Source organism: Segatella intestinalis, assembly GCF_029348455.1.
In the GTDB taxonomy this organism is placed as follows: domain Bacteria; phylum Bacteroidota; class Bacteroidia; order Bacteroidales; family Bacteroidaceae; genus Prevotella.
In genome coordinates, this window is the sequence record NZ_JARJVV010000007.1 from 116570 (window position 1) to 162192 (window position 45623).

Annotated in this window: 41 protein-coding genes and 1 pseudogene (1 of these 42 cut by a window edge); 1 reads left to right on the top strand and 41 read right to left on the bottom strand. The window is 40.4% G+C overall.

Annotated features, from left to right (window positions below):
• The 7 genes in view from P3T48_RS06395 to P3T48_RS06425 are tightly spaced (at most 29 nt apart) and all read right to left on the bottom strand, a layout consistent with a single transcriptional unit that may run on beyond the window.
• On the bottom strand, positions 1–1004 hold the 5' portion of the coding sequence (locus P3T48_RS06395; RefSeq protein WP_276506063.1) for a glycosyltransferase family 4 protein. Its footprint begins 226 nt before the window's first position; 1004 of the gene's 1230 nt are visible here — the first part of the coding sequence; the start codon lies at positions 1002–1004; its stop codon lies beyond the left edge, outside the window.
• The gene (locus P3T48_RS06400; RefSeq protein WP_276506064.1) at positions 1001–1870 is read right to left on the bottom strand and encodes a glycosyltransferase; all 870 of its coding nucleotides are present in this window, start codon (positions 1868–1870) and stop codon (positions 1001–1003) included. The genes P3T48_RS06395 and P3T48_RS06400 overlap by 4 nt, the downstream gene beginning before the upstream one ends.
• A 29-nt stretch (positions 1871–1899) precedes the next feature.
• Positions 1900–2466: an acyltransferase gene (locus P3T48_RS06405; protein ID WP_276506065.1), complete on the bottom strand. Its 567-nt coding sequence runs from the start codon at positions 2464–2466 to the stop codon at positions 1900–1902.
• A 17-nt stretch (positions 2467–2483) separates the two neighbouring features.
• On the bottom strand, positions 2484–3527 hold the full coding sequence (locus P3T48_RS06410; RefSeq protein ID WP_276506066.1) for a glycosyltransferase family 4 protein: 1044 nt from the start codon (positions 3525–3527) through the stop codon (positions 2484–2486).
• A complete protein-coding gene (locus tag P3T48_RS06415; protein WP_276506067.1) occupies positions 3524–4780 on the bottom strand; it encodes a hypothetical protein in 1257 nt (418 codons plus the stop codon). The genes P3T48_RS06410 and P3T48_RS06415 overlap by 4 nt, the downstream gene beginning before the upstream one ends.
• A gap of 2 nt (positions 4781–4782) precedes the next feature.
• On the bottom strand, positions 4783–5529 hold the full coding sequence (locus P3T48_RS06420) for a glycosyltransferase family 32 protein (RefSeq protein WP_276506068.1): 747 nt from the start codon (positions 5527–5529) through the stop codon (positions 4783–4785).
• A gap of 15 nt (positions 5530–5544) precedes the next feature.
• The gene (locus P3T48_RS06425) at positions 5545–6357 is read right to left on the bottom strand and encodes a hypothetical protein (RefSeq protein WP_276506069.1); all 813 of its coding nucleotides are present in this window, start codon (positions 6355–6357) and stop codon (positions 5545–5547) included.
• Between the two features lie 893 nt (positions 6358–7250).
• Here P3T48_RS06425 and P3T48_RS06430 point away from each other — a divergent pair.
• Entirely contained in the window at positions 7251–7382 is a 132-nt protein-coding gene (locus P3T48_RS06430; RefSeq protein WP_276506070.1) for a hypothetical protein, read from the top strand.
• A 136-nt stretch (positions 7383–7518) separates the two neighbouring features.
• On the opposite strand, the gene P3T48_RS06435 is transcribed toward P3T48_RS06430, so the two are convergent.
• The 34 genes and pseudogenes from P3T48_RS06435 to P3T48_RS06595 all read right to left on the bottom strand — a co-directional run.
• A complete protein-coding gene (locus tag P3T48_RS06435) occupies positions 7519–8367 on the bottom strand; it encodes an acyltransferase family protein (RefSeq protein ID WP_276506071.1) in 849 nt (282 codons plus the stop codon).
• Entirely contained in the window at positions 8312–8515 is a 204-nt protein-coding gene (locus P3T48_RS14390) for an acyltransferase family protein (protein ID WP_443217172.1), read from the bottom strand. The genes P3T48_RS06435 and P3T48_RS14390 overlap by 56 nt, the downstream gene beginning before the upstream one ends.
• An 11-nt stretch (positions 8516–8526) precedes the next feature.
• Positions 8527–9093 carry an acyltransferase family protein gene (locus tag P3T48_RS14395; protein WP_443217173.1) on the bottom strand — a complete coding sequence of 189 codons (567 nt, stop codon included), beginning with the start codon at positions 9091–9093 and terminating at the stop codon, positions 8527–8529.
• A gap of 397 nt (positions 9094–9490) precedes the next feature.
• A complete protein-coding gene (locus P3T48_RS06440) occupies positions 9491–10585 on the bottom strand; it encodes a glycosyltransferase WbsX family protein (protein ID WP_276506072.1) in 1095 nt (364 codons plus the stop codon).
• Between the two features lie 211 nt (positions 10586–10796).
• Positions 10797–11657 carry a hypothetical protein gene (locus P3T48_RS06445; RefSeq protein WP_276506073.1) on the bottom strand — a complete coding sequence of 287 codons (861 nt, stop codon included), beginning with the start codon at positions 11655–11657 and terminating at the stop codon, positions 10797–10799.
• A complete protein-coding gene (locus P3T48_RS06450) occupies positions 11654–12814 on the bottom strand; it encodes a glycosyltransferase (RefSeq protein ID WP_276506074.1) in 1161 nt (386 codons plus the stop codon). Before P3T48_RS06450 ends, P3T48_RS06445 begins: the two co-directional genes overlap by 4 nt.
• A gap of 4 nt (positions 12815–12818) precedes the next feature.
• Positions 12819–13439 (bottom strand): acyltransferase, encoded by a 621-nt coding sequence (locus P3T48_RS06455; RefSeq protein ID WP_276506075.1) that lies wholly within the window; start codon positions 13437–13439, stop codon positions 12819–12821.
• 5 nt (positions 13440–13444) lie between these two features.
• A complete protein-coding gene (locus P3T48_RS06460; RefSeq protein WP_276506076.1) occupies positions 13445–14536 on the bottom strand; it encodes a polysialyltransferase family glycosyltransferase in 1092 nt (363 codons plus the stop codon).
• Entirely contained in the window at positions 14518–15567 is a 1050-nt protein-coding gene (locus tag P3T48_RS06465; protein ID WP_276506077.1) for an acyltransferase family protein, read from the bottom strand. The genes P3T48_RS06460 and P3T48_RS06465 overlap by 19 nt, the downstream gene beginning before the upstream one ends.
• Before the next feature lie 41 nt (positions 15568–15608).
• A complete protein-coding gene (locus tag P3T48_RS06470; RefSeq protein ID WP_276506078.1) occupies positions 15609–17012 on the bottom strand; it encodes an AAA family ATPase in 1404 nt (467 codons plus the stop codon).
• Complete coding sequence (locus P3T48_RS06475; RefSeq protein ID WP_276506079.1) at positions 17009–18661, bottom strand: DUF262 domain-containing protein; 1653 nt, start codon at positions 18659–18661, stop codon at positions 17009–17011. Before P3T48_RS06475 ends, P3T48_RS06470 begins: the two co-directional genes overlap by 4 nt.
• A gap of 170 nt (positions 18662–18831) precedes the next feature.
• Positions 18832–20004, bottom strand: a complete 1173-nt coding sequence (locus P3T48_RS06480) for an N-acylneuraminate cytidylyltransferase (protein ID WP_276506081.1) — start codon at positions 20002–20004, stop codon at positions 18832–18834.
• A gap of 7 nt (positions 20005–20011) precedes the next feature.
• Positions 20012–20884, bottom strand: coding sequence for an N-acetylneuraminate synthase family protein (locus tag P3T48_RS06485; RefSeq protein ID WP_276506082.1), 873 nt, complete (start codon positions 20882–20884; stop codon positions 20012–20014).
• Between the two features lie 10 nt (positions 20885–20894).
• Positions 20895–22340 (bottom strand): lipopolysaccharide biosynthesis protein, encoded by a 1446-nt coding sequence (locus P3T48_RS06490; RefSeq protein WP_276506083.1) that lies wholly within the window; start codon positions 22338–22340, stop codon positions 20895–20897.
• Between the two features lie 323 nt (positions 22341–22663).
• Positions 22664–23755, bottom strand: a complete 1092-nt coding sequence (locus P3T48_RS06500) for an MBL fold metallo-hydrolase (RefSeq protein ID WP_276506084.1) — start codon at positions 23753–23755, stop codon at positions 22664–22666.
• Position 23756: 1 nt separating this feature from the next.
• The gene (locus P3T48_RS06505; protein ID WP_276506085.1) at positions 23757–24473 is read right to left on the bottom strand and encodes a hypothetical protein; all 717 of its coding nucleotides are present in this window, start codon (positions 24471–24473) and stop codon (positions 23757–23759) included.
• A 10-nt stretch (positions 24474–24483) separates the two neighbouring features.
• Complete coding sequence (gene cap2-3 / locus P3T48_RS06510) at positions 24484–26625, bottom strand: anti-phage 6A-MBL system cap2_3 protein (protein WP_276506086.1); 2142 nt, start codon at positions 26623–26625, stop codon at positions 24484–24486.
• A gap of 3 nt (positions 26626–26628) precedes the next feature.
• Positions 26629–27774: an anti-phage 6A-MBL system MBL-fold protein gene (gene mblB, locus P3T48_RS06515; RefSeq protein WP_276506087.1), complete on the bottom strand. Its 1146-nt coding sequence runs from the start codon at positions 27772–27774 to the stop codon at positions 26629–26631.
• A 134-nt stretch (positions 27775–27908) separates the two neighbouring features.
• Positions 27909–28967: a hypothetical protein gene (locus P3T48_RS06520; RefSeq protein ID WP_276506088.1), complete on the bottom strand. Its 1059-nt coding sequence runs from the start codon at positions 28965–28967 to the stop codon at positions 27909–27911.
• A 461-nt stretch (positions 28968–29428) separates the two neighbouring features.
• A complete protein-coding gene (locus P3T48_RS06525) occupies positions 29429–30661 on the bottom strand; it encodes a site-specific integrase (RefSeq protein WP_276506089.1) in 1233 nt (410 codons plus the stop codon).
• 48 nt (positions 30662–30709) lie between these two features.
• Positions 30710–31186 (bottom strand): glycoside hydrolase family protein, encoded by a 477-nt coding sequence (locus tag P3T48_RS06530; RefSeq protein WP_276506090.1) that lies wholly within the window; start codon positions 31184–31186, stop codon positions 30710–30712.
• 102 nt (positions 31187–31288) lie between these two features.
• The gene (locus P3T48_RS06535; protein ID WP_276506091.1) at positions 31289–33472 is read right to left on the bottom strand and encodes a type IV secretory system conjugative DNA transfer family protein; all 2184 of its coding nucleotides are present in this window, start codon (positions 33470–33472) and stop codon (positions 31289–31291) included.
• A 12-nt stretch (positions 33473–33484) separates the two neighbouring features.
• Positions 33485–34351 (bottom strand): conjugative transposon protein TraN, encoded by an 867-nt coding sequence (gene traN, locus P3T48_RS06540; protein ID WP_276506092.1) that lies wholly within the window; start codon positions 34349–34351, stop codon positions 33485–33487.
• 34 nt (positions 34352–34385) lie between these two features.
• Positions 34386–35564, bottom strand: a complete 1179-nt coding sequence (traM, locus tag P3T48_RS06545; protein WP_276506093.1) for a conjugative transposon protein TraM — start codon at positions 35562–35564, stop codon at positions 34386–34388.
• A gap of 2 nt (positions 35565–35566) precedes the next feature.
• Positions 35567–35953: a hypothetical protein gene (locus P3T48_RS06550; RefSeq protein ID WP_276506094.1), complete on the bottom strand. Its 387-nt coding sequence runs from the start codon at positions 35951–35953 to the stop codon at positions 35567–35569.
• A 43-nt stretch (positions 35954–35996) separates the two neighbouring features.
• Positions 35997–36611 carry a conjugative transposon protein TraK gene (traK, locus tag P3T48_RS06555; RefSeq protein WP_010537146.1) on the bottom strand — a complete coding sequence of 205 codons (615 nt, stop codon included), beginning with the start codon at positions 36609–36611 and terminating at the stop codon, positions 35997–35999.
• A gap of 47 nt (positions 36612–36658) precedes the next feature.
• Positions 36659–37795, bottom strand: coding sequence for a hypothetical protein (locus P3T48_RS06560; RefSeq protein WP_071122653.1), 1137 nt, complete (start codon positions 37793–37795; stop codon positions 36659–36661).
• A gap of 6 nt (positions 37796–37801) precedes the next feature.
• On the bottom strand, positions 37802–38587 hold the full coding sequence (locus P3T48_RS06565; protein ID WP_443217174.1) for a DUF5045 domain-containing protein: 786 nt from the start codon (positions 38585–38587) through the stop codon (positions 37802–37804).
• 83 nt (positions 38588–38670) lie between these two features.
• Positions 38671–39393 carry a hypothetical protein gene (locus P3T48_RS06570; protein ID WP_276506105.1) on the bottom strand — a complete coding sequence of 241 codons (723 nt, stop codon included), beginning with the start codon at positions 39391–39393 and terminating at the stop codon, positions 38671–38673.
• A 67-nt stretch (positions 39394–39460) separates the two neighbouring features.
• A complete protein-coding gene (locus tag P3T48_RS06575) occupies positions 39461–42022 on the bottom strand; it encodes a hypothetical protein (protein ID WP_276506095.1) in 2562 nt (853 codons plus the stop codon).
• A 6-nt stretch (positions 42023–42028) separates the two neighbouring features.
• Positions 42029–44587, bottom strand: a complete 2559-nt coding sequence (locus P3T48_RS06580; protein ID WP_276506096.1) for a TraG family conjugative transposon ATPase — start codon at positions 44585–44587, stop codon at positions 42029–42031.
• Positions 44588–44593: 6 nt separating this feature from the next.
• Positions 44594–44911 (bottom strand): hypothetical protein, encoded by a 318-nt coding sequence (locus P3T48_RS06585; protein ID WP_276506097.1) that lies wholly within the window; start codon positions 44909–44911, stop codon positions 44594–44596.
• A 151-nt stretch (positions 44912–45062) separates the two neighbouring features.
• On the bottom strand, positions 45063–45365 hold the full coding sequence (locus P3T48_RS06590) for a DUF4133 domain-containing protein (protein ID WP_276506098.1): 303 nt from the start codon (positions 45363–45365) through the stop codon (positions 45063–45065).
• 51 nt (positions 45366–45416) lie between these two features.
• Positions 45417–45512 (bottom strand): annotated as a pseudogene (locus P3T48_RS06595) (DUF4134 family protein); the annotation flags it as partial.
• Between the last annotated feature and the right edge of the window lie 111 nt (positions 45513–45623).

The window sequence follows — 45623 nt, forward strand, 5'->3', positions numbered from 1 at the left end:
GTATCAAAACAGGCCACAGGAAGATTATTACCTATTGCTTCGAGCACAACATGCGGAGTGCCTTCTGCCACACTGGTAAAGAAAAAGACATCCACCTTTTGCATCAGCACCTGTACCTCCTCATGGCTCACAGCACCATGCCAGACACACCAATCTGCAATGCCCAAATCTACAGCCAACTGTTTATAATGCTCAGCATCTCCACCACCAACAATATGAAATCTCACCTTATGGCTTCCTACTGTAGCTATTGTCCATAAAGCCAAGGCAAGCTGTTTGCGAAAATCTAACTTTCCTACCCATAGCACATCGAAAGTGGGCTTTTGCGATTTATCCACAATAGGATGATTCTGAACATAACATCCCGTCTCATTAAGCAGAGGCGAATCTATATCCATATATTTTTTGAAAGAGTGCTGTGAGTTTGATGAAGCGGAGAAAACAACCGATGCCTGACGAGCAGCCTTAAGCACACGTCCCGAATATCTCAACTGAATGCCCGTCAAGAAGTTCTTCAAACGCATAAACAGCTTTGTCTTCAGTCCAGCACCATCCAGATAAGCCACAGGGAACTTGTCCTTGGCATCCACAGGTCCCCAAACAAACGGCACACCATTCTCTTGCGAAAGTTTCCAGAGATAGCCCGGCTCACGGAATCCAATCATGTTGAGCTGATGCAGCACATCAATCTTCTCCACCTTACAGATTTCCTTAGCATAGAGATACGTCCTCCACTGCCACTCCCGATAATACTTATAGAAGCGCCAGTCCCCCTGGTTCCAGCACATCTTTCTGATTTCCTCCGATACCGGATTATAATAGAAGTGCATGTTCTTCCCCTGCTCCAGGGTTGGCACCACCTCCTCTATTTTGTCCCGAAACTCCCCTTCGGTAATAATATACAACTCACAGAACTTGGCGAGATTGCTCACCCAGTTCCATGCCATTCCCGGCTCACTTCCCATACCAGGCGAGCAAGCGTATGCATTGATTAGTATTTTCATTTATTCTTAAACTTGTTTTTCGTTCTTCTCCACACCTGCTTCAACGCCCTAAAGCAGAAAGCAAGTCGGTGTTTTGTGGCTATATCTACGTTTAGCGAAAAGTCGCTTTTCAACAAGTGCTTGTCCTTCACGACATGCGTATCGAACGTCATCTTTACATCATTATCCACATTCTCCTCATGAATCACCTCTACCCACATCGGATGTGCTTTGTCCTTTATATGGTGAACCTCAGCCAATCCTCGCTTCTCCAACAGGAAATGACTGCCAAAGCCATAGCATGTTCGGATAGTAGAAGCACCTAACGGCAAACATTCCGCAAGCGTCAGGAAATGGTTGTTAGGATAAAGGATGCGAGTGCTAAGATGGTACAAGTCCGTAAACAACTGCAAGCCATAGTCAAAAGAAAGAAACCGCTTCTCGTTGGGCTGCAAATGAAAGTTCAAGCATTCCGCCTGCACCCTTTTCGCAAAAGTTTTGGCTATACAGTCGTCATTGTCCAAATATGTGGTCAGACACAAGTCTCCCTCATAAAACCCTTTCTTCTGCAAGTCCGCCATCACCACTTGGCGAAAGACATCGGCGAAGTGAAAGGCATATTGAAGCTTTACCCCGACAAAATGTATTTGAGGACAAAGCGAGCGATAAGCCTTTATCCGCTCTCTATAAGCAGCGGGCGTGTCAGCGTCCACAAGCAATATCCAGCGGAACTCCTGGCAGGTCTGCCCCATAACCGAAGGTAGGCAATAAGTCTCGAAAAAGTCCATTCGCCTTTCAAGCCATTTTCCACGGTCGATAGTCTTGCCATTTTTATCCTCCTGCCAAAGAGCCAAGTTGAAGCGAGTAAGAAAATAATGGTGAATCATAATTTTAAGGAAGAACTGAGAAACGGATACTATTGTAAGAGTCTTTCATGCTTAGCAATTTCCTCTTCTGTAAATCTCATTTTGATCAGTTTGGCAGGAATACCACCAATAATGCTATACGGAGGAAAGGATTTTGTGACAACAGCACCAGCAGCCACTACCGAACCATGACCGATAGTCACACCTTTGAGGATAGTAACATTCGCACCACACCAAACATCATCCTCGATGACGACAGGCTGGTCATATACGTTCACCCCATCCACAAACTTTTCCTCTACTGTAACATCCGTCATATACTTACCCAAGATATCAATACGATGATCACCAGTGATAATCGTAGGTTTAGGACCGAAGAGCACCTTCTTTCCAATAGTACACGGTGCATCCGTACAATAGATAGTACTACCTTTAGGAATAGAAGTACCATCCCCTACAGAGAGGTTCCACAACCCTTTGAAATCCGAAGACATCGGACGGATATACACCCCCTTGCCACAGTGCTTCATGCACCGCTTCCATACAGGTGCCCACATCTTGTCCCACAGATACGAAGTCACAAGACTTATCTTTTGTAATATCTGAAAAATGTTCATGATTTTAAAAGTCAATATTAAGCATTTAATATCTCCTCATACAACTTCTCAATGCTCTCATTTACCATAACAGGAGCAAACACCCTCTCTCCAAAGCTCTTGGAATATTCAGCCATATCCCTGCAAAGTTCAGGAGATTCCATCAGCTTGCGAAGCTGCATGGTAAGAACATCAGCATCATCAAATGGGAAAGTGAGGCAGTTCTTCCCCTCTTCTATCACATCAGGCAGACCACCTACAGGAGTAGTTACCACAGCAATACCCCTTGCCCAGGCTTCCAACACCACCATAGGGAAACCCTCATGGCGTGAGCACATACAATAGATGCTCGCTTTATTCCAGACATCCTCCTTTTGCTTGCCAGTGATATAACCAGTAAAGGTAACGCTGTCATCCAAACCCATAGTTTGAGCCATCGCCTGAAAGCGCTCCACTTCACCATTTCCCATGATGGTAACATGCCAGTCAGGAAAATCTGCTTTCAGATTCTTCCATGCCTTCAGGAGCAAATCGGGATGCTTGTTATCGTTCAGAAAGGCAGCCATGATGATACTCTTCTCCTTGACAGAATAATCCACGGCAGGAGTTGGAGCACAGGCATTATAGATAACGGCAGTCTTGGCTTTCACTGTAGGAAACCATTCTGCAAAACACTTCTGCCATTTCTTTGCCAACAGCACCACACGGTCAGCCCGGTTCAGACACCATATAAACAATTTATTATGCGTATGATCCTCCAACTGATTACCCATGTGGATATGCATGACAATCTTCTTTCTGCCAAGTAATGCTAATAAAAGCACAGGCATTTGAATAATCAAGCAAATCTTATTAGGCACCGTATGGAAATGGACAATATCATACTGCCATATAGTAAACAGCGCTTTGAAGTAAGCCTTCAATGCAAACCACAATTTCACACCATATCCTCTCTGAATTTGCGTACCAAGCCATCCGCAATGATACTTTTCCCAGAAGGGCATTGTCTTCATCAGGCGCAGCACACTCGCAACGCCACCTCCACTTTGCTCGGCAGAGCCGACCATTAAAACTTTAGTCATGATTTAATATTTTCTGCCAATTTCAGTTTTTCTGTTTCATTATTATCTGCCACACGTCGCTTTTCCATTATCTCTTTCCTCATTACCTCTCTTCTTCTCTGCTCCATAGCATTTCTATTGGCATTCAGACACAATGCTATCAACATACAATATCCCATACCTTTACCAGAAAGCCACGAAGTATCAGCGGTCTGCTCTATGGCAAGACAGCAAAAGGTAATCATTGCAACACGATAGTATCTCAAATCAATTATATGGTCAATGGCAGAAAGACGACGTTTCCAGAACCAACAGAAAAGGAATACGCCAACCATACCAAACTGGGCAAGAGTTGGATAGTAAGCATCGCAAACAAAAGCACCTCTCTCACCTAATCCCCAAATGCCATTAAGATTGTACTTGTAATATAATGGAGAATAATAATCTCTCGCTCCTAAACATCCAAACGACCCCATACCAGAACCAAAAGGCCAATAGTCCCAAAGTATTTTTAAGGATGTTTTATAAGTCATAGGGCGTGCCAGTTCTTCATTACTTAGTCCAGATACATAATAAGCATCAAAACGTGTCCATGTTACCATCAATACAACTGTAACAATTAAAGCACAATAAATTATAGTTTTAGTTGACTTGAAGTTTAATCGTTTCTTTAAGAAGAATACGAAGGCTATGAAACAAACCACCTCACCCATGAACTTAAACTTTGGAGCAATCAAGCCTGTCAAAACTAAAAGTAAGGCTATGTTACGGTTGCGTTTGGTGTTTTCGGTGAAAAGATACCATGACATTCCTGTGCATATTGCCAACTGTCCAAGCACAGGAAACTCCACTTCCACTTGTAAATCCAATGCTTGTGGGTGATACATTATCCAAGAGAGCAATGTTACAATCATCGTTGCCAACATCCACTTTTTTTGTTTCTTTGTGAATTGAGGGTTTAGAATCCAAGTGCAGAATATGATGGAATAGGGGCGCAGCTCTTGCATCAAATCAAGCCATACGCCTCCTGCAACATTTTCACCAAACAACAAAGAATATATTGTATAGAAACATAAAATTCCCAAACAAACACAAAACTCTTTCCATGGCTTTTTGTTTATATAACGTGAACCATATTTTACAAATGTATATACCAATAGGATGACGGTCATTATTTCATCTATACTTGAAAAACCAGGTAAATCATTATAGGCAATACATGTAGGGAAATATATAATCCAATAAAGGGTGAAAAAACGTGCAATACTTTTCATTGTTATTTATTTTTAAGTTTTGCTTTCAAACCAAATAAAGCAAGCAAGAGTTTTTCTGGAATTATTCGCTTTACAACTTCTTTCAGCGAGAACTTCTTATCCACCCACGTACCTGCATAATGGTGTATTGTGCGAGTGTTCTTCTCTACATGGATGCGACCAGTCGTAACGTTGATTGGGCAGAAGAACTCTGCCGGATATATGTAACAACCGTCTACCTCCTGTATACCAGTCACGTTCTTCAAGCCGTTATCGCATAGCACCTTGGTTGCTATATGCACCACAGTAATCTGATTCTTCATCACCGCTTCATGCACAAAATGCTGCCCGTCATAATAGTGCATCATTTTTTCTATCAGGCCGAGGCCGGGGTTTACACCCAGGCCGAGGCCGGGGGCAACGCTTCCAGCGTCGCCCCGTTTTGGGTTGGGGTCGGTCTCATATCCCATGAAGTTGCCCTTAGCAATTATGTCGTCTATAGGTCTTATCACCTCCACATCAGTGTCGAAATATATTCCGCCATACCTATAAAGTATCCAGAATCTGGCATAGTCACTCACGAAAGCATACTTCTTCATGGCATACGCCTCTGCCGTATACGGAATGATGTTAACATCGAAGTTGTCCTCATTCCACTCCTTTATCTCATAATCAGGCAAATACTTCTTCCATGAAGCAATGCACTTCTGCGCCAGTTCGGGCAACGGATTGCGTCCGAACCAGCAGTAATGTATTATCTTTGGTATCATGTAATTTATGTTCTTTTATATTTGATAATATTCCGACAGTTGCCCTATCAACCATTTCATCCTTACATTCCAAGAACCAAGGCGTTGGGCTGTCTCCAAGTTCTTATCTACCAAGCCTTGATAATCCTCAATATGTTCCAACACATCACGAATCAAATCTTCCGCTGAATTATCATCTCTCAATTCCACTACTGGATTGTACCCGATGAAGTCGACAAGTTCTTGCGGTGCATGACCCACCATCACCATTCGTGAGAACATACATTCCCAATAGCGTTGCGTCAGCGTTTCGATGTCACCCGCAATCTCAGGCTGCGTCATACTACGTGGCAAGGCGATTGTTACCTTTGCGTCGCCCATCGCCTCATAAAGCTGTTCGTTTGTGTAGATGAACTTGCCGTTCTGCTTGGTGCAGACGTGCTGCAGCGGTGATCCATTAATCTTCACACCAGCTAACTTCCCCGAACTGACTACCTTATCGTTCGACCGTCCGAACTCCAACAAATCGACCGTTCGGTCCTTCAAGAGCTTGCCCTGCTGATAAACCGAATCGTCTACAGCCTCCGCACACCAGATCACATCTATCTTCTGCCATTCTTCGTGCTTGCCCGAGAACCGCTCCTGCATCTTCTCAGCGGTCTGACGCGAAGAAAATATCGCAGTCCTCACCCCATGCTTCCTCAGCCACCGGCAAGTCTTCTCGAAGTAGCGAGGCCAACAGTCCCAGAACATCGGTACAACCTCGTACCTTGCATAGTCGGGGAACGAATCGAACGAAAGCGACACCGGCTCAACGAATCTCAGCCGCGACTCTTTTCTGTTTTTCAATATCGTAAGTAGTTCCCAACGAAATGCAGCCCCATGCAAACACTTCGGAGGATAATTACTCTTCGCAACATCCCCTCCCAATCTCTTCCATGCCTCGAAAGGAGCAAGTTTGAAATTAAGAAAGCCAGGATGTATATAAGGAGAAACTGCCTTTATTTGTTTCTTTTTATTTCCCATAAAACATTTTTTTTTGGAAGGATATATCCCAAACTCTGTTGATAAAGCTTTTACATAGAACTACAGATTGCATTTTTCTCATTCTCAATAATTTGTATTTGTTGTCCACAAGGTATTCATCACATCTACCCATATATGCCTATATTCTTCAAATCCTAAATATCAAATACTATAGGATGCTTTACTCTGCCTTTTTGCATATCATACTCAATATACAAACTGACAAAAAGACACAAAAGCTACATTTTTGTCCTATGGCACAACATTTGATTTTATCATTTACGAATACACTTTTTTGTTTTCATATATTCTTTGAGCCCCTTTGAAAACAAATGGAACTATCCAAAAATAGTATTTATTCATTTAATTTTATTTAATATGATAAAAGTAAAAAATGCAAATGGGTCAAGTCGCTTTAGAATCCCTTTAGGTTATGATTCATGGTTAGATTATTGGGAGAAGCAAACTGGTGTAAAAATGTCTATTTGTGGGTGTGAAAATTGTAACAACACAGATCTTGTTGGCGGACATGTTATAAAAGCAAACTCCACAGACAAACATTATTACATCACACCTATTTGCAGAAGTTGTAACAATAGAACAGATGAATTCTACGTATATTGGGACCTCGTTCCTGTGCCAAGCAACTTATAAGTATAAAGCCAAAGTGAACTGGCAAGGTGTTCACAGAGTTAATAATATCAAAATGAAAGTTTATGGCTAAGAAAATTACTTCAAAAGACGTAGCTTCTAAGGCATCAGCTGCATTACGTGACGGACGTTCTTCTAAAAGAACAAAAAGTATAGCAGCAAGTGCTCTTTCTCAAAGAGAGAAAAAAAGCAAATAACAAAATCTAACTTTGCCTCGGTCAAAAGCCGAGGCTTTTTTCTTTGTATTATTCTTCTGATATCAACCTTAAATTATAGTCTGTATATTTTGCAAAACTTTCCTTTTATGAGTAGACAATAATACATTATAGTTCGCTAATTAATGAACTTTCCATATACAACTTTCCCTAAGAAATTGCTTCTTCTGACCAAATTACCTATTGATATAGATACATACGATAGGATTATAGTTATTACCGAAGCAATCAAGAGAAAGATTATTGGATTTGTATTCATAATCTCAATAGTTTTTGTTCCCTTCAAATCAAACACAGCAAATGTACCTGACAAAAAGAAGAAATGATACATATAAATATCAAGTGTCTTTGTGCCGATTCTGTTCAACCAACCCTCAAACTGATTATTTTTGTCTTCATGGATGGCAAACAGATAAGAAATTGCAAGGATTGCAAATGTAGGTCTGACTATTCTCTCCGAAAGGAATCGCAGGGCATGTATTTCGATATTCGCATTCAACAGACAAATAAATCCAACGAGAGATATTGTGAACAACCAATTCTTCGATTTAACGACCTCCATGAGGTTATATCGCCTAAAATAATATCCCATCATAAAGAAAGGATAAAAGAAGAAACAATGCTCCAAACAGAACAATTCATGCAATAATGGGCTTAACTTCCAACCCACAAGAAACAAACTTTCTGCTATCGCTATAATAATCCATTCAAGCATAACATTTTTACATTTCACTAATACAGCTTGAATACAAACAAATATAGCAAGAACCTTCAAATACCAAAGTCCTCCGATTAATGTTTCCTCAATATCTATTTCCCTATTGCCGAGAATCAGAAAGCTATACAAAGCCAAGACATACGAAACTACGAAGGCGGGACAAATATAAGAGACAAACCTTCTTGCCAACTTTTTATTTATTTCCCCCCCCAACTTTGCTTGGAAGATAAGCAACAAATCCGGAAACAAACATAAATAACGGCATCTCGAAAGAGGCGCAAAAACGAAAGACAAGACTATCACCCATGTCAAATGTCATCAGATATATGTGCGCCAATACAACAATAAGTATCGTGAAGCCCTTCATCCTATCTATATAATTGATACGATTTTCCATAAAAAACTTTTTTATTGCTTACCCAAGATTCTTTCCAAATGGAACACTTTCAATATTTGCTCCAACATTGGAGGAAAGAACAGGCATGATACCCCCATGACAACAACAAGCCAAAAGTTTGAGTGCCAAAGTTTTCCAAATATTATCAAGCATAGCGTTAGCATCAACCAATGAGAAATGTAATACACCATAGAATGCCTACCTATGTATTGTAAAACAGGAAAATTAGGTATATACTTAAAAATATTATTGAAGAGAATACATCCCGCTATCGAAAAAACAAGAGACAAGACATATACACCTTCAGGATTCAAAACATTTGCTGCAAAGATTAAATGAGAAGGACAATATATCATAACAGAAAGATATGCTATTAATGCAATACTCACATATCGTTTGGTGAATTGATTATCCTTCCACAAATAGCCTAAAGCATACACTGCTATAGCCAAAGGAATATTAACCATGTAAGTAGGACTATTATATCCTAACAGGTACATTATTATAGCCCAAATCAATCCACCAAACACCATCCAATATGCAGATAACTTTTTCTGAAATAGATAATTAAATATCAACTGAGTTCAAAACAAGGTAAAAAGAAACCACAAAGGACGATTTCCTTCAAGTCCGCCTGTAAACAGCAGTTCTTTGAAAGGAGTTAAAAAATAATGTTTCCAATTGTAATCTCCATCTGTCATCAAGTTAACACAATTGATAAGATGTCCTGCTACTCCAAATGCTAACCACGGAACAAGTAATTTATGCCCCCCCCCGAAACTAACAATTGCTTGGTCGGTTTTGGCTTATAAAACATGCCAGACTTATAAAAAAACCAAAACATAAAAAACTGTAATGGTTCCAACCAAACATTATCCACAGAAATACCAATATTTGCCCTCAATATTATATGATTCAACATCATATAGCATATCAGCAATCCTGCAACACCATCAAGATATTCTATACGAACCTTCATCTTTTCTTGTATTCATCTACAACTTGGCGTAAAGCATCAATATATCCTCTGCCATGCGTCATATCAGGCTCCATATAGTTACCCTCTGCCCACTCATTCCAGGATTTCAACATCAGAATCTGATGCTCTTCCTTCTTTTCCTTGATAGCTTCCATTGCCATACGAACATGTTTGGCAAAGTTTTCAGGAGTGGAGTTAATATAAATATTCGTTTTTCTGCCTCCACGAGGAGAATGATCCCATTGAGGAACTATTTGTGGTATTACATTTTCATCTTTATCTATCTCTCCGATAAGTTCCTTATAATGCTTTCCATAATCATAAACATGAGTTGGACGATTCAAGAGGATACCCTGCAAGTGCTTAAATACTTTGTGCTTAAATGTATTTCTATTTTGCTTTGCATGCCCCAATATATCACAATAACATACTGCATCATACCCTTTTTGAAGCATCACCTCCTTTTGAATACTATTGTCACTCACATTTGCGACAAGATAGATTCCAGGGAAACCGGCCTCAACACTCATTTTCTTAAAACAATCTACATACTCCTGCGGAAGAGCTATTGGATCAAAGATAAAGAGATAAGGTTTACCATCTACTTTAACATAACGCTCATCTTTAAAAGCTTTAAGCAGTAACTCAAAATGCGCCTTAGCATCCTCAATACCAGGATAGGTTTGCTCCATTAATACAGCTTTAGAGTCACATCCAGCCGTACAACCTACAGCTCTCCATGTATGATTGGCCCATGCCAAGCAGAAAGGAAAATCAGGCTTACCTGACTCTAAGACCTCATGGAACACATCTGCCAAGAGTCTTCTGCCATTACCAAACCAGTAATGCCAGTAACAGAAAGCTGTCACACCTGCCTCACGAGCCATTTGTGCCTGCTGTTCTCGGATAAGTGGTAAACGAAGATCATAATAACCTAACTCTGTTGGTACACGTGGTTCATCATGACCACGAAACAAAGGCTTTGCTTTGCCTACATTTGTCCACTCTGTAAAACCTTTCCCCCACCACTCATCATTCTCTGGGAATGGATGAAACTGAGGTAAATATAATGCTAAAATTTTTGGATTCATACTATTTATTTCTTATTTTAATTATTACTGTCGGAATTATCAGGCAAGCAAGTATCATCATAACAAAAACAGATATTCCTTGACAATGAAAACCGCTTACCATTATTAAAGTACATATATTCAAAATAATCCAATGCATCACATAATAGGTCGTTGAATGTAGACCTATGAATTGTAAGATTCACAATAAGGCAATATTATTATAATAATATTACCAAGGATAACCAGGACTTAAGAATTCATACTTCTTTATTTTTCTAAAATATACATTTAAACAAAAACGCCAAGGGCGTAAAAATTTATTTTTGATGATTTCCCCAAAAGGTCTATCTTCAAGTTTCGTACGCCTAGCTTGAATAGGATATTCATACAACTTATCCCATGATTTTATATCAGAACGATCAATAACTTGAGTTTCTTTCCACGATAATTCTATATGAGGGATTAATTTAACCAAAACAGAAAATGAACTTTGGTCATGACGATGTTCTTTAAAACCTTCTTTATTTGGCACTGATGACCTTTTATCCGTTTCAAGTTCTAACTCTCTCATATTGACCAAAGCCCAATCATTAACCAATTTTGTTGTATCTATAGTTTTTTTTAGAAAAAAAACACCTGACCATAATTGATTAGACTTACATATTTCTTCATTATTATAAACTCCAAAATAATACAACAAGTCACCCTTCGTCCATTCCTGCTCTATATATGGCTCTTGAAAAGCTAACAGATTATCTCCTTTTCTTAGTAAATCAATATAATAATCAAAACGCTTTAAAGAATTATCATTGCTATTCCAATATACTCCAACATCAGACCAAACCAAGATATCATCCTCCTCTAGTTGATCAAAATACTTTTTTACAACTAATCCTTTCCATTCCCAATATCCAAATCCGCGTCTATAAAGCCATGGCTTTAATTTGCGCCAATATTTTTTATCAAACGTATTCGTTTCATCACAAAAATGCCTTTCTGTAAATGGGAAATTAGCAGAAGCAATATCCAAACGTTTCATGGCATTTCTGTAACGTTTATCTGCAAATGACACTAAAACTATCCTCTTCATGATTTAATATTTATCAACTCTTCAATTTTGTCAACAATTACACCATTATTATATTTATAATCTTTCAATTCAGATACGACATCTGAATATATAGAATTATCATTTGTAATTATCTGCGCGAGTAGTCTGGGCATTTCTTCTATTGGACACACCCATCCATCAGATGCTGATACCACTTCTCTCGCAACTGGAAAATCATTACATAGTACTGGAATATGTAATACTTTAGATTCTGCAATCACATAGGAGAAACTCTCTGACTGAGAAAGACATACTTGTAAATTGGACTGCATAAAATATGGATATGGATTAGATTTTGCGCCGAGAAGAATTACTTTATCCAGAACTCCATATTTTTTTATTTCCATAACGGTCCTTTTTTCATCCTGGCTAGTAGAAGCTATTATATACCATCGAAAATTCATAATTCCTTTCTGCAATAATTCTGATGCAATTTTTGGAATAAGATGAAATTGCTTACCTGGAGAGAATCGACCAACTGAAAGAATATTAAATTGTGTTATATCAAAATCGCAAACTTTTTCTTTTTTAGCAAGATTAAATATTTTATCAACATTCAATGAATTATAAATAAATGTAGTTCTACCAGCTAACTGATGATGTATCTTTACAAATGATTCTCGTGCAGAATTTGAAACACAAACAATACTATGAAACTTATTATAAAGAAAAGCTTCTCTTTGAATAACATCATTGGAAGATCCTATAAATGATAAACGATAAAGATAATCACAGTGTATCCAAGCAATTTTATGAATTTTTTCATTTAATAAACTTACTACATAGGTAGATGTCGCCTCTTGATAAGCGATAACTGTATGAAAATTATATTTCCGCTGAATATAATTGATTTCATACTTATAAATTATGGTATTGATATCTATTCCTAAACATTTTGCAAAAACCCTTATTATTTTTCTAGTCCAAAAATTATCATGCGCTATGCTATATAGTAAACTTTTCCGTACACAATATTTGCCAAATAATTGCTTAAAATAATTATCACCTTCGTTATATAAACTAAAAATATGAAAATCATATCTGTCGCAATCTAACAATGTAATAAGATTCTCCAACGACTTATTAGTACCTCCAATATAGAAGTCGGGGATTACAAATAGTATTTTCTTTTTCATACATCTATTTTTTCGTCTTCAACCAATCATCATAGTTCTTTTGCAGCGTTTCCAAAGGAATACGTTTATCCTCTGAATAAAGTTTAGCCTCATGTTCTACGATTTCTTCTGGTGAAAAAACAAATTTTACAATTCTCCATGGATTACCTACAACAACTGAATATGGGGGGGTATTACCTGACACCACACAACCTGCACCCACAATACAACCACGCCCAATATGAGCGCCATTCAGTAAAGTCACATTGATTCCCATCCACACATCCTCCTCTACAATTATGTCCTTATCATATCGATGGTCTGGATATAGCTCATCCTTCATAGCATCTGTAACATCATGTTTCCATACACCTTTCACAACTGCATGATTACCAGGACATACACATAGATTATAAGAAGAAAAGCTACCTTTCTTCATGATAAACTTAGAACGGGGATTTAAGATCATTGCCCCACCAGGAATACTTGTATTCTCTTCCATAAATAGATTCTTTTTGCTGAAAAGAACGGTATCAGGTGACAAATATGCATCATTTGCCATCAAACCATACTCACCTTTTCTATCTATATGAAAAAGTTTGTCTAACTTGAGACGAATTGTCTGCTTTATACTAATTGGATTCATTTAGACTATTTTTTAAGAAATACATCAAACCACTTCAACTTATCTTCACTTAACCCAGCAGCCTTAACTCGCACATACAACTTTGGAAGAAGCTTCACGAAATTACATTTAGGGAATAAGTACCCATCATAGAAATAGGTACTGGCATTAAATACAAAAATTGAATCAAATTTGAACTTTTGAAGATAATATTCGGCTGGTATATTTACTCTTTCACTCATCACCTTGCAGTCAATTCCACATGCTTTGCCTATCTCCATTACTCTGTCTCGAGATTTTTTGGGATCACGAGGATGATACTTGATATATACTTCTGTATCCTTGGATATACTATCAAAACATTCTTTTATTGTGTCAAAATAGCATTCCATAAACTCAGAACCGATAACCTCAGCCAAAGGATCGGTCATAAACATTACTCGTTTTTTATCGGTATCGCATATTGATTCAGCCATATACGCCTCCAATTTTTTAGATATAACCAAAGACGGGTACAACTGTTTATCAAATGGTTTATTATAATGTCCAGGGATAACACTATAACGCACATCCATAGGCAATTCTCCTTCAAACGGACGACAAAGAACATATCTCCATTTTGCAAATCTCACATGATATAAAGGCAAATATTCTACCAAGTCACGAATAAATTCCCTAAACTTCATCCAACGAGTCTCTTTCTTATATGGTCTCTGGATATAATGCGCAGTGCCTTCCTCGAAGAATACGATTTTAATCCCCTTATGATGAAAAACAATATCTGTGAAGCGAATTGCATTGTTTTGCATTTCACCTAAATAAAGAGTTCCAACATTATTAGATTTAATCAGATTCCATATCTTACGATACATTTTATAAGTTTTTACCTCATCCATAATAGATGTGGTACGTAAACCATCCCATTGGGCGAAATCTGGAATAATATACTTCTTTTTCCACATACCCTCCATCTCCATCATATCATATATTTCTATGAAATGAGGATTACCAGCAACGTATGCCTCTATCAAGATACAATCCTTCAACTGCTCCTGATGTACAAGCTGTTGGGCGATAAAGAGCTGAAAAGGTGTGAATACTACAAATAAGTTTGACATTTATTGATACTTTTTAAATAAATTGATGACTGGTGGACCATATTCCAAAGCCAAATTCGAACTTGATCCAATAATATTGCTACAGAATAAACTGCAACAATCAACAGCAATGCATAAAAGATAAACATAAATAGATTACTTTCATCATGCAAATTGGCTATAGCATAGGAAAAATGCTGCAACATATTAGGAGCACAATGAAACAAATAAACCGCAAAGCATGAACCAGCTATCTTGTTTATTTTTTTACTTTGATAGTTGAACTTAGAAAACAACATAAGCAATAATAATGCCCCCAATATAGCAAATGGTTGTGTATAAACATTAAGGAATCTTGTTACATCAATGTTCTTTGCCATTAGACACATCCATATACAGGCAATAACTACGCAACATATTGCATATGACAAAATTATGAACTTTTTTGAATAATGCAAATAATCCACATGTAAACGGACATAACGAGCCAATAAATACAATTCCATAAAGAAGATGCAACTATATCCTCCCATATACCATGCAACACCTCTTGACAGCCAACCATAAACCATCTGAAAAGCAATTATGCCTATCAACAAAATACGAAAATGCCTTTTAGATGTTCTTTCTACGAAAGCGTTCAATACTGGACTGAAAAGATAGAGTAGCAGATATGACTTAGGAAACCATAGGTTATCATTAAGCATAAAAAGATTTTTCAAATCATCAAAGCACAAATGACGCCCCCCCAACATGACATTTACGAAGATCCCAACTATAGTAAAAAATGTCACTTGGAAAAGAAACGAAATGAGTCTATCTAATTTCGGTCTGATTCCAAACCATCCCGACAACATGACAAACACATTTACACATACGACACACGCAGATTGTATGAGAAACCGTAATGAAGAGTCTATCCATTGACTTGCATTCATTGCAAAGTCCATTTTTGGTACACCCAATGACAAGAAATCAGCATGATATACCAATACCATGAACATTGCCAACAAGCGAAGCAACTCCATGTTTGAGTTACGAACTTTTTCCATTTTTAATCAATATTTATTTTTGCCTAAAAATATTATTATAGTCAAATAGAACTAACATCTTCTCTTGAAGAAACAGATTTTATTGCATTTTCCAATTTCTCTAATAATACTAAAGAGACATCTATTTCGTTTTCCGAGATAGGTGGTAAACCATGGTGTCCATGAGAGGCTGGATGTAATGCCACTTTCTGTAATAGCCTCAATTCCACAAGCGAGGGTTTTATAAGTTTCATGAAATCATGTTTCCTAAAATTATCAATTTTCTCTTTCAACCGCTTGGCTAACTTATATTCATTACCATTAGTCACGTTAGAATATATTTCATCTACTAAGGTATAAATATCTTTCACAACATCCCCTTGCTTGGATAAATGAATATGTGCATTTGGCGAACACATTTTATCTAATAAATCCTTAGTTTCCTGTAATTCGCCTATATTATTCAGACTACTCAACTTATAAACAAGTATTTCAAATCGCTGACGCAATTTGTTTCCAACTGTTGCAGCAGAATCATTTTCCATATTTTGCTTTATATCAGCCGTTGTATCTTCAGAACCATCCAACAATATTCTTTCCTCTCCTATTTTTGCTAACTGATAAAATTTCCAATCATTTTCTTGCTTTGCGACATTTTGAATGATATGGATAAAAAGATTATAAAAACCTATATTATGTGTGAGGACAACTTTTTGAATACCGACAGTCTTCTTCAACAAGAATTTCATCATAAAAGTCCTATTCGGCATATCTAAACTATTGAAGCAATCGTCTAAGACCAGCATAGGTTTTAATATTTGGTTTTGGAAATAGCCCATAGCTTCTATCAATATAATAAATTTAACAACATGAATTATAGATTCATTGAAAAACTTATAAAGTTCTATTGACTTCGGTATCTTATTTTGTGAATTTTCAATTGAACATCTTCCATGAATATCAATAGAATGAACTTTAACACCCTCCATCCAAAAACAATCTTCCAAATCCTCATTTACACAATCGATTATCATATTTATGAAGTCATCACTTATCCAATGCAAATGATTATCTTTTTGAGAAAAATAAGCATTATTTACCAAATCTTCTATACAAATAACATCTGTTTGAGCAATATTTTGATATGATACTAAAAATATACTATCGTTTATATTATCATGAGAATCAAAGTCAACATTATCAACACTCACCTTCATGGCTAGATTATCAGCATATTTATATTCATCTAATACCTGTTTTGTTTCATCAATTCTTGCTTGTCCTACTATATTAGGAGCAATACGTTCTCTCAACAAGCGTTCTTGAAAATAAAATAGTTTGAGACCCTCAAACAATGATGATTTTCCAGCACCATTTTCACCATAAAGCAACACATTATCTCCATTAGGGTTCAACGAGAAATCATCTTTAAAGGCTTTAAAGTTATGTAGAAAAAGTGAATTCATAACTCCAACATTTTAAAGTATCTTAAAAGAATTGACTTTAATGTTTTTTCCCGTTCCAAGAAAACGCCTAAAGACAAAGGCGTAGATGTTCCGAAAATGTCACGCACATCTTTTAATTTTGATTTTGAATAATACGTTTTTTTAGCTTTAAATGCTAAGGAGCGTTTAGGAACATCCAGAACTATAAAATTAGCTATATTGTTGTTGATTTCATCAAAATTCATACTATGCCATTCTGGAGACAAAATTTCAAAATCTCGTCTATAAATTATCTTGTCGAAATATATATTACTCTCATATTTATCAGGGAACATGAGATAATGTGCCAACAGGGCATATCCATTTCTTAATAGGCCTAAATGTTCAAAATAGTCTTCATCGATATCACTACAATCATAAGGTTCAATCTCTATATGATTCGCTATTAGCTTATTTATACGGTATGTCTCGTATTTTACTTGTATTGTTGCCCCACGGTAGTAATAGTACTTTACAATTGTTCTTAAGAATTTTTTTAATTTATCCTCGTATTCTATCCCTTCTGTAAAAACATAGTTTACCAAAGCATATTTTGGATATTGATTAGTATATTGAGATAACAATTGAACCATTTGGGCAACTTCTATAGACATTTTTTCAGGTGCATTCATCCATTGCAAGATACCAGCAATGGTTGCCAAATCTTCTACCACCTTCTTATAAGGTTTAGCACTAAGTGCTGAATTATTATCACGCGTCAGATATTCACGCAAACTTCCTTCATTAGTAGTAACCCCCTCCTGTCCACGTAATATATGATAATAATAACGAAACAAATCATCAACACTTATCTTTAAATCTGAACAAATTGCATTAAACTCAAGCCATTGTTCAATAAAATCATCTCCTTTTCCTTCCGCCTTAGCACTTTTATACAAGCGAGCCTTAAATATATCAGAATCTTCCAATATTTGTCCACGGTTATTAATCGTTTCAAATATTGTCAATGCTCTATCACTTGCCTCTTCCATGTCCTTGCCATCAAGCTCAATAGGAAGTAGATATACATGATCTAAGAAATAGACCAAAAACTCTGTTTTCTTTTCATGACAACCTAAATTTACATAAAACTCAGACATCCATTTATATAAATAAAGAGCATTAATTTCTATTCTACTATATTTTTTCTCATGCACTAATTTGTGTTTTTCTTCAGACAATTCTTGCCAAATACTCTCAAATGTATCAAAAGTATAACTTAAAACCGATTCTATGTTTCTTTGGTCATCGTGTTCATAAACCTTGGAATCTATTCGTGGTAAAGAATTATCAGACAACACAGACTCCACTTCCAACAAACGAACAAGACGTGATTTATCCGGATGTAGGACTGTCAACACTTTCGTAAATAGCCAAAGTGTTATTAATCGTTGCTGTCCATCAACCACATTAGGTCTATTAGTTTCCATATCACTCCGTGCCATAATAATATTACCAACAAAATAATCCTTCCCATCTAAGAAAGCATTTGTTATATCTGTATAGAATTGGAAACAAGTATCCTTGTTCCAAGAATAGGGCCGCTGATATTCAGGAATAACATAAACGTCCTCCCCACTATTAAAGAGATTTGTTATACTCTTTTGCTCTGCTCGTAAAGAAAGTGCCATGTATTGAAATATTTTACATCAAGAATATTATATTTTTTCAAATAAGTTATATGTGAAAATAACTTGCACAATTATAAACTTGGATGCCTTAACTAAAGTACTCTAATTAAAGTTTCTTGTGCAAGTTATTTTTATACATTACTGAAAACTTGACTTACAATCTTTATTTATTATAGTTGTAGCCCATTTAAAATCTTATCACAAAATTCACGTACACACCCATATCCACCTCTTCTCTGCATAATCTCTATATAAGGAATGTTTTTCACTGCAGAAGAAGCATCTGATGGGCAAGCGGCAAAACCAACAGCAGACAAAAGCTGTAGGCAATTAACATCATCACCTATATACGCAACATTAGCCAAAGATATGCCCATCTTTTCAACAATTCCATTAACGGTATCTAATTTTCCGCCATTGGCTTTACCTTGGCAAAAATAATCAAGATGTAATTTGTCTGCTCTTCTTTGGTTTAGTTTTCTATCTTCACTCGTGATAATACCGATTTTGATACCTTTACTCTGAAGCATATTCATGCCCATTCCATCACGAGTATTGAATTTTTTAAGTTCATCTCCATTTTCACTATAATACATTCCTCCATCTGTCAATGTTCCGTCAACATCAGAAAGAAACAATTTTACCTCCTTATAGTCTTTTGGATGATTCTTTGCCAATACATGACGGCACATCATTTCTTCCAATACAATCCAATCGTCAGGTTCGTCAATTTCTGTTGCGGTATATTCAGGCATTTCATAGATACCAATTTTACCGCTTAAACGATTTTTATTTCCCTTAACATTTGCTACAGCATTAATGTAAAAGGCACCGTTCTCCATTAGCATACCCTTAAAATTCTGACGACGTGGACGGTTTCTATAATCATAATTCATAGAAGTTCCGTCTTCATTCCAAAAGAAACGATAATTTCGAACACAAGTAATAATACTGTCATATTCTCCCTTGTGAAACATTTGTAATGCCTCTGTAAAATGTATGGTTTCTGTCAATGGAGAAGTAGCTTGTACTAACATGAATATATCGGTATCAGCCAATTGAGCATAACGTATATACTCCAACATAACACTTTCTGTTGACGCGGTATCACAAGCATTCTCGGCAGAACGTCTGTAAAGAACAGTTTTCTGATACTTCTGTTTTTCCACTGTATTCCAAATGTCATCGGAATCTGTTGCTACAACAATCTCATCAACCAGTGGACATCTCTCAAGTGCTTCAATGTTCCAACAAACCAAGGGCTTGCCACAAAATGGCTTTATGTTCTTTAGTGGTATAGACTTGCTGCCACCTCGAACAGGAATAAAAGCTATTGTTTTCATTTGTCAATTACCATTTTACCTGATTCTTTTTCAACTTATTTCGCTGCACTTTCTCTATATCAAGAATTTCTTCTTTCTTATAGCACAGTGCTTTGGCAACAGCACGACAATCACGAGCCAACTTTCGCACGCCATCTGGTTCCAAAGAAGCAGCATGGTCTGTTCCCTTCCAAGTTCTATCGAGTGTATAGTGGCGTTCTATCCACTCTGCACCTAAGGCAACAGCCGCGCTATCAACAGCTATACCGAGATGATGACCAGAGAACCCTATAGCCTTCACTCTATCTGCGTACAACTCACGCAAACGGGTTATCTCTAACAAGCAAATATCCTCAAAAGGTACTGGATATCCAGATGTACAATCATAGATAACCAAATCCTTGTTACGGCCTTTTCCCTCGAAAAATTTTATGATTTGTTCTTCCTCATTTCTCGATGTCATGCCAAAAGAAAGGTGAATTTCACCACCAAACTCATCACAGAGATAAGAGAGTAGTGGTTTGTTGAGGTTGCAAGCGGAAGGCACTTTGATTAAGTTCGGATGAAGAGTACATATATCCTTTGCTGATGTTAAGTCCCAAACCGAGGTTGAATATTCAACACCTAACTCGTTACACCACTCTTGAAGTTGTTTGTGCTGGTCAAGAGTAAATTCCAAGAACTCACGATGTTCTCCATAGGTCTTACCATAAGAATTCTCAGGATGTGGATGTGGTGCATTGTACTCTTCTGGAGTCAGAAGTTCTTTATTACAACGTTTTTGAAACTTAACGACATCAACCTTGCAATAAGTTGCAGCCGTCATAATCATTTCTCTTGCGATTGCCATATCACCTTTGTGATTGCAACCGATTTCTGCAATAATTTTTGGAGCTTTCATATTCTTATATTTATTTATGAATCATATTTTTAATGACACCTATGGTATCATACAAACTCTTCATTTTAAATACATAAGCAAGACCTGTGTAAAGAGCCATACCTACAAAAATGCCAGCAAGAAGTTGTATCCAATCTATTGAAAACAGTCTAATTGTAAATAATACAGCAATATACATTATTGCAGACAAACAGGCTGAAGGAAACAAATCCTTTAACTGATTTAAAATCGATAATCCTAATAATTTACTTACATAATAAAAATTAATCAACAATATAACTACTGAAGATATAACACTAAACCAGCACATAGGAATAATACCAAATGGCAATGAACCAAAAAGGACAAGAAGAGACAACACCTTTCCTACAACACTTATCTTCAAAGACAAGTCACTTCTTCCCATAGCCTGGATTAGATTAATATTCAATGATTGGATAGGCATAAAGACAAACATAAAGCATATAATCTGCAATATCTGAGCACACAACTCCCATTTTGTTCCAATTGTAAAAAAGATCAAAGGCAGAGAAACTGCAGACAAGCCAAACATCAGCGGAAATACAATAAATGCTGATGTCTTTATCATTTTGCGATAAACAGACCGTAAACGTTCTATATCATCTTGAATTTTGGACAAAGAAGCAAATGACACATTATTCAATATACCTACTATATTTGTTGATGGCATAGTTGCCCAATTTTGTGCTCTGGTATAATGTCCCAATGTTGCAGGAGAATAAACTTTACCTATAACTATACTATACACATTGCCATAAATAGTATCTATAATGCGTGTTAGAAGCAACTTACTGCTAAATCCAAACATTTCGTGGAACGATTTCCAAGAATATATCCAAGAAGGATGCCAACGATTTAGAAGCCAGCAGAGCACAGTCCCTAAACATGTTGCTATCAAACTCTGACCAACCAAAGCCCAAACGCCATAGCCCATAAAGGCCATTGCCAATCCCAATGCTCCAGAGACAAGAGTATGAGTAATGGAAATCATGGCTTGTTTTTTAAACTGCATGTTGTAATTCATCATAGCAACAAGTACTGTGCTCAATGAACTGATAGGAATTGTAAGAGCCAGTACTCTTAGCAAGGACGTCAATATGGGTTTGCTATAAAAGTCTGCAACCCAAGGTGCAATACAGAATACTATAAAATAACAAATAATACCCACAACTATATTAAAATAAAAAGCTGTGGACAAATCAACCTGTGTTCTATCTTGCTTTCTTACTAATGCTAACGAAAAGCCTGATTCGGCAAAGGTGTTAGACAACTGGATGAATATCGCCAACAAACCTACAGTTCCATAGTCATCTGGTGAAAGAAGGCGAGCCATAAAAAGCATCAGTAAAAACTGAATGCCTTTCATCGACAAGTTGTGTATTGTATTCCAAAGGAGTCCTTTACTTACTTTTTGTTTTAAATTATCTTGTTCCATTTATTATTTCTCATCTTATTCTACCGTTACACTCTTTGCCAGATTACTTGGCATATCCACATCCAATCCCTTATCTACTGCCACATAATAAGCAAGTATCTGGAGGGGTAATACACTCAGTAATGGCACAAGTGCATTGAGAGTGGAATCTCAAGTACTGAATCGGCAATCTTCTTCTCTTGCTCATATCCCTCTGTTACCACTGCCAAATGCGACCGTTGCGAGACTTTACTTTCTGCATATTGCTGATGATCTTCTAACTGCCAAAATAGGGGTTGAATGCTTATAAGCTAAGCCGATTTTATTATCTCTCTTATCCATGGTTATTCTGGCATTGCAGTTGTATACTCCTCACGTTCGCCATGATGAAGGAAATTTGCTTTATTTCTATGCGTAGAGAAAACCTTACAACCTATTTGCTTTAATGCATTGATGGTACATTGATTCAAATAGTGTCCTTGTTTTTCTGTAGAAATGTAAGCCTCCTTGGGATGCAAAAACAAAATAGTCTTACTATCAAGATTATGTTTGCTGCCATGATGAGGAACTTTTAGCCAATATATATCTTTGATGGCTTTCTTATGGCATTGTGGTATATTTGCCAATGCTTCAACCCCTGCATCTCCCATAAATAAGTATTTCTTTCCTATTTCTGGCTCAAACATGAAAATTAAACTACTTTGATTATGAACTGAAGAGTCATCAGTAGCATCGTCCAATGCTTTGCTCAAACACGATTCAGTCGGTCTAAAAGCTTCATCATCATCTTTGGCATCATACGAATAACCTTTCAGATTGTCAAATCTCATATTCGGTGCAAGTTTCTCAAAATAGCCCAAAGTTGGACCAATAATAGTAAGACCTAAAAAATCTCTTTCCTTACTTGGTTTTGCAACAATTATCCCTGTTACCTTATCCTTATAAAAAATAGGTTGAGCAAACTTATCCGATATTGAAATTCTTAGGGATTCTATCAAATCCAAAAGATTACTTTCACCTTGGTCAAATAATCTTGCGACTCTATTTGCTAACGTGGTTTCCTTAATTTCGTTTTGCACTTGAGTTACTTTGACATGATTCTGAGGATTATTCAACCAAAATTGTTTAATAGGTATAGCATCATCTTCTGCATCCTTGATTTTCTCCAACATCTTAACAAAGCCCCCGAAATGATCAGCATCGGGGTGTGTTACAATTGCCAAGTCTATTATAGGATTAGAATAATACTTCCTAATATGATTGATGATATTCTGTCCGTCTTTATAATTGCCGGCATCAACAAGAATCAATTTGTTACAGCCTTTGCTATCAGTATAATAGATAATGAAACAATCGGCAGCACCAACAGAAAGCATTTCAATATGATAATCCACAATCCTTAAAGGTTGTGGCTGTTTAAGTTTAAAATCTTGCATTTTACCAATTATATTCTGAATTTCCTATATATGCATTAAACAATGCACGAGCATAACTATATCCTTTGCTTTTCAAACTTACAAAAACAATAATGCCTAAAAGTACTTGAAAAGCAAGAGCGATTAGTGTAATTTGCCAATTATCAACTACATCAAATATATTCAAAAATAAAATTATCAGTAAGAAGGATGTGGAATAAACTGCTCCGCCCAGATAATTTCGGCAAAATCCAAAATCAATATTGTATTGAAGGAGATTCGGGTTATTCCTTGTCACCTCACGAATTTTTCCAACCCCATCAACTATAGTTTTCTTTGCTTCCAACAAATTGTTTTGCTCTTTAGCTTCGCTCAACAGCTTTATGCCAAAGTCTTCCTTTAATTTCGCCGCTATAGTTTTTATCATGTTTGCTGACATTCGTTTCTTATCAGACCATAATAAAAGTTTAGTAGTTGGCATTTCCGTTTCATCTTCCTTAAAGATGGGAAACTGGAAAAACATTTTTGAAGCATCCCTAAATAATTGACGTGCAAAATAACCAATTGCACCATAAACAACTCCAACTGGTACAAATATTCCAATTAGCGAAAGAACAGTTCCAAAACAATCTTGGAATTGGCTGAACCAAGAAGATAAAATTTGCGTTGTAACAATTGCTGGTATCAACATCGAAATTATCGCGGGATATTTCCGAGCGTAAGTTTCATAGTCCTTCATATTTTATCGTTTACATAATTGCTTTTATATATATTCCATCTGTACCCATAATTAGTTGCACAAATGGTAAATCTTCATCTCTCATTTGCTCACTCATTTTAGCAAATTGCTCTTTATCTAAAGAACTTGGTGAACAACTTGCATTTGGATGAGAGTGCCATTCTCCTAAATACCTTACCTGATGATATGTCCTTTTGGAAATTTGTTCCAATACATTCAACATACCATTACAGCCTCTTTCGAAATAATTGTAAGAACATTTACTATCTGATGGAGCATAGTGTTGATAAAAAACGTATATATTTTTTGCGTCCTTATCATAGCAGCCAAAGAGACAACCTCCAGTTTCTTTAGTCAAATCTGCTTTACGCAGTGTGCTAATTTCATCAATTAGTTGTGTGGAACAATAAACGGATACATTATCAATAATCTGTCTATCCCATGAAAGGATTTTCATGCCAATCTTAGAGATTGTGCTGTTCTCTTTATCTACTCTCCAAATACTTAACTGACAATCTGATTGTTGTGTCGTTTTTTGTATCTGTTGAGATGCGACAGATGCAAGCATTCCAATATTATCATAGTCCAAAACATTTGATTCAGATCTACAGCTGAAGTCATTTGTTCTTCTCAAATCTGCAGTGTCGAGATGGTTAGACAAAATGTCAGATGTAATCAAATTATATTGATAGCTCATCTCTAACAAATCAAGCCGCTGCTCTCCATTCATATCCTCCATCATATAAACCAAATCATTGCCTTTAGGATTAAGGAACAATGTACATTTTCTTTTACCCACATACTTGGAAGATAATGCAAGCTTTCGTTCTACACCTATTGAAGTACTGGCATCAACGACCAAATCCGTATTGCTGAATGCCATTTTTTCTTCATGAGGCTTCAGACTCATTGCGTTTTTATCAATAGAGAAAATCTTAGTACCAGAAATTCCATCAAAGTGGTCTTTTATACAAGAGGCTTTAGACTTCATAATGTCTCTTGGTTGTAGTATATGCCGACTGATATTATGCGAGCAATAAACATCGAAGTCAACAATACATATGCTATCGGATATACCCTCACGCACAAAATGATCAATGATGTTAGAGCCTAAAGTGCCTGTACCAATAAAAGTAACTTGTGAGTATAATGTCGTTTTACCATTTTGCGAGACGTTCACTTCTTTACAAGGGTTTTCCAATAGCATTTCTACCTTTATTGGCAAGGATTTTAACCATGCTTTAAATGTATTCTTGTCACATGCACGTCTTCTGTAATTCTCTATATCATGAATGCTTTTCCCTAATTTTACAATGGCAAGGTCTATCCTATCTGTAGAGGCAGAAGTTAGATTCTTCCGTTGAATAGCCAACATCAATAATAAACTTCTCTCGGATTTACCATCCGTCTTTCTTGCAAAATCGAGTATCGTTTCTATTACAGACTTGCCATCAATCGTTTCCAATACATTTAACTCACCTATATTCTTAGGTAAAAATGCCAAGTTTTTTGAAATTGTAGGTTTTAAGACGATCATGCATATATCGCAATTTGCTTGTGACTTGCCAACAAATTCTAAGGTATAAGTGTGTTCTGTCCTCTTTTTATATGCGCCATAAGGTGTAATGCTTGAGAAACTATTGACCATTCCACAAAAATCATGGTATTGGAAAAATACTTCCAAAGGCCGATCTTTCTCATGCAATTCTCCTATGCTATTCAAATTAAACCACCTGATAATGCTATTGATAAAATCAAAAGCATTGAATTGAGGACGAATATCCGAAAACTGCACATCAGAGACACATATTGATACAGGACGAGCATGTTCCCTTATATTAGAATGTGGAAGTCCTATGGGAAAGTCTTTTCGTATAGCATATACTTCCGGCAATTCCAAATCTTCTTTCAGACAGCGTATAGCGATGTCTTCACTCGTCAAAATGGGGAAATCAGGTTCGTCTGGAATGTTCAAATGGGATAACCTAAGAATAATTACTTCACTTGAATCTGATTTACGTTGACAGGAGAGTATATCCACTTGCTCATGACGCATTGCAGCCCTGTATATGGATATAGCCCTCGGAAGACGCAAATGAATTCCTTGGATTTTACAGCCTTCAACTATTTTATAGCCCCTTCCCATTTCCATTTGTTAGTTTTCTCCTGCTCTTGGAGCAGGACGTGTAACTACAGATTCACCTGCTGTTGAAGCTTGATAAATCTTGTTTTTACCATGTTTGTCTATGTAAAAAACGATAGGCTGAGGAATCTTCCCTTGCACACGATCGATGGCAGTGTTAAAGAAATTATCTTTATTTTTCAACCTTTTCATATATTCTGTTCTCGCTTGATAACATGGAGGATTCTTGTCATCATCAAGTATCTTTTTAGAAGATGCTATGACACATGACTTCATACCTATCTGCTTCTCCATAATAGTATCAGCAGATGGTAATACTTCATCCTTGTTTTCTGAATCGTTGAAAAAAGTCCAAGAACAATGATGTGGCGACATAAATATATTCCACTTTAGATTTTCATCATCTGTATTGTTGTCTATAATATGTTGCCATATTTCATGTTCGGCATCACCTCCCATCAATAATTTGCATACGGTTTGAATTTCACCAATATCATTTTTTACTTTAAAGCGATATTGGACAACAATAGAAGTGGCGTTCTTATCGTCTTCAGCTTTACTTTTGTCCACATCCTCCTTGAATGGTGCATGAATAAACATTTCAAGCCAAGTCATATCTTGTCCATCAATAGTTGTTACAAGCGTACCAGGAACATATCCATATCGAACATCAAAAGTTGCTTGTTTGTTGTAACCAACAATTCTCAAGAAATTTCCATAGCTTCCAACGAAATTCTTATTATCATCATACAGATGTCTACGACGTTTTGCCTCTTGGCGAATCGTTTCTGCAGAATCTGCTAATTCATTGCCAATTCCACGTGGTGTTACCCATAACTCACCTATGATTATCTCATTTGCATTTTTCTTTGAATCATACTCATCTGGATTTCCATGATAAAAGTTTCCTTCAAATCCTTTACAATGGTCATCGTGTGGATGGGTGCTTACAAATAAATCCACATATGGATAACCATTACTATCTGTACCAAGTTCTTTCAATAAATCTTTTTTGACATCATAACGGATTTGATTTCCTTCTTCATCGTTTAAATTATCAAACAACTGACAATCTACGATGATAGTCATGCCATTGCTCAGCTTAATAAGTGTGCAATCAGCATTCTCTACGGGATAAAACTTTATTAGATGTTTCATATTTTGCAATTACTTATTGTTACTAAATCAATTATTATATCACCTCGCTCACACTCACCTCATCCATAATCTTGCGCCACAATTCCTTGGTCATGGCAATGATGGATAATATAATGAAACTGTAATATTGCTATTTAGAACAGATATTCGTAATGCGACAATATCTCCTGATAGTCATTTTCGTATCTGGTCTTGTCGTTAGGACTGATATGAGGACTTTTGATAATCTGTTCCATTTCTTGGAGTACCTTGCCTCCTTCACACATGATGGGGTCAAGGTGCTCCTTGAACTGTTCTACAAAGGGCGCATAGTAGTAGTTTATCTCCTCGATGATAAAGGAAAAGATGTTCCATGTATCATTGATATTGATACGGTTATGCGCCAACTCGTCCAAAGCGTATTTCCTCAGATAATCGATGTTTTCTGCTTGCAATGCCACTTCCTTGTCGTCTTTTACAGGATGGAAATAGCGGTCTATCAGCACTTGTCGCTCTTGCAGGTTGCGTTGATAAAAGATGTTCTCATGGGTGATTGAGGTTTTGCTTTGCTCCACTTCCTCAAAGTGCTCGGCATGAACACCGCTGATTGCTACACTCATTCCGCCGATGTCCATCACCAGACGGCGATCTCGGTCAATACGAATGATGTAGCCTTCCAATCCAGCCATCTCACCTGTGGTGATACGGAGGAGAATGCGGTTGCGAGCATAATAATGATAAGGGTGGAGAAGGAAACGGATGCGCTCAGGAGAGGTTTCCGTGACACGCATGAATGGTTGCATCTGTGAGTCGGGTATCTCTGCTACCTTGCCTGTGCTACAATTCTTACACAGACGGGCGTGAGAGAAGTGCTTATCGAGATAGGCTTGTATTTCTTCGGGAAAACCTTGGAAGAAGACAAGTCCGCTGACGGTCGGAACTTCTTGATGTTGAACCTTTTGCTTGCCCAATTTCTTGAAATAACGCACAGTCTTATGCACAAAAAAGGTTATCTTGTCCGTCTCCAACTGTTCCTCCATCTTCTTCACTTTGCTGTTGTGAACAAAGACGTAAGACCATGTTGTTCCGTTCGATTGACGACACTTCTTTATCGCAGAACCAGTCTTTGCGTCTGGCTCTGTAACGTGGTTGCCCTTTGGAGAAACAAGTTTCTCGTCGGCTGTAGAAAAAGAACTTGTACCATCCGGTTTCATAAATTCTGCTCTACTTTATGTCCTCAGCTACAACCATACATGATGGTTGTGGAGATATAGTCAATTTATTATTGCTGTGCATAATCTTAATCGTATTTATGAGTATCAGACATTACTGCCTTTGCACATGTATCATTATTTTACATTCATTACACTCTCTTCTTATAAAAGCGCAAAACAGCCGAAACAAGTGCAAATCTGCTACTTGGAGGAATCGTCCAAGGCAGATTTGCTAAACATTTGTGTGATTTTTTTAGAATGACATACAGAAAATGATAAAATCTGACATGTAATCCAACTAATTTTCGTATTTTTGTAGCGAGTTTGCTCTCTTATAAGAAGAAAGCGTGAAATTTGCTAAACATTTTACCCCTTCATTTCGGGATTGTGTAAATATGACTATTTGTTTACAAATCTTTCAAGATCTTTTGATAAAATCCTCACGCTCAGCAATCTGAAAACTAATTTTCATTGCACTCGTTTAATCGGATTTTTTTTATGATTTGCTCGTTGGCTTCGTTGATGGTTGCCATGTCTAACGACTGTAAGTAAATCTGTGTGGTCTTGTAGGAGCTGTGGCCCATTCCCTCGCTGATAGTGGCTATCGGAATGTTCATGTGCAGGGCGACGCTTGCCCATGTGTGGCGTGCCACATAGGTGGTCAGCGGTATCTTCAAGCCTATCTTCTCACCAATTTTCTTCAGATTGTAGTTGGTATTGTGTTCCACCTTACGGTATGCGGTATAAAGCGAAGTATCTTTGCCTGTCAAGATAGGCAGCAGATAAAGAGAGTCTTTAGTTTGCTCGGCGTATTTGTCTATGATCATTTGCATGGATTTCATCCATTCGATATTGAGATTTTGGTGGGTCTTTCGACGGTTGTAGCTTATCATTCCGCATTTCAAGTCGCTTTTCTTCAGGAATGCCATATCCACGAATGCCATACCACGCAGATAGAAACTGAGCAAGAACAGGTCTCGTGCCTTGTCAAGAGATGAACCGCGAGGCAATTCCAATTTTTCAATCTTGCGAATATCCTTGACGGAAATGGCTCGCTTGCCAGTTCTCACATTGGCGGTCTGCACATGGGCGAAGATGTCGTTGTCGGGAGCATGCCCTGCTTCTATCGCCTTGTTGTGGAGGGTGCGGAGTGTGCGCAGATAGAACGCCACGGTGTTTTGCCCTACGCCTCTGTTCCAAAGCCATGCTTGATACATCTCCATCATGTCGCTTGTCATCTGGGTGAAGGCGAGGTCTTCGTGACCACGAAACTCCATGAAGCGATTGACGGCACTGACATAGTTGTTTTTGGTACCTATGCACTGCATCTGCTCTTTCTTGGCTATCTGCTGTCGGAAGAATGTAAATACGCTCTGGCTTGGCGGCAGTTGCTGGATTTCCTTGGCTATGTCGTCAATGGAATAAGGGATGCGCACCATCTCCTTGTCATGGATGATGCGCTGCATCTGCTTCATCTCCCAATCTATCTTTGACTGGATGAGTTGTAGATGTGCCTGACGATTATTGCGATCACTAATGATGATAGCCGATTTTTTGTCGTTCCACTCCTCAGGAAAGACATGATAGTCGGTACTGATCCAACGCAGATTGCGCTGATGGATAAGGTGATAATACAATGTGCCTTCCTTCCCCTCCACCGAGGAGGCACGGAACTTTACTTTTACTGTTGCCATAATGCTATAATCTTAATGGTGAATAATGTTTTTTCGGTTTACGCCTTATTATATAAGCAGTAAAAGTTCTGTTTGTCTCCGTCTTCTGATGGATGGGATATGCTTGCCTCTCCATCTGCAAAAGTCAAGGTAATCTTTTTCTATGTCACGCAATCCTCGCTCAATCTTTTGCAGGAGACGGCTCTTCGGAAATCTTTTGTTCCCTAATATCTTGTAGGGGCCGACATTGTAGGCAAGTACGGCAAGGAGTAGTGAGTCTCTACCGTACTTACGAAACATGGCACATAACTTGGTGAGATCTGAGCGCAACAGGGAGTCGGCTTGCAGATAAGTGAGATTATTCTTGAACTTCTCATGCGGCAAAATCCGATGTCCCCATCCGATATAGGGATAGTTGCGCTTAATATCGTGCCATCCCTCGTAATACTTGATGCACCGCACGGCTCGCTCAAAGGGTGGCAAAGCAAAGATGCCCAAGTCGGTTTGGCTTGGGCTATCGTTTGTAGGTGTTTTGTTCTGTGCCACGATGCTTTGGCACAGAAACAAGAGCATTAGGGTAATATATGTCCTTATCTTTTTCGTCATGGATGTTGTTCTTGTTTTGCTTTTTGGGGTGTCATTGGCTTGTCACTTGGCGTTCTTCTTGTTGAATATCTCTGCAATCATGGCTTTCACGTCCTCACCGACCTGCACGAAGTTCTTATAGAGGATGCGCTCACGTTCATCACGGCTCTTGAAGGTGTAGAACTTGGGTAGTGGCATATACTCACTTTCCTCCTTCTTGATGTCTGCCATATCGAAGTCGGTCTTGCAATAGAACTTACTGGTCTTGAACTCATCGCTTTCCTGTATGTTCATGCTGCCATTCATGCCGGTCTTGGTAGCCACAAAGTCTCTTGCGGTCTGTCCGCAGATCCATCCTGTCGGCATGTCCGAGATTTTACTGGCTGGCACCAGACTCTCCATGTTCTCATTCAGGTTTATGCTCGTCTTGTCTCTGTCGATGGTCACGCCTTTCTTCAGTTGCACCACCTTGCCGAAGATGTCGGAGGACAGCCATTCGAGCGTTTCCTTGCTTCGTGCAGAACCGCTCACCACATTGCCTACGGTGGTGATGATCTTCTGCATACCTACCTTGCCATAGTCGGCTTCCAACTGCGGCAACTCCTGAAAGCCCAGGGCTACGCTCACCTTGTTGCTTCGGGCTGTGCCTATCAGTCTGTCTATCTTGTGGAAGTAGAGTGTAGGCAACTCATCCACAATGATGCTTACTGGTATGTTCTTGCCTTGCCCGGTATTCACTCGTGTCACCAGTCGGTTGAGGATAAGGGCGTTCAATGCTCCGATGATGCTCTCCATCTCTGGGTCGTTGGCTATCAGCAGATAACTTGGGTTCTTCGGGTCGCTGACCTTCAGGTCGAAATCATCGCCGTCCTTATGGAATATCCAATAGCTTTCCTTGGTGGCAAGTCGTGAGGTATATACACGCAGTGTACCAATCATACCTTCCAACTGCTCCATCGCCTTGTTCTTCAAGGCGGTCTGGAAAGGTCCGAGCAAGGGTGCCACCTCATTGTCGGTCTCCAACACATTGAAGATGGTCTGGTAGCTCTCATTCAGGAAGCTCAGGATATGGGGCATATCGCTGTACTTGCCCAACCAATAAGCTGGCTCCACTTCTTCTCCTGCATGGTTAAACACCTTACCGGTCGGCTTCATCTGCATGGTCTTCGGATCAAGTACTTTCTCTGCTATCAGTATCTTACCATCCTTGTCGTATGGCTCTTTGCCATAGTTGATGAAGAAGTAGATACAGGCGGCGAGGAAGTTGACGGCTGAGGTCTGGAAGAACTGGTCGCTGCCGCCACCGCCTTCTTTCTTGCCTTTTTGCAGGGATTCAAGCAGTGTCTCTGCGGTCTCACTCGCTGCTGCCAAGTTATTGATATACTTCTGCTGTATCGGGTTCACTCGCTTGGAGTATTCCACATCCACGAAGTTGATGATGTTGAACTTGCAGCCTTCTGGCAGTTTACCCAACTGTTGGTTCTTCTTGTAGTGGTAGTACAGTTTGGTTGCCAAGGTAGGAAACTTGTAGTCGTAAACGACCATCGCAAAGCCTTTTGCACTGTGCTGACGGATGAATGGCTCGATGATGGAGAATGTCTTTCCACTACCAGGCGTACCCACAACCCAGGTGCCTCTGAATGGGTTCACGATGTTTACCCATCCCTTGCGGAACTTACCCTTATAGTAGTAACGCATAGGGATATTCACGCTGTACTTGTTGTATTCCTCCTTCTGGCACTGTTCGAAACTCTCGTTCTCAAAATTGAAACGGTCTTTCATCAGCCCTTCCTTCAGGAACTTCGAGATATTGTCCAAAGCGATATGCACCAGAACTGTTCCGATGATGGTTGCCACCATATAGAGAATAGTGCTCAATCTTAGAGTATAGAGACGAGTGTCCATCGCATAGCCAAAGAGCCACACGGACAACACCAACAGCAGCACGCCACTCACCAAGGGGCACAGCACCTGCCTTCGGGCATCAAATTCCAAGTGTTTCTTGTTTCTCGTGCCTACACAGGTGATGCACACCAACAAGAACGTCACCACCTTGCTATACACCAGGTTGCCGTCATGGTAGATGAACCACTGCTTGATGCGGTCGTGCAGGTCGCACACCACACCGCCAAAACCGTCTATCGCCCTTGGGTCTATGGCATACTCAAAGAACTCCATCAACACGGATATGTAGATGACCGCCCTAAATATCTTGTAAAATCCTTGTAGCTCCTTGCTTTCTTCCATTGGATATGATTGCTATTTTAGAAAAATCGGATTGAATGAGTCGGCTGACAACACATCGCTATAGTTCACTTTCAATGAGATGGTGCGACCGCTGATTTGGTTCTCCGTCATTTCGATAGTTAATTGCTTGTCATTTGGGAATGTCATTTTCCGAATGACTATCACATTGCGGTAGCCATAGCGGAAACGCTTGGTTTGCTCCAACGTGAAGACTGGATGTAACTCTACCATCTGCGAGTTGGTAGCCTTGGCGGTCTTCTTATCCGTCAACTTCAATCGTATTTGGTCTATGTCAAACGGAATGTCTGTCTTGTTCTCCACGGAGAAATCCAGGAAGAAATAGTCACCCGACGAATAGATGTTGTTCAGACGCATTACCATCTTATGGACTTTGGTCTTCACATAGTTCACATGGGCTTCCGAACTCCATATCTGGCGAGCATAACGAGCCATGTCCGTTGAGGACAATGTGACCGCAGGATTGTTATAGGCATTCTTTTCTATCTGTTGTATCTCCTTATCCGTCACTGCCTCTTGCAATCTCGTGGTATAGAGCAATGCATACTGTGCACGGTATCGTTCCGTCACGATGGTTACGATGGCAAGCACCTCACCATCTTCATGCATTCCCTCCTTGGGCTTCAAGCGCACGGTATTGTTGATGGGCTGGTCTCCTGCTATCTTGTCGGTGGATATATCCACAAAGCGGATGGGTTCACTTGCCGTAATGACGGTAGTCACTTGCTCGTTCACGGTCAGCTGCTCCATTTCCTGGTAGGTGCAGGGCTGATAGCACTCCGCACTGGTCTGTTGTGCCATCATGGGTGTGGCTGTTATAGCGCACATCATCAATGTGCCAATGGTCTTCTTGATATTCATATTGATGTAATGTTTACTTTGTTGTGTTTAATGTTTACTTGCTCTTGGTATCTTTCGAGTTTATCAGATACACAAAGGTGCCATATTTCAGTTTCACCTTGTTCTTCTTGATTGCCTTTCCTATGGCATTGCTTGTTTTCTGATAGGCATTCTGCATGGTCTGCATGCCCCACTGCGAAAAACTGCTGCCAGTATTGGGGGTGTTCATATCCACATTGCCGGTTACGGCTCCGCTTGCCACGTCTTTGCTGGTCTCTCGGAACTGGCTGCTTGGCACATACAAGCCTTCCATGCCGTCTGTGTCATAGAGTGACAGGTTGATTTTCACTATCTCATCGTCCACCAACACGCTTTTTACCGTGCCTTTCACTCGTTGCGAACTGAAACCGCTCATGGTGGCATACAGGTATGCGCCTTTCTTCACCACCATTTCACCAATTTCCACATCATCTAACAGTCTCAAACGTACACGGCTTCCATCCACGGCTTTCACATTCTCGTCAATGATAGCCTTTATCAGTGTCGGCTCTTTCTCATTTACTGCCAAGGTATTGAAGTAATCCGATGATGTCTTCACCTTTTTCACCACTTCACTTGGCTTGTCATTCTCGTCTGCTTCCTTTCTGGCATTTTCATTCACTTTGATCTTGCCTTCAATGTTGATGCCGCCATTGGCTGAGCCTTGCAGGTCGGTAGGAGAGGTAGCTGCTAAAGTCGAGCTGTTCGATTGCGTGGCTTGCTGTCCCTTCAGCCTTGCTTCGGCAAGTGCCTTGTTCAGCTCCGCCAACGCCTCATTCTCTCTTTGTCGCTCATGGGCTTCTTGTGCTTCTCTCTGTTTTTCCATTTCTGCCTGCTTCTTGGCTTCGGCATCCAACTGTTGCAGTTCTGCATCCGAATACTTGCTTTGGTATTCTTCTTTTTCTTGCTCATTGTCTCGGTCTATATTCTCCACGGCACTATGGTCTTCTATCTTGCCGTAGGCGTTCAACATGTTCTCATACTTTCCTCCAATACCGTCACCGCCCTTGATATGGGCTTGTGGCAGGTTCGGATTCAGATATTCCGTGGTCTGCATATTGGCATCCTTCTTCTCCGCCACCTTGGTATCAAAGAGGTCGAAGATAAAGTAGGAGGCACCAAGCAGTGGAAGATAGACAATCGCAGGTAGCATGTACTTGGGTTGTCTGAAATTGATTCTTTCTGTCAGCTTCATCGTTATTTGTCTTTATGAGGATGGCGTGCATCCTCATTGGTCCTTACTATGTTCTTTGCATTCCCCATATTCTGATGGCGAGCCTTTATCAGCGAGTCCTGTCTCTCCGTGGCGGTGCGTCGCTCGCCCTGATAATGGTAAGCTCTTGCCATGCGATAGATGTTGAAACTGAAGCTCACACCAACAAATCCGAACACGATGACCAGGAACAGTGTCTTGTGCAAGTCGGCAAACCTTTGCACCTTGGCTGCCGCCTTGTCTATCCTGCACATCTTGGCAAACTTCCTTCCGGCTCTCACGTCTCGCTCATAGCGTTCCTTGTATTTTGGGTCGTCCTTGTCGGGCATCTTCTCTCCAATGAGCATCTGCTTAAATCCTTTTGTGTTCATCGTTATTTCTTTTTTACCTTTTTACTTCTTTACCCTTTTACCTTCAATAGTTGCTCTTCGTCTTCTGGTCAATATCCTTGTTGAGCAAGGTTCGCCAGTTCACTATCAGCAATCCATGTGGGTTGTTGTCCGTCCTTGGCACACGTTTCAGTTGTCCTGCCGTCACCAGCTCACGTGTCAGCACATTGGTTCTGCGCTCGATGCGCTGTCTGCCATAGTAGGTAAACTCCATCTTCTCCTTGTTGAACTTGATACTGTCACAGAAGATACTGAACACGGCACTTGTTCCCATAATGTTGGAGTAGAAGCCCTTCTCCTTCAGTGTATTGTACTGCGCCAATCCTGTCTCATCCACCAGATACATGGCTTTCTCCATCGTGTATTTGATGTACTTGTCATCGGGTGCCAATGTGAAGAAATAATGATGGAACATCTCGATATGGCTCTTTGCTTCCACATCCAATGTCTCATCCATCGTCGTACGCTGCACCAAAATTGGCACGTTGCCGTCCAACACATAGATTTTGTTCTGTGCATCCACCACCATGTTCTTCGCCGTCCAGATGCTGCTGATACTTATCAGCACGCACCCAACCAGAAACAGGCTACAGATGATAGTCACCAACTTTACCTTATTCTCTAAATTCTTGATTACCATTGCTATAATGTTTTTTACCTTTTTACTCTTTTACTTTTTTACCTTTATCAGTGCATCACATGGGCAAGTGTCCCCTGTGCCGACATTTTGGCTTGCTGTGCCACACCCTCACCGAAGTTTCTTGTTGAGAATGCGGTATCGCCCTCTGGTATCATCCATGCCGCAAGGTCTGGAACCAAGTTCAGGCACTTCAATGCCACGATGCTTGCTGCCATTAGATACCCTGCCGAGAAGAACGAGTTTTGCAGATATGCTGCCATCGTCTGTTCACTGGCGGTGATTGCAGTCAGGTTCTCCACCTGTATGCAAAGCACAATGTCGAAAAGTAGCAGCACGTAGAAGCCTACGAAGTACAACATCGCTCCATAGAAATGCACGGTCAGATACCTTGTCAGCCACTTCGCCCAACTGCTTTCCCATTTCGGCAAGAGGGAGAACGCCCATTGTATCGGTCCGAATATCGTCAGCATTCCCAACAGTATCTGCTGGCAATAGATGGTGCTCCACCAACCGATACGGAAGACTATCAATGCTATCAACATTACTATCTTGTCGATGTTCACCACTGCTCCTGCTGTCAAAGAGGTAAACCACAGCTTGGCTGCGTCCTTTTCCATATTGGTCACTTCATCCACACCTGTCTGCTCCATGGTCGATTCCACCAGATTCGGGTCTGTTGTTCCCTTATGGGCAATGTCTGCCTGGGCTTGTACGTTGGTGTACATCGTGTCTCTGGTGTAGATGAGCTGCTGAACTTCCGTAAACTTGTCCTCTATCTGTGTGGCTTCCGCCTCATATAGGTCATGGGTATAACTTCCAATGGAGTTTGGTATGTAACTCAGAAAGTCCAGTACGCACCAATTGCTGCCACTGTTCGTCATGCCTGTATCGGCAGGTGGGTACCACCAACAGAGGATGATGCTTATCACCAGTGGCTTGAATAGTTTCATCACATCCAGTGGCTCATGCTTCACCATCATCTTGTAAGCCATATTCGCTGCCACCACGATGGAGAAGAGGGCTGCGAGTGCCATACACATTTGGACGACCCACCAAAAAGGTCCGTTTGAGCCTGTAAAAGTAGCGTCGCACAGAAACTCGTTGGTCTGGAAAATCACGTCATCAATTTCTTCTTCCAAGATGTTGATGCCGAAGTCGGATAATATGCTACTGTTGTCTGCCATAACTCCTTATCTGTTTATTTTCAAATCATTGTCATCCTCATTCGAGCCGTTATTACTGCCAGAAGATGTGTTGTTTCTCACTGCCATTCCTGCCTCTCGCCATTTGCTGGATGCACTGCTGATGATACTTCGTTTGTTGGCGGTCTGGTAGTTGCCGTTTGCTGTCAACAATTCCTTGGTCTTGCTGGCATTCGACATCTGCACCAGTTGCTTCACAAGTGTCTCGTTCTGTTTTGCCACATCTGCATAAATCTGTAGGTACATCTTCTTACGCTTGGCATTGGGCATATAGGCATCCTTGGTGGCTTTGATGGCTGTCTCATAGACATGATAGCATTCTGTCCAGCGTTGCTTGTCACCGATGGATCCGCCTACAGGCAGGATGCGGTCGATGTTGCTCTTGAAGGCATTCATCTTGCTGTTGATTTTGCTTCCTTCCACTTTCCAGGCGAGGTCAATCTGACGGTCTGCCATATTCAACGCCTCAATCTCTGCTCTTTTGGTCAGGGCAGAGTCGATGGCTTCGGCATATTCCACTTGATTGTAAGCTCCGATTCCTGCCGTGGTACGAAAATCGAGTTTGTTCTTACTCGCAGCCGATTTCTTGTAACTGCTGTGCAGTAACTGATAGTACAATTCTGGTGACAGACTTCCGCTACCGATTTCCATTACCGTTATCTGGTTCTTTTTCGAACTGTCATGATTGTATGTCACATAACTCTGGGCATTGCCTGTCATGGCTATGCCCAACAACAGTAATATAGCTCCTGCCATTGTTTTCTTTCTATCCATGTCTATACATTATAATATATAAGGGTTACTAACTCTCACTGTTTGCTAACAAATGAATTCTTCATACTTCACTCTTCACTTAACTAATATCCAAGTTTACCTGCCACTCGCCACCGACCGAAGGCATCTTCCAGTATTTGCTGCTTGCTTTTGGTTCGGTAAACCTTTTCTTTCCAATAGCCGATGCGCACTTGGATATATCGCCACGACTCAAAGTAGCTTTTGTTCAGATGCTTCTCTATATTGTCAAGCGAGGTGTTGATGCTTTCCAATACCACAAGAAGGTCTGCCGTAGAACACGCTGCCGCTCCTGTGGCATACAGCACCAAGTCGCTCACGCTTTTGTAGAGGTATTCGCCTTCATTTGCGATATTCTCTATGGCTCGTCGGTTAATACCTATCAGTATGGTATCGGCAAGCGAAATGCGCTTTCGTTTGATGACTTTTTGGTTGTAGTCATCCAACAGCTTCTTATAGTCCGATATTCTGTCGCTCACACCCTCGTAGGTGGAGTACACGTTCAGACTGGTTCGTAAACTTTGATATAGCACATCTATCACATCAAATGCCCTGGTGTACTTGTCAAGGTCAACGTTCAGTTCCTTGTATGCCTTGGTCTCGTCCTTACTGTAACTGTGCAATAGTTTATTGCTGTATTCCAACGTGCTTCGTGCGAGCAACAGACTCCGCTGTTTCTTGTGGTCATTGATGTAGGCTTCCACGCTGGCAACATCAAATCCCCATTGGGCGAATGTTTTAGAGGGGAGGGCGAGGAGCAAGATTGCTATCAGCAATGTTCTCACAATATCCATTCGTCGCTTCTTGCTCACTGCCCCTGCAACCCTCTCCGCTGCATCAGCCTTGTATTCTTTTCTATTTCTCATTTTCATTGTCTTCATCATTAAACTTGCCGTGATAATCATCTGAGTGTTTGGTATCGGCAGCTTTCCTTAACCAACGTTTCTTGCATTTCTCCACCAGTGTCAACCGTCGTCCTTCGTCAGCATTGATATGTGGAGCGATGTCCATCAGCACGTCGATGATGTTGCGCTTGTAGTGCATCATCTTCTCCAACGATACCAAGTCTGCGTATATCTTGGTGATTCTGCTGTCCACCTCTCTGGCTATCTCTAACCTATCGCTCGACCATAGCAGATGAAAGGTATCATCGGTGTTATTGTCATCGGCAGGTGCGCTCTTAGCATATTCAGTGGTTATCTTGCACGATGGATATTCCTGCGCGATTTCCGAGATGCGCTTGTTCACTTCGTCCGCCTTTTCCTGCTCGGTCTTGCTTGGGTCAAGCGTTATCACATCCACTACCGAGGTGTTGGTGTATTCCGATGTCAGCTCCCAACTGATCTGCAGGATGGCTCTGTGTATCTTGATGCCCAAGAAATATTTTGGTTTTCGGGCGATCTTCAATGTTGCCTTGAAGGTGATGATGCCGTTGATGTTGGGCATGGTGGCTTTTCGAATGTAAGTATAGCCGCTCCATGTTCCTTCCCCTTGCCAAGTCAGGTTGTAGGCACTTTTGCAGTCGTTCATAATGGCTGGTATGCGATAGTAGTCATCCGTCGCCACGTCATTGTCCTTTCCTGCCTCTGCCTTGGCTTCCTCTATTTCCCTTTGTTTCTGTTGCCATGTGGCAAGTTCTTTGTTCAGTTGTTCGATGGAAGCCTTGTTCTTGTTGTATTGCTCCCGATACTTGGCTGCATCTTCCACACTTGCATTGGCGATTTGCTTGACAAGCGACTTGCTCTCGGCTTCCAACTGACTGATTTGAGATTGCAGAGAGGCTATCTTGGCATTGGCTTCCTGCTCTTGTTTATACAAGTCCGAGAGGTCAAGGTTGTTCTCTGTCACAGATGTTGTCATGGCGCATTTCTTGCTGTGGTCATTCAGCGAACCGCCACAACTCTTGCATTTGTATTGTGTGGTGCCTTGCCCCAACTGCACACCATCGCTGCATGTCACACTAATGGTCACGCTCTCGCATCCCTTCAGTTTGGCGGCATCGGTTGCCTGATAGTAGTTGCGTGCATCACTGCCTATATAATAGGTATAGCCTTCCTCGTTGTCATTCCATTCGCTCAACCGGGCTTGCAGTTGTGCCTTGAAGGTGTTCAAGTCCATCGAATAGGAGTCAAAGACTGCCTCATACACTTCTTCTGTCCTGTTCCAACTCTTGTCCACCTGTATCTTGTAGGCGTATGCCTTCTGTTTCTGTCCTTTCTTTTTGCTGCTGATGATGTAGCTGTTCAACCAATAGCTGATGCTATAAGTAAAGCCGTCATTCTGGTTGTTGAGCTGTTGCACCCTTGTTCTTGACCAACCTGCATGATTCTCCGAGTTTTGCAGGATAGCTTCCTTTTGGCTATTGTTGGGATAGAAGTTGGCATCCTTGGTGTTGATTCTGTACCAGTGGTCGCCTTTCAAGATGCTGTTGTCATCGGTGGGCGGTACATAGTCGCACAGTTTCTCTCGTCCTTGGTCTCGTCGGGCGATATACCATCTTTGCGTGTAGTAGTTTCCTGCTGTCTCATCCAGATAGTCGGTCATCCAAGAGGTGAGGTTATAGTTGGCAAGAGAGAAAAGTCCTGCCACGTTGTCCTTGCCTCCAATCATGCCCAAGAGGGTGTTGCCAACGCTCTTGTCGAGACTTTTGAACAGCGAGGAATAGTTATCCACAATGTCGATGGCTGCACTGAGCTTGCCTTGGAAGAGGTCGTTGAACTGGCTGCTCTGCAAAAGGGCATTGCCGATATTGTTCATTCCTGCTCCTGCAAGGTTGGCTCCTGCCTTATACAGATTGTCGATGTCGGCTTTCAGATTGTCTACTGTAAAATTGCCTGGCACCTTCGACAAATCGTCCAACATCTTCTTCCAATCCACGTTGCCAATCTCTGAAAGTTTCAGTATGGCAGCTATCTCCTGGTTGATTTGTAGAAAGGCGATGTCCGAGAATGTGAGGGTGCTGTTTGTTACCACACTCTCAAACTGCATACACAGGTTCTTGGTGTCATCACATATCTTCATCAGATAGGTTCCCCAATACAGGGCAGTCTGCGGACTTTTCAGCATCATTCCTGCCACCGTCCATATCTTCGGCATGATTTTGTTGCTCACAATGTTGTAGATACGGCGGTAATAGTAGTTCTCTGTGCTACTGTTCCAGATGCCCAAATCCGTCATTGCCTTGCGTTCCAAGAATTTTGAGGCGAAGATGCCGGCACTTGCCACTTCTGCTGCATTATAGTGCTTCAAGATGTTCTGCACCTGCTCGTTATAGTATGCCTCTGCCACGGCTTCCGTTCCGTATGCAGCTGCCATAGCAGCCACCGTCTGCTTGTCATAGTTCACGCTGTAGTACTGTGCGTCAGCCTTTGCCAACACACAGACTATCAGCATTATAATGGATAGAAGTCGTTTCATCTTTGATTACTTTTTATTTTTGTTCCCTAAATTCAGTACTTTTCCTGCCTGATTTACCTTTTGAGCAAAAGCGAGGCTCTTGCTGATACCACTTGCATCCCAATCCCTGCAATAGGCTTCGATAGCTTGTTGGTGGTTGCATTTCAACACTCGCTTGTAGAGTTTTAACGCTTCCTTCTCCGCTCGTTCCGTGGTGTAGGTCATATAGCACTCATGCGGTTCTTCCACACCATACACATTGCTGGTCTGTCCTCGTCTGATAAACACTTCACGAAAGAAACTGCGTCCTTCCTTATTCTCCAAACGGTTGATGGTGAATATCTTCTTGCAGTCCACATCGGTCAAACCGAGTATCGCCTTGATGGTGTCAAAGCGTTCCTTGAATTTACTCTGGTCGAGCAGCATCACCACATCCGAGTTGTTGATGATGGCTTCTTTCACTATCTCACTGCCGATGATATCCTGTATCTCCTGTGTCACCACACCCACGCTTGCCCAGAACTTTCTGGCGGTCTTATACAGATATTTTATGTATTCCGCCATCATGGGCGAGGCGATGGCTTTCCATGCCTCCTCGATGATGAGCATCTTTCGGTTCTTCTTGATGCGCATCTTCTGCAGGAACACGTCCATGATGATGAGCGTCACCAGTGGAAAAAGCAGTGGATCATCCTTGATACTGTCGATTTCGAAGACGATGAAGGTCTCATCAAACAGACTGCTGTCCATATTCTCATTCAGCGTTACATCGTGGCTACCTCCTTTATAGAAGTCCTTCAACAGATAGTTGTAGGATGACAGGTCTATGCCATGCAGACCATTCTCCTCGCATATCTTCGGCAGTCGCTCCGTGCTGAACTCATAGAAGGTGTTGAAACAGAGGTTGCTCACTCGCTTGGTGGTGAAGTAGGCATCATAATACTCGTTGATGACTTGCTCTATCAGCCTATCCTCGGTCTTGCTCACCGTGCCTTGACTTCCTTTCCATATCAGCATCACCAGGTTCTTCAGGAATCCCAACTTCTCGATGTTCCATTCCTCTCGTTTGATTTTGAAAGGGTTCATCGTGATAGGATGCTCCTCGGTATAGGAAATGTATTTTCCGCCGAAGTATTCACACAGTTCCTCATACGAGTTACCTGTATCTACCAGCACGATGTCGGTGTCCTGCTCATGGGCTTGGCGCACCATGGAGTTAACATAAAAGCTCTTGCCGCTTCCCGAAGGACCGAGGACAAAGAAGTTGCTGTTGTCGGTCATCTTGTTTCGTCCCTCTTTTCCTGATATGTCGATGGCTACGGGCACTCCTTGGCGGTCGGTATAATAGACCTTGAAGGGTGTGTCCTCGCTATGCACAATCTTTTCCTTGTACATCAGGCAGGTGGCAGCATCGCCCAAGGTCAAGAATCGGTCGTAGTCGGCATTCATCCCATAGCAGTTGCCGGGGAAAGAGTTGACAAACAGTTCCAACTGGTTGTAGGCTCGCTTCGATATATGGATGCCCATCCTGCCAAAGGCATTCTCCAGATGGTTGGTACACTTTTGTATATCCGTGTCTGGCTTCACCGTCACTATCAGATTATAGTGAGTATATACTAACTGCTTGTTTTCTCTCGCTATCACCTCTTGCACTCTCTTGATGTCCTCCACGGCAATCAGATTGCTTGGGTTTGGCATACTGCCATGGCGGTTCTTCTTTTTGTCTAGCAGGGCAAGCTCACGCTTCTGATTCGGCACAAAGATGATTTGGTTATACACCACACTCTCCACACCAGGAATGCTGTCCACCAATGCTACCAGATCCACTGGCATACTTGTGTTGTTCACCTCGATGTTGGTAAACGGACGGATTTGTGTCGGCAGATTAGCGCAATCCACATCCACAAGACTATATACCTTACAGCGTCTGTCACCCATACCTATCATCTCGTCATCCACCTTGAATCCTGTCATGCTCACCATCTTGTCACGGAAGTTCATGGCAAAGAAGCGGTCAACATATTGGCTTGCTTCTTGTTTGTTCAGAAACTCCGACTTGATACTGGCATCCTTCAGCTGGTCTTGCACCTTTCTGATTTTCACTAAGAAATCTCGCCATTTCTTGTTGTCGAAAGACATCAGACGACTCTTCTTGTTCTCCTGCGTAATGGTCAGATAGGTCATGCTGTCTGTATATTCTCTTCCGTTGAAATAGCGGAAGTAGGATTCTGATAGGAACTCATGCCCCTTGCCACTCTCATCCTCAAACTGCTTTCTGGTAAAGATGTCCTGCTTGTGCAGGGCATAGCCTTCACCCAGAGTTTGTGCGATGGCAGCAAACAGATTGGTGAACTCATAATAGCTGTCTATATTGGCAGAATACTTCTGCACAGGATTCTCCATTTTCAGAATGGCAGAATATTCTCCAGTCTTGGTATAGAGCACACCGATACCGTCCGTGTCTTCCACGGAGAAGTAGATGTCCTGAAAGATTTTCTTCCGCTTGCCACCAGTGCCAAAAGCATAGACCGATATGGCCATGCCAATGCAGGTTGCCACGAAAAATAAGATTACATATAGTACCATATTCGTTTATTCTTCTGTTTCTTCGGATGATTGATGATTTTCTCCCATACTGGATGATTTGTTGTCATTCTCTTGATAAGAGGTATTGGAACTTTCTTCGCCATAAAGGGTTGATACACTATCTTTTGCAGTGGAATCCATCCTGCTTGTTGGTGTTTCCACGGTTGCAGGATGTTCTTCTGCCTCTCTCGCCCAAGCAGCTCTTGCCTTGTCAGCACTCCTCATCGCATCCAATGTGGGTGGCTTGTAGGTCTTGTCCTTACAGGCGGTCAGCAATGTCACTGCCAATGCCGTTATTATAATATTCTTTCCTTTCATACTCACAACTGTACTTTAGTAGCGAAGATGCAATGTTTTCTGCTGAAACAAATAAAGGTAGGCCCACACCCTTGGGGGAGAATGAGCCTACCAGTCGTTCACTTTCTACTTGTCATCCACATCTTGGTCATGTCGATACTTTTTTTGTTTCACATTTTTATATGCGCTTGCTATAGGCATAGATAAACACTCCTTGGTCGTTCTTCTTGGTATGCAGTCCCTTCCGTTGCTTGAACATGATGAGACCTGCACCCGTAGTGATTACCACGACCAACACGATCAGTCCTGCAATGATACCTATCAGACAGTAGGCGGCAATGAAGCCGATGATGGCTCCTCCTGCCGTGGCTGCTGCCCAATAGATGTACCGCCCCTGTATTCCCATGAATTCAAGGGGCTTCTGGAGTCCCTTGAACAGTGGGTAGTCGGGGTAGCGGATTTCCTGCTCTTCTCTTGCCATTCTTCACGTCGTTTCTCACTTACTGTATATGCACGGAACAACTCTCACTCGTTAGTTGGTCACACCGAAGAACAATGGCAATGCCTGTGCTGCTGCCACGAGGAAGATACATGCTCCTACAATCATCATGATCTTTTTCTTGAAATCTTACTGATTGCTCGTAATATACTGATAATCAATACTAATTGGAATGACAAAATGACGAAAGAAACAAATTAGGAACAACAAAATCAAGAAACCCCAAAATGAAAGCATGAG

Coding starts and splice junctions, on each gene's coding strand:
- P3T48_RS06400 (WP_276506064.1), bottom strand. CDS start 1,870: ATGATTCACCATTATTTTCTTACTCGCTTCAACTTGGCTCTTTGGCAG.
- P3T48_RS06405 (WP_276506065.1), bottom strand. CDS start 2,466: ATGAACATTTTTCAGATATTACAAAAGATAAGTCTTGTGACTTCGTAT.
- P3T48_RS06410 (WP_276506066.1), bottom strand. CDS start 3,527: ATGACTAAAGTTTTAATGGTCGGCTCTGCCGAGCAAAGTGGAGGTGGC.
- P3T48_RS06415 (WP_276506067.1), bottom strand. CDS start 4,780: ATGAAAAGTATTGCACGTTTTTTCACCCTTTATTGGATTATATATTTC.
- P3T48_RS06420 (WP_276506068.1), bottom strand. CDS start 5,529: ATGATACCAAAGATAATACATTACTGCTGGTTCGGACGCAATCCGTTG.
- P3T48_RS06430 (WP_276506070.1), top strand. CDS start 7,251: ATGGCTAAGAAAATTACTTCAAAAGACGTAGCTTCTAAGGCATCAGCT.
- P3T48_RS14390 (WP_443217172.1), bottom strand. CDS start 8,515: ATGGAAAATCGTATCAATTATATAGATAGGATGAAGGGCTTCACGATA.
- P3T48_RS06440 (WP_276506072.1), bottom strand. CDS start 10,585: ATGAATCCAAAAATTTTAGCATTATATTTACCTCAGTTTCATCCATTC.
- P3T48_RS06445 (WP_276506073.1), bottom strand. CDS start 11,657: ATGAAGAGGATAGTTTTAGTGTCATTTGCAGATAAACGTTACAGAAAT.
- P3T48_RS06450 (WP_276506074.1), bottom strand. CDS start 12,814: ATGAAAAAGAAAATACTATTTGTAATCCCCGACTTCTATATTGGAGGT.
- P3T48_RS06455 (WP_276506075.1), bottom strand. CDS start 13,439: ATGAATCCAATTAGTATAAAGCAGACAATTCGTCTCAAGTTAGACAAA.
- P3T48_RS06460 (WP_276506076.1), bottom strand. CDS start 14,536: ATGTCAAACTTATTTGTAGTATTCACACCTTTTCAGCTCTTTATCGCC.
- P3T48_RS06465 (WP_276506077.1), bottom strand. CDS start 15,567: ATGGAAAAAGTTCGTAACTCAAACATGGAGTTGCTTCGCTTGTTGGCA.
- P3T48_RS06470 (WP_276506078.1), bottom strand. CDS start 17,012: ATGAATTCACTTTTTCTACATAACTTTAAAGCCTTTAAAGATGATTTC.
- P3T48_RS06475 (WP_276506079.1), bottom strand. CDS start 18,661: ATGGCACTTTCTTTACGAGCAGAGCAAAAGAGTATAACAAATCTCTTT.
- P3T48_RS06480 (WP_276506081.1), bottom strand. CDS start 20,004: ATGAAAACAATAGCTTTTATTCCTGTTCGAGGTGGCAGCAAGTCTATA.
- P3T48_RS06485 (WP_276506082.1), bottom strand. CDS start 20,884: ATGAAAGCTCCAAAAATTATTGCAGAAATCGGTTGCAATCACAAAGGT.
- P3T48_RS06490 (WP_276506083.1), bottom strand. CDS start 22,340: ATGGAACAAGATAATTTAAAACAAAAAGTAAGTAAAGGACTCCTTTGG.
- P3T48_RS06500 (WP_276506084.1), bottom strand. CDS start 23,755: ATGCAAGATTTTAAACTTAAACAGCCACAACCTTTAAGGATTGTGGAT.
- P3T48_RS06505 (WP_276506085.1), bottom strand. CDS start 24,473: ATGAAGGACTATGAAACTTACGCTCGGAAATATCCCGCGATAATTTCG.
- cap2-3 (WP_276506086.1), bottom strand. CDS start 26,625: ATGGAAATGGGAAGGGGCTATAAAATAGTTGAAGGCTGTAAAATCCAA.
- mblB (WP_276506087.1), bottom strand. CDS start 27,774: ATGAAACATCTAATAAAGTTTTATCCCGTAGAGAATGCTGATTGCACA.
- P3T48_RS06520 (WP_276506088.1), bottom strand. CDS start 28,967: ATGAAACCGGATGGTACAAGTTCTTTTTCTACAGCCGACGAGAAACTT.
- P3T48_RS06525 (WP_276506089.1), bottom strand. CDS start 30,661: ATGGCAACAGTAAAAGTAAAGTTCCGTGCCTCCTCGGTGGAGGGGAAG.
- P3T48_RS06535 (WP_276506091.1), bottom strand. CDS start 33,472: ATGGAAGAAAGCAAGGAGCTACAAGGATTTTACAAGATATTTAGGGCG.
- traN (WP_276506092.1), bottom strand. CDS start 34,351: ATGAATATCAAGAAGACCATTGGCACATTGATGATGTGCGCTATAACA.
- traM (WP_276506093.1), bottom strand. CDS start 35,564: ATGAAGCTGACAGAAAGAATCAATTTCAGACAACCCAAGTACATGCTA.
- P3T48_RS06550 (WP_276506094.1), bottom strand. CDS start 35,953: ATGAACACAAAAGGATTTAAGCAGATGCTCATTGGAGAGAAGATGCCC.
- traK (WP_010537146.1), bottom strand. CDS start 36,611: ATGGTAATCAAGAATTTAGAGAATAAGGTAAAGTTGGTGACTATCATC.
- P3T48_RS06560 (WP_071122653.1), bottom strand. CDS start 37,795: ATGGCAGACAACAGTAGCATATTATCCGACTTCGGCATCAACATCTTG.
- P3T48_RS06565 (WP_443217174.1), bottom strand. CDS start 38,587: ATGGATAGAAAGAAAACAATGGCAGGAGCTATATTACTGTTGTTGGGC.
- P3T48_RS06575 (WP_276506095.1), bottom strand. CDS start 42,022: ATGAAACGACTTCTATCCATTATAATGCTGATAGTCTGTGTGTTGGCA.
- P3T48_RS06580 (WP_276506096.1), bottom strand. CDS start 44,587: ATGGTACTATATGTAATCTTATTTTTCGTGGCAACCTGCATTGGCATG.
- P3T48_RS06590 (WP_276506098.1), bottom strand. CDS start 45,365: ATGGCAAGAGAAGAGCAGGAAATCCGCTACCCCGACTACCCACTGTTC.